This is a genomic window from Rhizobium sp. P1_E1, assembly GCF_056406015.1.
The window spans coordinates 1-50,716 of the sequence record NZ_JBFUAY010000035.1 but is presented as its reverse complement, the minus strand read 5'-3'; the positions used below and the strand labels follow the sequence as shown (position 1 = coordinate 50,716).

Below are 50,716 nucleotides of genomic sequence, written 5' to 3'. Positions count from 1 at the left end.
ATCCCGACACCTGCTGGGGTTCCGGTTGCGATAACGTCGCCAGCCTGCAACGTGAGACCGGCAGAGATTGCTGCAACCAGTTGAGGAATTTTGAAGATGAGGTCACGGGTATTCGCCTGCTGTCGCAGTTCACCGTTGACATGACATGTAATGTCCAAATTCTCGGCATCGACTTCATCTGCCGTCACGATCCACGGTCCCATCGGACAAAATGTGTCGAGCCCTTTGCCCGCAAGCCACTGCTTGTGATTTTTTTGCCGATCTCGAGCCGTTACGTCATTGATGATTGTGTAGCCCCAGACATGTTTCCTAGCGTCCGCTTCCGAAATATTGCGGCCGGGACGCCCGATCACGAAAGCAAGTTCAGCTTCATAATCCACCGCTGAGGTGGCTTGCGGGTGCAGTTCGACAATATCGTCTGGCCCGACGACCGTGCTTGGAGGCTTGCTGAAAATGGCCGGATATTCGTCAGTTTCCTGACCCTTTACAGCGCCAGCTTCAAAACCGCTGACAGAAAATTCCTTTGCGTGCGCGTGGTAATTCTTGCCAATGCAAAAGATGTTGCGCTCCGGAATGATCGGCGCCAGCAGTTTCACGGTATCGAGGGGAATTCCGCTACCATCTGATCCGCCATAGGTAAAACCGCCAGTCGTGAGCCTGATCAAACCAATGACATTGCTCAGCTTTTTATCGAGCGGATGAATGCGTCCCGCTGCGGTATCAACAATACCCACTCTGGGCCGGCCGGCATCAATAAATCGTGCAACTTTCATAGCGTCCCATCTTACAGCAGGAGGAAAAAGTGGCGCGCGGCACTGCGCCGATCCTAGGCGTGGCTTTTGTCTATCAGACAATCATCGTCATCGACCTGCATGAACCAGGTTGGGCAACGGCAACTGGGTGTATTCTACGAACACTTACAAGCGCCGGACAGGCGCAATCCAACCGCGGTATAAGCTTTTGTTATCTCCTGTGGTTGCAGACGTTGCCCTCCCAGTTGATTCCAACAGGCGTCCGCCGCATGTTCGTTTCGATTTCAAAGCTGTCACGCCGCCCTGCATCGGCAAGTGAGATTTTCCAATCCACACGGAGCATGGTGTTTGCCACCACCGAATAGGTCGCAATCAACAACTGTCTCCGCGCGGCATCACACTGGCCACGTCTGTTTTCGACCTTGAGAGGACAACAATTGACCGAACATATCAAAGTCCAAGCCCCTCAGGATTCTGGGGTTCCCGGCTGGGCTCGGGATTTCAGCCTCACCGATCGCGTGATTTTGATCACGGGCGCCGGTCAAGGGATTGGGCGGGAGCTTGCCCGTCAGTTTGCCGCCGCAGGGGCTATCCCCATTGTCGCCGACCTCGATGTCGACAACGCCGAACGAGTCAGAGCCGAAATTTTGGCAGCTGGAGGGCGGGCGAGCGCAGCCGAGGTCGACATTGCTGATGCGGCATCCGTCGACCGACTTGTGAAGTCGATTATCGATGAACATGGTCGCCTCGATGTGCTGATCAACAATGCCGCGATATTCGCGACCCTTGACAAGCGCAAATTCGAACACATTCCGCTTGACGAGTGGGACCGCGTCATGCGGGTCAATATCACCGGGCCATTCTTGTGTGCCCGGGCGGTCGCTCCCGTAATGCGAGCGGCCAAGTGGGGCCGGATCATCAATATCTCTTCAGATGCGGTGACGAAGGGCGTGATGAACTACATGCATTACGTCGCTTCGAAATCGGCTATGATCGGCATGACAAATGCCATGGCACGCGAACTCGGCGACGACGGGATCAACGTTAACTGCATTCGACCTGGAGCGGTCTCGACAGAAGTGGAGCGGGCGGTAAATCCGACGTTGGAACTGCGACAAACGCAGCTGACACAGCAGTGTATAAAGCGAAGCATGCTGCCTACCGATCTCGTGGGGATCATGATGTTTCTCTCCACTCCGGCGTCGAACTTCATCACCGGGCAGACCATCGCATGCGATGGTGGATACACGCACAGCAGCTAGGAACGTTGCGTGACCACGTGAAATACCCTCAGAACCACGATGCGGGTTTTGACACGAGGACACGGGGGTAACGCAAGCGATCGCGCCCGTAATGCTTCCTCCTGCAGATTGCGCAAGGGTCCAACGATTGACGTTGAGATGAAATCGCTGGACCCCTTGTGCTCTTGAATAGCCGCGCGTCAGGACCGAGCGTCTAAGCGAAGCGTCGACGCCTGCCATATAGCGTTATCTTATAGCCGAGTGGTCGCGGCACTTGGCGCCTGTGTCGTGACCGGCAATAGTGCCAGGCGTAGCGTCGACGTAGTAGGAATTGGGTCAAAGCAATTCGTTGGCGCCGTCGGCATGGCAGCGGACGGCCTGCCCGAAGCTGTTTGCCAGTCGTCAACCTCACATGTCGGCCTGAATGAAATAATGCTTGACCACCGGCATAGCCGCGTTGAATGACGCAGGCCGGACGCAACGAGGAAATGGTAGAAGTGACCGACGTTGATCTCGACTTCAATGCCGAATTGCATGCGAGACCGTCCATCTATTTTTCGGGTCAGTCCTTCGTTGAACATATTGCATTGCGCCCAGCCACACCTGTCGCGATGAGTTCGGGTCATCGTGCATCCGGAGACAAAGGGCCTGATGGAACTGTTCAGACACAGATCGAGGTTCATACCGAGTTCGTTACCGTCACAAGGGTAACAAAGCTGCTGGATGCTCCGGCAGTTTGGCCAACAGCAAATCTGACAATCGACGAGGCCAGAGGTCTGTCCGGACTGAAAGATGCGACGCTGATCTGTCGACTGGAGATTCTCGTTTCAGGCGCGCCTCCGCGCGACATCAGCTCTGTCCTCACAGATTTCGCATTCGCGGATACTGCAGCTTCTATCGTTGGCGGCGGGGCCTTGGTTTGTTCGGATTTTCGCGTCAGCACATCCAACAGCAGCCGCGCCATCCTGTTCAACACCGATCTTAATGCCTACAGGCTGGGTCGGATGGTTCGGCGCGTCTACGAGATCGAGACGTACCGGGTCATGGCACTCCTGGGATTGCCGGAAGCTCGGCGTCTTGGACCGCTGCTGGCTGACTATGATAGGAAGCTGGTTGGGCTTACCAACCGACATTTGACGACCCCTACGAGCGAGCACAGAAGCCTTCTTGAAGAGATCTCCATCCTGTCTGCACAGGTGATCTCAGCGACGGCGGAAACACGAAACCGCTTCGGCGCTACGATTGCCTATGCAAAGATAGTCGAAGAACGCATTGCTGAATTGAGGGAATCTCATGTTCCCGGCTTCCAGCGCTACGGTGTCTTTGTGGCCAGACGGTTTAAGCCCGCGATACGGACCTGTGAAGCGACAGCTGTGCGATTAGAGCAGCTCTCGCACGCAACGATGCATCTCATCGATCTCCTCCAGACCCGCATCCAGGTTGAAATTGAATATCAAAACGCGGTGCAAATCCAAGCGATGGCGGAAAGAGCAGCAACGCAGGTCAAGATCCAGCGCGCCGTCGAAGGATTTTCGATCCTCGCGATCAGCTACTATTTGCTCAGTCTGATCAAACTGGTGTTGGAAACATCCGATCATGCAGGCTACCATATTGACCCACTCGTGATGTTGATCTGTGTGCCTGTGGTGATCGGCGCAGTCTGCATCACAGTTCTTAGAGTCAAGCACGCCCTCAAGTCGTAAGCAATTCCGACTTTCGTGCTAGGCGCCCTGCGCGTCTGATCAGTTTTTGATCGGGCAGTCGGGCAAAGCGGCGCGTTGCGCATGCCTTTACATTGGTTGTCCATTGCAATCCAGCACGGATGCTAACCCGATCGTCTGTCGCCTGTCCGTTCGTCATAGCCAGACACGTGGTGCTCAATGCATGTCCAATGGCATCGTCAACTTAACGAAACGTGGACGTCTATGTGCGATGACGGATCATGACGCTCCGTGATCCGCTTCATCGTCGCCAACGCTTTCCTGCAGAGATCATCGCCCACGCTGTGTGGCTTCATTTTCGCTTCCCTCTCAGCCTGCGGATGGTCGAGGACATGCTGGCCGCCCGCGGCATCATCGTCTCGCACCTAACAGTCCGGCTGTGGGCAGAGAAGTGCCTCCACAAGTAGGCTGGCGACTCCTCCGGGACATTACAAACCGCACGCGTCGACTGGACTGCCCGAGGCGGCGCAGCTACCAGAACCCATCACATCTGTCGGGCTGTTAAGGTTTCAGCCAACGAGGGGGCCTTTCGGCGCTTTTCCAACGAATGCAAGAATCACTACGCCGCCCATTGCGCAGAAGAATGTGAGCCAGAAAGCGTCGATGTAGGAAAGGACTTTGGCCTGTCTTTGCATCTGTTGGGCCAACACCGCCGTTGCACGGCTTTGTGCGACTGCCTGACCGGCGCTGGTCAGTCTGTGAGTGAGAGCGGCGATCGTGACGTTCGATTCTTCCGATCCGCGTTCGAGATTGAGACCGATCAGGTAGGAATGCAGCTGTTCTCCCTTGCGAAGAAATGTTGCCATCAGTGCCTGGGCCGTCTGCACGCCAAGGAGCCTTATAACCTGTATGTAGGCCCCTATGGCAGCCGCCCTGTTGGGGTCGCCGTTCGCAACACTCAATACGATGATCGAAAGAAATGCCAGGATCTGGCCCACGGCCTGAAGGACGTAGATCATTCGGAAATTGTCACCGCTCCAGTCGGGCGTAAGGCCGGTCYCCAAAAAAGAGGCTGCCGCAAAACAGCAGAGGCCGATCAACAGGATGAAGCGGCCGTCCGTCCTGTGCATGGCCCAGACGGCGATGGGCGTCATGACGACAAGCGGCATACAAATCCACTGGACCATTGTCGCACCGATCTGCTCCGGCCGCAGACCTGCGACGGTCGCCAGATAGTTCGGGACTAGCGTGGTGTTCGACAAGCTGGTCATCATGTAGAATAGGGCAATCGACATAAGCAGCACGACGTTGCGGGAGCCCAATGCGCTAATGTGCGCCCATGGGTGTTCGATCAGCATTTCGTTGATGAAGAAGGCAACGATGAGCACCGCACCTCCGATCAGGGCGGACATCACCACTGCACTTTCGAACCAGTCAAGCCGGTTGCCCTGATCGACGGCGATGAAGAGCATTGCGAGACCCGCGCCGAACAGAAGCTTTCCGCCCCAATCCGCTTTCATAAGCAGATCGCGGTTCACCTCTTCGTGCGGCGCGCCAACGAAGATCAGGAGTGCCATTAAGGGAGCCAGGAAGACGTCCTGCCAGTAGACGAACTGCCATCCGACATGCTGCACATAGAAGTCGAGAAGTGCTGTACCTGAACTCGACGTGAAAGCCGTTCGGAAGGCGTAAAGCGCGATTCCCGTGATCCACCACTTCACGGGAAGATTGCGGAAGATCATCATCAACGTCGCTGGCACGAAGACACCGAGCAGCGTGCCCTGGATAATATGCAAGATGGCGAGCGCCTCGAAACCACGGACGAACGGGATCAGCGCCGCGATAAGTGCATAAAGTAGCGCCGGAGCAACCATGACCCGTCGCACGCCGAACGTAGCGGCAAGCCAGGGCACGGCAGGCGCCACCAAAAGCTGAGGCGCGGTGGCCAGCGTGCTCAGCCAGGAGCCTTCGTCAAAGCTCAGGCCGAACACGCCCCTGAGATCACCAAGGCCGAGGCCGAAGAGCCGGGTGTGGAAGGCCGCCATGTAGGGGCCGATGAAGATGCCGCACAAGGCAATGATCGGGTGATGCGTTCGCCGCGCGGTAAAGGAGAACGGGAGACGGAGGATATCGGCCATGGTCGTTACTCACGGTTGGAGGCGACCGATACAGTGACCACCGCCGACATTCCCGACCGAAGCCGATCGAGGGCGGATGAGCCGTTAAAGTCAATCCGCACAGGGATGCGCTGCACGACTTTCGTGAAGTTTCCAGTCGCGTTGTCGGCCGGCAGCAATGCGAACTGCGACCCGGATGCGGGTGACAGGCGTGTCACCTTGCCGGTGAAGGCCTGTCCGGGAAGCGAATCGACCGTGACCGTTGCGGCCTGTCCCTCCTGCATTCGAAAGAGCTGCGTCTCCTTGAAGTTGGCGATCAGGTAGACATTCGGCAGCGGGATAATCGAGATCGCATTGGTGCCAGCCGTGATGTAATCCCCGACGTGGACCTGTCGCTCGCTGACGATGCCGTCAAACGGCGCCAGGATGGTCGTATAGGAAAGAGCCAGTTCAGCGGATCTGAGACTTGCCTTGGCCGACTCCACGTTTGCCGAGAGTTGGGCTCTCTGACCATCAATGTATTGAAGCTGTGCCTCGGCGGATGCGACTGCGGCTTCCGCCGCGCCTGCGGTAGCGGAAGTCGTCTTCTCGTTCGCCGTAGCTTCGTCCAGCCGCTGCTGGGCACCGACACCCTTTTCCAGGAGCGTGGTCTGCCGGTTTGCAACGATCTTGGCGAGATCCGCGTTCGCGCGGGCAACCACGGCTTGAGCCTCTGACCGACGGATTTCGGCCTTTTGAAGATTCCCCTGATTGTCGAGGTTGTTGCGTTGGGCAACCGCTGCGCCCAATGTCGCTTTAGCCTGATCGCGCCTTGCCTCGTAGTCTGATGGATCGATTTGAAGGATCACGTCACCGGCCTTCACATGCTCGAAGTCGCCGACCTTGACGGCCACCACGTTCCCCGAGGCACGAGCACTAAGATGGCTCAACTCGGACCGTACATAGGCGTTATCCGTCGTTTGCTCATCAGCGCCCGATGTCCAGCGGTCCCACTGCTGCGAACTTAGGCCTGCTAGAACGCATACAGCTCCAACCACCAGCAATGGGACGAGGACTTTCGTGTAGTCCCCCCGCGGACGTGCGAGTTGGTGCTGTTCGGAGGTTTTGGGCGAAGCGAGTGTCGAGCCTTTCACGGGCGTTTGTTGAAGCATTTTGTCTTACCTTTTTGACAGACAAAAAGCACAGGTTGATCTATCATTTCCAATAGCTTTTGCTTTGCGTGCAATCATCGGGAGTGATCAGAGATGGATGTCCATGGAACCAGCAAGGCAGCGGTCGAATTGCGTCATCTCCGCTATTTCGTGGCCGTTGCGGAAGAACTCCATTTTGGGCGGGCGGCTGTCAGGCTCAATATTGTCCAGCCGGCCCTCACCGCGCAGATAAAGTCTCTCGAGCGCATCCTTGGCGTCGAACTGCTCGAAAGGTCCAAACGAAAGGTGGAATTGACGGAGCCCGGACGGGAGTTTCTCCGTGAAAGCTACGCCGCACTTTCCCAGGTAGGCAACGCCATAGACACAGTCATCGAGTTCGCGCGCGGGGCGACCGGAACCCTTCGGCTCGGGTTCGGTGCGAACGCTGCCATCAGCGGTCTCGTCTCTTCGTCGGTCAGACGTTTCAAGTTAAACTGGCCGCGGGTCACCGTGACGTTGAAGGAAATGCCCAGCGGAGAGATCCCGGAGGCGCTGCTCAAGCACGAGATCGACGTTGGATTCGCGGCAACTGTCGGAAGTGACGTCACGGGCGTCGAATCAAAAGCGGTCGGTAGATGGCCCTGGCTTCTGCTGGTTGCGGACAACCATCGGCTTGCGGTTGCCCGGTCGGCGTCTATCGCCGATATCTCCGGAGAGAGCCTGGCTGTTTATGCAGAGGCCGACGGCCGGTCCAATGTCGAAGGAGCATTGTCGTCAATACCCGGTCTTTCTCCGCGTCACGTCTACAAGACTACCCACATTACAAGCTTAATGGCTTACGTGTCGGCGGGTCTGGGCGTCGCGTTCTCGCCATCAGCGGTGCGGACGCTTAATTTTCCAGGTGTCGTCTTCCTGGACGTTTTGGACCCATTGCCGGAGATGGAGATGAGTTTGCTTTGGCGGCATGGCGTCCACAGCGCAACCGTGCTCAATTACATCGAATGTCTGCGTAACGAAGTTTGAAGTACAAGAAACACTGGCTGTGGCGCGCCGCCGATCAGGACGGTTTCGTTCTCGATGTTCTGGTGCAAAGCCGCCGCAACGCCAAGGCGGCAAAGCACCTAATGCGAAAGCTCTTAAGGGGTCAAGGCCGCACGCCGCGTGTGATGATCACCGACACGCTGCGCTCTTGCGACGCCGCAAAGCGAGATATCATGCCCGGTTTAGAGCGTCGATCGCACAAGGGACTAAACAATCGGGCGGAGAATTCCCGTCAGCCCATCCGACGACGAGAACGGATCATGAAGCGCTTCAAGTCGAGGCGACATCTCCAACGCTTCGTCTCTGTTCATGACCCGATTGCCAACTTGTTCAATATCCCGCGCCATGACATATCTTCCCGCCATCATCGCGTGGTGCGCACGGCAGCAATGGACCAGTGGGCAAAAATCGCTCAGGCATTGACGGCCAACAAGACGGGCGCTCGAGTATGGACGTGCGGCAGTTAAGTTCACTACGCGCTGAGCGTGTTGGCGGCGAAGGCGGCGGCGCACCGGCCGCAGCGACGATCGCGCCGCCGATCGCCGGACCTGCCGGGCGGGTGATGTTGGTGCCCATGCTGTTCAGCGCCGCCGCCGGCAGCACCTCGCGCGGCGCCATTCGCCGACGGAGGCCTCTGCCAGGACGGATTATTGAGTGCGGCGTCGCAGCCGATGAGGAAGGTGAAGAACGGAAGCAGCCAGGGCGTGATGAGGCCGAACCAGGCGCAGACGGTGAGCAGCGCGGAGGCGATCAGCATGATCTGCCTGCGGTCGAAACTATCGGCTAGCGTGCCGGATACCAGCGAGAACAGCATGATCGGCAACGAGGTCGAGTCCTGGACCAGCGCCACCGTGTTTACTGAATCCGAGATCGTCGAATGTGGGCGATTATCCGGGCCTGATACCGCAATACGCACGGCGCAGGCACCGGTTCTTCCTGATCACTCTACCGGAGCCACAGAACCTGCCGCCCGACTTTATTCCTCCAGCGCCTCATCCTTCTTTTTCCGAATAGTTGGCAGCAGCATTGCCAGCAGTGCAGCAGCCGCAATCGCGAGCAAGACTGCGCTGACCGGACGCTCAACGAACACCATCGGATTGCCGCGAGAGACAACCATGGCTCGTCGCAGATATTCTTCCAACATCGGGCCAAGTACAAAGCCGATCAGCAAAGGCGCAGGTTCACACCTCAGCTTGTAAAGCAGGTAGCCAACGAAACCGAAGAGCACCGTCTCGAAAACGTTGAACGCGGAGTAGTTGACGGAGTACACACCGATGGCACAGAAAACGAGGATGGTTGGATAGAGGTAGCGGTAAGGCAATTTGAGCAGCGACACCCAGACACCGATGAGCGGCAGGTTGATGACAAGCAACATGAGGTTGCCGATCCACATGCTGACAATCAGGCCCCAGAAGAGCTTCGGTTGAGACTGAATCACTCCCGGACCCGGCTGGATGCCGTGGATCATCAGACCACCGATGATCAGCGCCATGACCGCATTGGCAGGAATGCCTAGCGTGAGCATGGGGATGAACGAGGTCTGGGACGCGGCATTGTTCGCACTCTCCGGACCGGCAACACCTTCAATCGCACCGGTTCCGAATTCATGGCCGTATTTTGAGACGCGCCGCTCCAGAATGTAGGATGCGAATGTCGACAGGGCTAAACCGCCGCCCGGAAGAATTCCCAGCACGGATCCGACGATGGTGCCGCGAATGACCGAAGGAGTTGCTCGCCGGAATTCTTCCTTGGTCAACATCAGGCTTCCAACCTTGGAAATGGTCTTGTTGCGATTTTCTGGATTTTCCAGATTCCTGACGATCTCGGCTACACCGAATATCCCCATGGCAACAGCAACGAAGTCAATCCCCTCGAAGAGTTCGAAAAACCCGAGCGAGAAGCGAACCTCGCCGCTTTGGATATCTGTTCCGACCAATCCAAGCGCCAAACCGAGCGCAAGCATTGCAATGGACTTGAAGATGCTGCCCTGGGCAAGGACCGTTGCAATGATCAGTCCGAGAAGTATGAGTGAAAAGTATTCGGCGGGGCCGAACGAAAGCGCAAACGACGTCAACAGCGGTCCAGAGGCGGCCACCACGAGGGTGGCGACCGTGCCGGCGAAGAACGATCCCAGCGCAGAGACCGCCAGCGCGGCGCCTGCTCGGCCCTTCAGGGCCATCTTGTGGCCCTCAAGCGTCGTCACGACAGCCGTGACCTCCCCGGGCAGATTGAGAAGGATTGCCGAAGTGGATCCTCCATACTGTGCCCCGTAATAGATGCCGGAAAGCATGATCACTGCTGTCACGGGATCAAGTGCGAAGGTAAGAGGCAAGAGCAGAGCGATCGTCGCCAACGGCCCGATCCCCGGCAGAACACCAATGGCGGTGCCGATCAGACAGCCCATGAATGCAAAGCCGAGATTGTGAAACGTCATTGCGACCGAGAGGCCGAGCGCGAGATTGTCGATCATGTTTATTCGCTCACAGTTCGGTCAGGCCAGGGGGCAGGAACGAGACGTTCAAATTCAAGCCCAGGATGAAAACCAGCCAGCAGATGAAAACCAGAGCAACCGTCATGCCTGCGATGCCCAACACGGAGTGCGAGCGGTCGGCGATGCTGGCGATCACGACAACGGTTGCGACCGACAAAGCGAGGCCAATCCGTTCGATCAGCACGCCGAACGCGGCCATGGCTCCAAGGATAAGAACCAATTCTTTCCACGCCCACCTTTCGAGCGGATCTGGACCGTTTCGCAATCCAACGACGATCACAGCGACACCGAGGATCGCCAAAAGCGAGAAAATAAGCATGGGCATGTAGCCGGGGCCCATTTGGGCGGCCGTGCCCGTTGCGTTTTCCAGATTCAGGAGCAAACCGATGGCCGCGACGGCAATCAAGAACACGCCGGTGGCAATATCCTTGGCGTTTAATTTTCCAGTTGTGGTTTCTTCCGGTTGGTCTTGCATTTGAGGTCTTCCCCGAATTTTTGTTAGGTCCTCGGTGAGCAGAATGCCTGTCAGCATGTCTCAAGAATGGGCCTGTCATTCGATATAGATCGCGCAATGTCAGGATGCCGATCCGTGGCAGCTCGTCACGTCAACGAAAAGTGGCAGACGGCGAGCCTTTACCGAACCTACCGCATGATAAAGGGATTGACCGGCCCTTCGTCGGACGTGAACAGAAACACGCTTTTCGTCTCGAGGTATTCATTGATCGCCTCGATTCCGCCTTCGCGTCCCAGCCCCGATTTCTTCATCCCGCCAAATGGCATCATGTAGCTGTAAGCGCGATACGTGTTGACCCACACCGTACCGACCTTCAATGCCTTCGTCATTCGCATGGCGCGGCCGATATTCTGCGTCCAGACCCCAGCGACGAGACCATAAGCGATATCGTTCCCGATCTCGATCGCCTCGTCCTCCGTGTTAAACTCAATGATCGATAGGATCGGGCCAAAGACCTCTTCCTGGGCGATGCGCATGCTATTGGTCACATCGGAAAAGATTGTCGGCTGGACGAACTGTCCGCCGGTGAGGCCATCGCCGGTAGCAGCGTAGCCACCCAAAATACAGCGAGCTCCGTCTGCCCGAGCAATATCGAGATAATCCAAAACCTTCTTGAACTGGGGCGCCGTTGCGATGGGGCCGACGTTTGTATTCGGGTCCATCGGATCGCCCAGCCTGATGTGGCTGGCAAGATCGATCAGTTTCGCGGTGAAAGCCTCCTTGATCGACTTGTGGACAAGGAGACGGGAGCCGGCCGTGCACATTTGGCCAGACGCACCGAAAATCCCGGATACAACACCTGCGGCCGCCAGATCGAGATTCGCATCCTCAAACACGATGTTAGGCGATTTCCCGCCGAGTTCGAGTGACACGCGTTTCATATGTCTGGCAGCCGTTTCGTAGATTTTCGCGCCGGTTGCATCCGATCCTGTGAAGGTGATCTTCGTCACGCCAGGATGCTCGACCAGTGCAGCGCCGACGTCGTGCCCAAAACCCGTGACGACATTGAACACGCCATCCGGCATGCCGGCTTCCTTAACGAGAGCAGCAAGCTCAAGCGTGCTCGCGGATGCGAATTCGGACGGTTTGACGACAACACTGCATCCGGCCGCCAGCGCGGGCGCACATTTAACGGTGGCAAACCATATCGGTGAATTCCAGGCGGTGAGCGCTGCGACAACACCGATGGGCTCGCGAAGAGTGAACGCAAGAGTGTCCGCCTTCTCGATCGGAATCGAGGATCCCTCTATCTTGTCGGCAAGACCACTGAAGTAGTACCAGCATTCGGCAACGCCGTTCAGCTGGCCGCGAACCTCGGTGAGAAGCTTGCCATTATCGCGCGCCTCGATCCGCGCGATCCTGTCGGCGTTGGCGACGACGAGATCACCGATCTTGCGGAGAACCTTGCCGCGGGCACTGGCTGTCATTTTACTCCACGGACCGCGCTCCATTGCCTTGACTGCGGAATTGACGGCACGGTCAACATCACCAGGCGTTGCGCGGGCGATCTCTGCCCAAACCTTGCCCTGATAAGGATCCTCACTTTCGATCCATTCGCCACCTTCTGCATCGGTGAACGCGCCGTCGATAAAGAGCTGGTACCTTTGCATGCTTACTCCTGAACTCGGTCCTGATGGTGTTACGATAAAAGTCGACGCCACTCCTGGCGTCGGCGTCGAACGACTGGGCAGAGGCGGGACGGTCCTTGGCAAATGGCCGTCACCCTGGCTGCAGATGGCCAATAGACCTAGTTGTTCAGCTTGATATCGTTCTCGGTGATGATCTTGCGAAACCGATCCTGTTCGCTCCTGAGAAATGCCGTGAATTCTTCACCGGTCTTGAGATCTGTATGGAATGAGAGAGGGCCAAAGCGGTCCTGAAATTTCGGATCTTGAACTCCCTTGACGACCGCCGCAGCAAACCTGGCCACGACTTCTTCAGGAACACCGGCGGGGGCAAGATAGCCGTACCAGACTCGCCCATCGATTTGCGGGTAACCGATCTCAGTGGTGGTCGGCACGTCTGGAAGATTGCTGGTGCGGGCTGCCGATGTGACCGCAAGCACCTTCACATTCTCGTCGTCCTTGAGGATTGCCCCTTCACGTGCGGACACAAACATCATTTGGGTAAAGCCGCCGGCAATTCCCTGARTGCCGTCCGGATTGTTTTTATAGGAGACATTGATACCTTTGCCCTTGGCTTCCTTGATAAACGCCGTCCCAGTCAGGTGCGCAATGGTGCCAACGCCGGCGCTCGCAAAAGTCACGCCTTCGGGAGAATGAACCGCAGCCATAAGGTCATCGATGGTGTTTATCCCAGCTTTCTTGGACGCTATAAGCGCCAGGGGATAACCGCCAATCCCGACAATCGGCGTGAAGCTGTCAAGAGTGTAGGGTAGTTTGTCGCGCAGAACGGTCTGTACGAGACCAGACGTGGGCAGGCACAGAAAGTTATAGCCATCGGGTTTTGCCGATGAAGCTGCGGTTACTCCGATAGTGGTCGATCCGCCTCCACGGTTTTCGATGACCACGGCTTGGCCGAGTTCGGATGTAAGCGTTTCCGCCAAGAACCGGCTCAACGTGTCGTCATCGCCTCCCGGCGCATTGGCGATTGTAATTGTGATCGGGCGGGCAGGCCATTTGGCCTGCGCCTTGGCAACCCTTGAAAGCATGGCAGCTGATCCAACCGCGCCAGCCCCAATCAATACTTCTCTTCTTGAAATCATGACTTCCTCCCAAATTTTGGCATTTAAGCCAGATGCTCAGGTCAACATGATCTGGCATCCGCGCTGACCTCCCAGCACGCCTGTGCTCAAGGCCACCCGACGGCTTTGATACGGTGGCCAATCGATCTCGTTAGGCCCCTTATGTAAAGGAAAAAGCCAAGATCTGTCCCTTGGCATATAAGCTGAAATTATATCTTTCGCTGACTTGCACCATTCCTCACGGTGTATTTTTGGAAGGCTGGGCAGGCATCTATCAGGCACATGACTCCGAACCTCGTCTGCCCTCCCGCATCACGCTCTCGCGGTAAGTTGCCATTGTGACATTAGGGGCTCACGCAGATCAACTTGGCTCCGATTTTTTCGAAAATGCGCTAAGGCAGAGTGCGCGTGGGCGAAGACAAAATGAGATATCGAAGAGTAGAGATGAGTTGAATTATTGTGTCTTTGCACCGAGCGTCTTGGCGCGATTCTTACCGCCAACCGTATAGATCGCAGCAGCTACCACGACGACGATTCCTTCAATAAGACCTTGGTAGTTCGCACCGAGATTGAGAATATTGAAGCCGTTGGACAGCGAAAACAGCAGCAACGCGCCGGCCAACGTTTTGATGACACTTCCTGCACCACCAAAGAGTGACGTACCCCCGAGGATCGCCGCCGCGATGACCGTTAACTCTGCGCCGGAGAGACCGCCCGGATTGATGGATCTAAGCCTGCTTGCAAACAGGATCCCAGCAAAGCCTGCAGAGGCGCTACACAGCACGAATGCCAGGATCTTGTAGCGCAGCACGTTAATGCCCGAAAGCCGCGCAGCCTCTGCGTTCCCGCCAACTGCGTAAAGCCGCCGTCCGACCATTGTGAACGTAAGAGTGAACCAGACAATCGCCGTAAAGGCGAACAGGTATAGGACGGGCTTGGGCAGCATGAGTTGTAGGTTGGTCGTCCAGCTCAGGGCAAGAAGACACACACCAATCACGGCCAGTGCGGCCATAGCCGGGCGCACCGCAATGGAACGTTTTTGTGCCTGAAAGAGCATTGCCACGCCGCATCCCAGGAAAAGAATGCCGAGCGCCAACATGATGAAACCAACATTGATGCGACCGCTTTCGAATGCCTGCATAGCTGCGATAACTTCGGTGTTTTCGACCGACAGGGCATAACCGTTGGTATAGAGCAGGACGACGCCACGAAGTGCGGTCATCGTCCCCAACGTCACAATGAATGCGTTTATTCCCAGGAATTGCACGATCGCGCCATTTAGCAAGCCGGACCCAATTGCCACCGTCATCGCGACGGCAAATGCCGGCCAAAAGCCAATGGCATCCGCGTTGCCGACGAAGACGGCCGCAGACAGGGCGGCGACGGAGGCAACCGAAAGATCGAAATTACCGCTGATCAGAATGACAGTCATCGCCACCGCCATGATGCCGATCAACGACGCTTGATAAAGAACATTGGTGACATTCAGCAGGCTTAGATAATTGGCACGACCAAGATAGGTCGTTGTCATCGAAAGCACCAAGACAAGGAGAAGGAGCGCGTAGTAAACGCCCATCTCCCGCAGACTGAATATATGTTTCCAATCCGTTTTAAGTCGTTGCGGTTCGCCTGGAGCTGTGGCGCAATCGATTGTTGCTTCAGACGGGACCATCGGTTTTTTCCTGACATATGGGTTGGCTGAGCGTCTCTCGTGTCAAGCGGCTCTCATGGAAGGCACCTTATTCATCGCGCCTCCCGAAGCGACCGTCAGCCCCTTGAATACGGACGGCGTATGATGATGAACGCCAATAGTCGGTCAACTGTGAGCGCGGCGCTCGGTCCAAAGCATATTTGCACCACCGAGGATGTTCGGCGCCCGAAAACCTCGAAAATACAGTGACCTAAGTCGCCAGGGAGACCCAATCGCGCCAGATTGTTGCGTTGGTTGCAAAGCTGAATGTCAGAATTGCTCGTTACTGAGTCAACGATTGGCTGCCGAAAGGCACGGACATGTCGGAATAATCTATGAAGCCGGCCTTGCTCTAGATCGCCCGATTGTCGTGGTCTACATCCACGATGACCATTCGGATCAGTCCTTGCGTTTCACATGTTCCATGGCGCGCCAATATCAATGCCCAAGATAGGCGAAACAGCATCCTCTAAGACCTCGCTGCGCAATCCATCTTTGCGCCAGGTGCAAAATTCTTTTGCCGATTCACTCATATAAGCCCAACGGCCTTCCCGCTAAGTGTTTATCCGCGTGACATTGCAGGCAGATGGCGTCGGGAGAACGCCAGCCAAGCGAAATGTCACGGGGACAGCGTGCCACAACGTGGCCAATAGACCGCTCTGCCAACATCGGCAGGGAGGAAAGAGGAGGAGTGAAACCAATGCAGAAATTTGCGCGTCTTATACTGGCCTGCGCCGGCAGTCTTGCAGTCATGTCTGGAAACCCCTGGGCGAAGGACCTCACGTTCGGCTATGTCCCAGGCAGCATGATATATCCCTACAACGTGGCGACAGCCAAAGGCTTTGAAGCCGAGGCTAAGGCAGCTGGCGTCAAGACAGTGGTGCTCGACCCCCGTGGGAGCGTGGAAAAACAGGGGAATTCGATCGACGATCTGATTGCGCAGAAGGTTGATGCGATTGGCTTTCTGCCACTTGATTCGGTCGTGGCACAATCCTTCGTTGACCGTGTCAGCGACAAGAAGATTCCGATCGTTGCCGTTGCGCTCCAGGTTGGTGATCCCGTCAAACGCGAACTGCGGGACGTCTACCCGGGCCTCACTGCGCTTGTTGCCCCCGACGACGTGGTCGAGGGCGAGCAGGCTGCCAAGCTGGCACTCGACCTGCTGCCGAAAGATCGTTCAGCGACAATCGCGATCATCGAAGGCGCTCCCGGTTACGCCGTTGTCGAGCAACGCATTCGGGGCTTCAAGAAGGGGCTCGACGCCGCAGCCCAGAAATATGAAATCGTCGCATCGCAGCCATCGGATTGGACGCCGGAGAGCGGCCAGACAATTTGCCAGAATTTCCTGACCTCGCGGCCTGATCTCGACTTGATCTTTAGCGAGGCCGACGACATGGCGATCGGCTGCGCCCGCGCCATTAGCGCAAGTGGCTCCCAAACAAAATTGATCGCAACCAGCGGCGGATCGAAGACCGGAAATGAAGCAATTGCGGCCGGCGAATTGAGTGGCTCCGTCTGCGTCAAACCTGAAATGCTTGGCCGGCTGATGTTCAAGGAGATGTATGCGGCAGCCACCAATGCCGACTACAAGAAGGGCAAGTTCGTTACTATCGACCTTCCCATCATCACAAAGGACACACTGGCCGGCTGCCCGGCGGAATGGTGAACCCGCGCTTTTGAGCCAAGGCAGGAAGACGTTGAAGCCTTGCGCGGCCTGGCGCCGTGCAAGGCTCATTATCGGTTGAATGAAGCACGATAGTGCAATGAAATAGGAGAAAATGAAATGGCCCTATTGGCTGGCAAAAATGTCCTCATCACCGGAGCCCTCGGCACGATCGGCCAGGCGCTGGTGACCCGCTACAGCGAAGAGGGGGCCAATGTTGTCGCTTTGGATCGTCCAGAATCTCCCGGTGCGCAGGAGACGGTTTCAAAATTGTCCCCAAACGCGCGTTATTTCGGATGTGATCTTGGTGATTTGCCGGGGACTGAAGCCGCCGTTTCCCAACTTGCAGAAGACGTAGGTGGAATTGACGTTCTGGTCAACAATGCTGCACATGTCCACAACAGACCCTTTGAAGATTWTTCCATCGACGAATACGAAGAAGAGGTGCGCATCAATTCGTCAGCTGCCTTTGTTCTGACACGCGTTGCAAGCCGCCACATGAAGCAGCAGAAATACGGCAAGATCGTCAATCTGACCTCTATGACGCTTACTGGCCATTGGGATGGCTTCGTGCCCTATATTGCTTCCAAAGGGGCGATGTTCGGGTTGATCAAGGGGTTTGCACGTGAGCTGGGACCATTTGGAATCAACGTCAACGGAATTTCGCCAGGTGCGGTCGTATCCGACGCCGAGTATCGTCACTACGGTGATCGCCGCGAGCAATATCACCAATGGATTCTGGAGCGTCAGAGCGTCAAACGCCGCATAGAGCCAATGGATATTGCCAATCTCGCAGTTTTCTTGTCGTCGGCGCAAGCCGACTTGATCAGTGGCCAAAATATCCAGGTTGATGCGGGTTGGTAGCGTCGTGATTTGATGAAAGGCTGTGTTTCGGATGATGGAGGATCATTCGGGTGCACGGTGCAACAACTCATCTACGAGAGAACCGAGGAGGGGCTTGATGCGGCATCTGCACGCGCAACGTTTCGCAGACGATTTCATATTTCTGGAGAGCCCCAAATGGAGGGATGGCCGTCTTTGGGTGTCGGATGTATTCGATCACCGCGTCTATTCGATCTCACCGGAAGGAGAAGGGGAGGTCGTCTGCCAGGTTCCCCACCGTCCCTCCGGACTTGGATTCCTACCGGACGGATCTCTGATCATCGTCTCGTCAAAAGATAAGAGGCTGCTGAGGTTTCACGGTGGTAAAACGGAAGAATACGCAGATCTTAGCGCTCACGCCGCGGGCGACGTAAACGATTTTGCTGTCGATGAACTTGGTCGGATCTACGTCGGTAACTTCGGCTACGATTACGACGCAGGCGAAACGCCGAGATCGACGTCACTGCATAGGGTCGACCTCGACGGTTCGATCACCGAAGTCGCCAAGGGAGTAGAGTTTCCCAACGGCGCGGTTGTCATCGACGCGGGACGTACGCTGGTGGTCGCCGAAACATGGGTCGGACGGTTGACCGCGTTTGATCTTGCCGCGGACGGTACACTGAGCGGGAGCCGCGTCTTTGCCGACATGGGCGAGAGACAACCGGACGGAATTTGTGCGGACGCCGAAGGCGCGGTCTGGGTCGCTTGCTTCAACACCGGAGAATTTGTTCGGGTGCTGGTAGGTGGGGAAGTCACCGACCACTTCCAATTCGAAGGGCGTGGCGTGTCGTGCACACTGGGTGGCTTTGACGGGCGTCAGCTTTTTTTGTCCACCTATCTTGGGCCGAGCGAATGCATCGCGGCCGGCGACCGCAGGGGCGCCTTGTTCACAGCCAAGGTCGATGTGCCGACGAGCGGTTTCTAACAAGGGCATGCGCTCAACCCCACCAGAACAATCAATTCCCGAGCAATCGTCACAGACTGTTCGAAATCCAGATCTGATACAAAGAGAGGTTCCGCCATGCGGTTGAAGGACAAGGTAGCAATCATTACCGGAGGCGCATCCGGTATCGGCAAGGCGACAGCCGATGCGTTTGCGGCCGAGGGCGCGATCATTGTCATCGCAGACATCAATGTCACCGCCATAGACGCTGCCGTTGCACAATTTCGAGAAAAGGGTGTAACGGCGACCGGCCACGTTTGTGACGTCTCCAATCGAGACGATGCTCATCGTCTTATGAAGTCTGTTGATGCAGAGTTTGGCAGGATCGACATCCTGGTCAACAATGCCGGTATTTCCCGCTACCGTGCGTTTGCCGAGGCAACCAGCGACGATTGGGATCCCGTCCTCGCGGTCGACCTCAAGGGTGTCTTCTTCTGTTCGCAGGCCGTTGCGCCTTACATGCGCGCGCGCAAATCCGGTCGTATCGTCAACATTTCTTCCGCCCTCGGAACGGGGGCTGCTCCCCACAATACGGCCGGCTCACCCGGCGGGAGCGCGGCCTACGCCTCTGCCAAGGCTGGAGTGATCATGTTGACGACAACGCTGGCCCGCGAGCTCAGTCCGGATGGCATCACCGTCAACTGCGTGGCACCGGGTAGTTTCCTGACAGAGTTTTCCTCGTCCACCAGGACGCCTCAACAAGTCGAGGACCATCTTGAATATCGCAGGAAACATCTGCTTCTGCGGCGCGTCGGAACCCTGGACGAGCTGGCATCGGTCATCCTGTTCTTCGCCTCGGATGATTCAAGCTATGTGACCGGCCAGACACTGAATGTGGATGGCGGCAGGTCAGACCGCATCTGAACAACGCGAGGAGACTGCGGTGAAGGTTGGATATATCGGATTGGGGGCAATGGGAGGTTCGCTGTCGCGTCATCTGATCGCGAACGGGGGACTTGTGGTCTATGACCGAAATCCCGCCACGTTGGCCGCATTCGAAAAACTTGGCGCAGTCATCGCCGATACGCCGCAAGCGCTGGCGCAGAGCTGTGACGTCGTCATGCTGTGCCTTCCGAAATCTGCGGATGTCGGTGATCTTCTCTTTGGCGCAGATGGAATCGCGGGGTACCTCCGTGCAGGCGGACTGGTGATCGACCAGACAAGCGGCGTGCCTGAGCTGACGATCGATTTTGCCCGCAGGCTTGCCGAACGTAAGGTCCTCTTCATGGATGCGCCGGTCAGTGGCGGTATCCCAGCGGCGCAAAATCGCACGGTAACGATCATAGCGTCCGGTTCCGATGGTGCCTGGGAACGGGGCAAGCCAATTCTCGAAAGGTTAAGCACAAAAACTTTGCGGTGCGGACAGCGTGTCGGCGACGGTCAGGCCTTGAAGCTGCTGACAAATGGAATCGGGGCCTGCTACAGGCTTGCCACGCTTGAGCTCGTGGCGCTCTGGCGCAAATCCGGCTTTCCGTTGGCCGATATTGTCACGGCATTGAACCGCAGCGTCGGCGCGAATTTCACCTCACGCAACATGCTCCTCGGTCTGGTCGAAGGCCGCTCGACGACGAATTTCGCCATGACGCTTATGGTCAAAGATCTCAATGGTGCCTTGGATCTTGGGACGCAAACCGCCTCAACTCTGCCACTCACCGCGACCGCTCGCGGTTTGATGCAAAGCGTCATCGGTCTTTTCGGCGAAGATGCGCGCCTCGATGACGTCATTGCTTTCACCGAAAAACTCTCATCGGTCAGACTTGCAGACGAGCTTCATGACAACAGGCAAGCACATGAAACGCCTGTCTCCACAGGCAATCTGGATGAGCTTCTCGCACGAGCCGTCGCAGCGTGCAATGTGGTCGCCGTCCTGGAAGCGGTTGAGGTCGGGCGAAAATTCGGGCTCGCAGTGGCGGATATAGCGCGCGTGATTGAGTCTGGCTCTGCTTGGTCTCACATCGCAGGAGAGCTGCTATCGTCCGTAGAAGCAGATGCGCTCGATATTGGCCGCTACCAAATAGAGCACCAAGCGCTTGAACATGCCGCACAGCTGGCCGCCCAGATTGGTCTGCCCTTCATTATGCCTGGTATTGCGCTCGCGCGGTTTCGCGACAGGTTGCTCTAACGACGCAACATCGTCATGCCCAGGCGGTTCACCTGTCATGTCTTGATCGGAGCGTTTCATCAGTCGTTGCTGCTGTTGGCCTTGCCCGTGCCGGGTGAGGCGGTTCTACTTTTCTGGCCCGCCCCTTGTGTCCCCGCGCATTGCAGACTTTGACGACTTCGGCAGGTCGATAATCCCGGCGATCCACTCGCCGGGCAAGCCTTCAATGAGGGGATTGCCTTCAGTCGCGACGGGTTTGTGCATCACGCACGAGGGCTGCTAGCCGAAAGAAGGCATGGACCATTTTCGTGTATGGAAACGTCAGGTAGAAGGCCAGGATGGCACCCAGATGGAAGATCAGCAGGGGTCGAACTGCAGCGCTTCCAGTGGCGCCATAGAGTGCGAGACCCGAGGCGGCGATGGTTGTCAGCAATAGCACGAAGGCCATTTCGCCACCCCAAACCGCCGGAGCTCCTAGTGCCTTTTCGGCCCGGATCTTCAATCTTATCAGCTCGATACCGCCCAAGGTCATCAAGATCCCGCCGGGCACGCCCAGGAGCTTCGGGAGCGAAAGCAGTCGATAGGGCGCTTTCAGGTCAATCGCGTAGTGCAGGATCGTGGCGGACACCGTTGAGGCAAAACAGAGCATGAATCCCCACATGACAGCCTGATGCGCCCAGCGGCGAGACATGGTGAAACGATCTTCCTTTTCATAATTGCACCCTTTGGCCGCCCCGCCGGAGAGGTTCTTGAGTTTACCCGCATCGATAAAGGCGGAGCGAAGGTGGGCAAGCGTCACACGATCACCGCCGACATGGCGCCAATAACGCCAGAGCCCGCCGGCAATGACAATCAACGGTAAAACCGAGGCGAGGGAAAACAGTGATGCCATAATAGTATGGGACAAAACCGCGTAAAAACCCTGACCGTTCTCCGGGCGCAGCGCGTAGGCCGCAGCGAGGATAAGGGCTATCCCCGCAATCATTGCAGCTGCCAGTGAGACGCCGCTCTTCTGAAATAATCGGGCCAATCCATGGGGCCAGATAAACGTTTCCCAGCTCTCGACGCGAACTTCGGCCAGGGCGCGGGGGAGGTTGAGCTTGAACTCGTGCGGTTCGACATATTGGCATGCGTGAAAACAGCCGCGGCAATTGTGACAAAGATTGGCGAGCTGCGTCACGTCTCCATCGGAGAACGCCCGGCTCAATGTCATGGCCGGGAAGACGGAACAATAGCCTTCGCAATAACGGCACGCATTGCAGATCTCGAGCTGGCGGCGAGCCTCTTCCGTAGCCGTCGCCTCCGACGGTGATGCGGCGGCAAGGGCAAAAAGATCAATTTGCATGAGCGGCGGCCTCCTTGCCGGCTTTGCGTCCGAAGACAGTTCCAACGGTCATACCGAAGCCCGCCAGATATCCTTGCCCCAGGATTGAACCGGCCATGATTTCTCCGGCCGCCCAGACGTTCTGGTAGCGTCCGTGCGCACCACTGACCCGGGCACTGTCGTCAACCTTAAGTCCCAAGTAGGTGAACGTGACACCGGGACGCAGCGAGTATCCATAGTAGGGCGGCGTATCGAGCGGCCGCGCCCAGTTAGTCTTGGGCGGCTCAAGACCTTCGGTTGAAATACCATCCAGTTCCGTCGGATGAAATTTGCCGGGCCGGCATGCGGAGTTGAAAGCGGCTACGGTCTTTTCCACCGCATCGACCGGAAGACCGAGTTTTTCGGCGAGGTCAGGTATCGAATTTGCCGAAATCGCCGGGAAGACAGACGGCATGAAAAGATCCACGCTCTTGGCGTCGATCAGGGAGTATGCCACCTGATCTGGTTGAGCTGCGACCAAGCGCCCCCATATAGCGTAGCGTTTCGGCCAAACGTCTTCTCCCTCGTTGTAAAAGCGCTGGCCATGCTTATTGACAACTACGGAGAAAGGGACGCAATCGAGACGGGTAACGATACCACCGTCATACTGAGGTGCCCGACCGTCAATCGCGACCGCGTGGCACTGGGTCGGATCGCCAACGCTTTCTGCACCGGAATCAAGCATATCGCGCAGAATTTCGCCTCGGTTATAGGGCGTTCCGCGGATGAGGAAGTTGCGGGCGGCAGGACCCCAAGCGCGCGCCAGCCAGTCCAGGTCGGCCTGAAAGCCGCCGGAGGCGAGCACGACGGCTTTTGCCGAAAGCTCAATCTCTTCCCCGCCGATAACGACACGAATGGCCTCGCACAGGTCGTCTTTCAGCACAATGTGACGGACCTTGGCTTCGTAGACGATGGTAACGCCCATGTCGGACGCCGTGTTGTAATAAGCATTGACCAGTGCCTTACCGCCGCCCAGAAAAAAGGCATTCGTGCGGGAGAGCGACAGGGTGCCTGACAGGGATGGCTGAAACACCACACCGTGGTTTTCCATCCAGGGCAGACAGGCTTCGGAGTTGCGGATGGCAATACGGGCGAGATGCTCGTCAGTTCGTCCCTTGGTTACAAGCATCAAGTCGTCGAAATACTCGTCCTCCCGATAAGCGCCGGTCAAAACCGACATCGGCCCCTGATGCATGCAGCGAAAATTTCGGGTGTGGCGCGAATTGCCGCCACGATAGGGCTTTGGCGCGCCTTCAAGCAGGAGCACGCGCGCGCCTTCGTGCCGGGCTTCGATAGCGGCGCAAAGCGCGGCGTTGCCCCCACCGACCACGATCACGTCCCAGCGCGTCTGCGCCAGCGCTGTCTGCTGCTGTCTCGACATCCCAGCCCCTAAAGTCGGTGTTATTCTAGATTTGTATTCGTTTGTATACAATAGCGCGCAAAGTTGCGCAATATCACAAAATCTGCTTTTGCTTGGCAACCGTCGACCGTCTCCCGCATTGGAAACGAGCGCGGTCCTATCGAAAGAATCCAGTACCGGAACGAGCGACGGCCGGAGACGAGTGACATGGCAAAAACCGGTGAGCGGCAGATGTTGGGGCACAACGCCTATCGCTCCATTCTCGAGTTTATTCGCGATGGCGTGTATCCGCCTGGGGGGCGGCTGCGCGAAGAAGAGGTCGCCGAGCGGCTGGGTATCAGCCGCACGCCTGTGCGCGAGGCGCTGGGTCGACTGCAACAGAAGGGACTCCTGCAGGCAGCACCCGGCAGGGGTCTGGCAATTGCAACGCTCGACACAGAGCAGGTGTTCGAGCTCTACGCGATGCGAGGGGAACTGGAAGCTTTGGTTGCGCAATTTGCCGCGCAACATGCCACCAATGCGGAGATAGCAAATCTTCAAGACCTCAATGCAGAATTTGCCGCGGCAACATCGCCCCGCGAAGCCGCAAAACTAAATCGATCCTTTCATGCCCGGCTTTATGACGCCGCTCGCAATCGCTATCTTCGGGCAGCGGTAGAGGATCTGCAGGAGACCATTGCTCTTTTGCCCAAGACGACCTTTTCGCATGAAAACAGATTAGAGAGCGCTGCCCGAGAGCACTCAGCACTCATCAAGGCGATCTCATCACGTGACGCCCACGCGGCTGCGGATGTGGCGAGAGACCACATTTCGCGCTCATTGGCGACGAGGCTTGCAATGATCCGAGCCGCCGTCGCCTGACCCCACCACTGACTCCTCCAATCCACTCACCCCCTTGATGTCCACAGGGGCAATTGCGGGTCGCTATTATTGCGCCCTGCGCCATAATCTTTGGCGCAGGCGATTATAGGCGGTCGATCGATATCGCCTTAGGGTGCCGCGGAACATATCAGGATGACACGGTTTGCCGGTCATCCACAGGACATGGCGAGACTGCGCAAGGGATTTATCCGCGAACGGCTCGCCTCCATTTCCGGGAGGTTTCCAGTGACCACAGTGCAATTTGCACAAGAGTTGATCGATGTATCGGCTGCCACCGCAAAGGAACGAGCCCAGCAGTGGCTCGACAGTTTTGAACATGCGCTCACCAACGCGGACAGGACATCGCTGGGAAACCTGTTCTGTGAGGATTGCCATTGGCGGGATCTGGTCGCGTTCACCTGGACTGTTTCCCAATTCGAGGGAAAAACAGCGATTGTAACTCGGTTGATCGAGACTCAGACGGAGGTTAAGGCCGCGCGGTTTTCCGTGTCGACGAGCCGAACGCCGCCAAGGCGCGTCAGCCGAGCGGGTGTTGAGGTGATCGAGGCAATCTTCGACTTCGAAACCCCGGTCAGCCGTGGGGAAGGGCTGTTGCGTCTGCCGGTTGCCGAGCCGGACAAGGCCTGGGTGTTGCTGACCTCTGTTGACGAGTTGAAGGGGCATGAGGAGCCGCTCTATGCGCATCGCCCCTCGGGAAGCAATTATTCCAAGGGTTTTGGCGGCGAAAACTGGCTCGACATCCGTAAACGTGAGCAGGCCTACAGCGACCGGGAACCCGCCGTTATCGTTGTCGGCGCAGGTCAGGCGGGCCTTGGGATCGCTGCAAGGCTCAAAATGCTCGGCGTCGATACTCTCGTCGTCGAGAGACATGCGCATGTGGGCGACAACTGGCGTTCCCGCTATCATTCGCTCACCCTCCACAACGAGGTGCAGCGCAATCACATGCCCTATATTCCCTTCCCGCCGAATTGGCCGAAGCTTCTGACAAAGGACATGCTGGCCGGTTGGTTCGAGATGTATGCCTGGGCGATGGAACTGAACGTCTGGACCGCAACCGAGCTTAGGGGGGCAAGCTACGATGAGGCGGCCGGCCAATGGCTTGCGACCGTTCGACGTCAGGACGGCAGTGAGCGGCAGCTGCGGCCCCGCCATCTCATTTTTGCCAATGGCGTAAACGGCATTCCAAAATACCTTAATCTCCCGGGGTTTGAGACGTTCAAGGGCGAGATCATGCATACCCACCACTATCGTGATGGCTCTGCATGGAAAGGCAAGCGTGCTTTGGTGCTTGGAACCGGCAGCAGTGGACATGACGTTGCCCAGGATCTCCATAGCCACGGAGCCGACGTCGCCATCGTTCAGCGAAGTTCAACGACCGTTGTCAGTATCGAGGCGTCGCAAATCAACCATGTTCTCTACGCAGAAGGATTTCCGATCGAGGACAGCGACCTGATCGCGTCAGCAAACACCAACCCCATTTTGATCCGAAGCTACCAGCTTAACGTGAAGAAGATGGTGGAGATGGATAATGACCTGATTGCAGGTCTAAAGGCTAAAGGCTTCAAACTCGACATGGGCGAGGACGACACGGGACACCAGATGAAGCTGCGTCGTCGTGGCGGAGGATACTACCTCAACGTCGGCTGCTCCGAACTCATCGTCGATGGCAAAATCCGCCTGTTGCATTTCGACGAAATCGACAGCTTTGGCGAAGACGGCGCGAAGATGAAGAACGGCCGGATCGAGAAAGCCGACCTGATCGTCACAGCCAGCGGATATCTGTCTCCACAAGAGTTGGTGCGCCATCTTCTGGGAAGCGAGATTGCCGACAAGATCGGACCGGTATGGGGCATCGCGCCGGACGGCGAGATGAACAACATGTACCGACCGACTGCGCAGAAAGGCCTTTGGTTCATGGGAGGAGGTCTCGCGCAATGCCGGATCTACTCCAAACCCTTGGCGCTTCAGATTAAGGCCCTGGAAGAGGGGCTGATCGCCTGACACCTGGACTGCGCCGGTCGACATTTGCTTGCTCCGGCGCGGCAAAGACAATGGAGCGGTGCGTGCATGACACGCCCGCATAGGGAGGACATATGCTTGATCTTACGGGAAAAGTCGCCTTCATCACCGGAGCAGGGTCTGCCGGCGAGGGATGGGGAAACGGCAAGGCTATCGCAGTCTTGATGGCACGTCAGGGCGCCAAGGTGTTCGGCGTGGATCTGAGCGGAGAGGCTTTGGAGGCGACTTCCGCCGTCATGGCGCAGGAGGGGCACGAACATTGGGCCACGAAAGTCTGCAACATGACAGATAGCGGCCAGGTAAAGGCCGCCGTCGACAGTTGCCGGGATAAGTTTGGCCGGATCGATATCCTTGTCAATAACGTCGGGGGCAGCGCACCAGGCGATCCTGTCAGCATGAGCGAGGAGGCCTGGGACAACCAGATGGAGCTTAACCTCAAGACTGCCTTTATGGGATGCAAGCATGTGCTGCCAGTGATGGAGCAACAGTTCGCAGCCGAGGGCAAGGGTGGCGCGATCATCAACATGGCAAGCGTTGCCTGCCTGAGTGCGGCCGTTGGTGGCCGCGTCCACGTCGCCTATGCTGCATCGAAAGCCGGCGTGGTGGCGTTTACCCGCTCCACGGCAATCGCCTATGTTAAGAAAGGTATCCGCGTCAACGTCGTCATTCCCGGCACCATGCACACGCCCTTGGTCGAGAACCGATTGATCAAACAGCTCAATGTGAAAGATCCAGAGGCCTTCATCGCGAAACGCCACGCCAGCATTCCGATCGGCCGAATGGGAGACGCGTGGGACATTGCAAACGCAGTCGTATATCTTTCCAGCGACGAAGCCGGTTACATCACTGCCACGCAACTTGTTGTTGACGGCGGCCTGACAGCAGCGCGGTGACGATCATGCCCAGGATCACTCTTGACGTGCAAACCATGACGGACGAACAGCGCGCGGCATGCGCTGAGGTCATTTCAGGCCCACGAGGCAAGATCCCGTCGCCGATGATCGCCTGGCTGCAGAATCCAGAACTGGCCCGCCGCGGACAGCAGCTGGGCGAGGTTCTTCGGTTCCAGACAAGCCTTGAGCCTGACCTGGTTGAATTGGTTATCCTCTTCACTGCGCGACACTGGACGGCGCACCAGGTATGGACGTCGCACAGGCGGTACGCGTTGCAATACGGCATCGATGAATGGGTTATCGAAACGATCGCCGCTGGCATGGCTCCCGTCTTCACCAAGCCCAGGGACCAGATCGTCTATGACGTTAGCAAGGCGCTTCTGGAACAACGACGCGTGTCCGATGCGCTTTACGCGCGTGCGAATGCGGAGTTCGGAGAGCGTGGCGTGGTCGAGCTGGTTGCCATCATCGGCTACTATTGCCTGGTGGCGATGACGGCCAACGCGTTCGAGCTTGGGTTGCCGGAAAACAGGGCCGCCGAGCTTCGTGATCCGCAAGTCATGGGTGTCGCGGTAGAACTATGAGCAACAATGGGAAGCGCAGCCACATCCCCATCCGGCCGTTCTGGCTTGCCACATGTCAGGAAGAGGCGCTACAGCCCGGCCAAAGGATCATCGATGCTCACCATCATCTGTTCGACAGACCGGGCTGGCGTTACCTTCTGGACGACCTGTTGGTGGACATTGGCGAGGGGCACAATGTCCAGGCGACTGTCTATGTGCAGGGAAGAGCCATGCTGCGCACCGACGGTCCCGACATCATGCGGCCGATCGGCGAGACCGAGTTTGCCAACGGCGTGGCAGCCATGAGTGAAAGCGGAAGCTACGGCGATGTGCGCGTATGTGCTGGTATTGTCGGCTTTGCTGACCTCCTGCGCGGCGATGCGGTGCGGCCCGTGCTGGAGGCTCATCTGGCCGCGGCCGGCGCCTTCGGCGAAGGTCCAGGGCGATTTCGGGGCATACGTCACATTGCCGTATGGGATCCTGATCCGGCGATGGTCAATCCCGCGTATCAACCAACCGAAAACATGCTCGAAAGCGCTGCTTTTCGAACGGGGTTTGCCCATCTTTCGCCATTGGGCCTGAGTTTCGATGCGTGGCTGCTGTTTCACCAGATCCCACACCTTGCCCGGTTGGCTCGCGCATTTCCGGAAACGCAAATCGTTCTTGATCATTGCGGTGGTATCGCGGGGATTGGCGCCTATGCTGGAAAGCGGGACGAAGTCTTTTCCGTGTGGTCTGCCGGTATCTCAGATCTAGCCAAATGCCCGAATGTCATGGTTAAACTTGGTGGACTAGGGTTGGGCTTGTCGGGGTTCGGATTTGAACAACAACCGGTAGCACCGTCATCGGCGCAGCTGGCCGCGACGTGGCGGCCCTATATGGAAACGGTCTTGGACGCTTTCGGTACCGATCGCTGCATGTTTGAGAGCAACTTTCCCATGGACAAGGGAAGCTACAGCTATTCCAATGGTTGGAACGCCATGAAGCGGATTGCAGAAAATTTCAACCAGACCGAGAAGGATGATTTGTTCTGGCGCTCCGCCGCTCGCTTCTATCGTCTGCCCGTCGACGCCGGGATGGATAGCGCACGTCACGCGAAGGCCGATATATGAATGGCGTACCGCAGATCGTCGGTGCCTTCGAGCACCCGACACGACTCGCACCCGACAAAACGGTGGCTCAACTCCACGCAGAAGCCGCACGAGGTGCGCTCGCCGACGCGGGTCTAACCAAAGATGACGTTGACGGATATTTCTGCTCGGGAGATGCTCCCGGCGGCGCCCTGTCCATGGCCAACTACCTGAATCTAAGGCTCAGGCATTGCGATACGCTGGATGTCGGGGGAAGTTCTGCCGTCGCTCAGGTAGCGCAGGCCTGTGCCGCGATCCAGATGGGCAAATGCAACGTGGCTCTGATAACTCAGGCTGGGCGGCCGAAGTCTTTAGGGGTGACGACCGGGACCAAAAAGATCGTCAAGGACAGTTTGGCGCCCGACGTGATCTGGGAACTGCCCTACGCAGTTCCGAACGTCGCCAACTACGCGCTCGTAGCCGCGCGGCATTTTTACGAATTCGGGACGACAAGTGAACAGCTTGCCTGGGTCCGGGTAGCCGCATCCCATCACGCGCAACACAATCCCAACGCAGTGTTGCGCAAGCTGGTGACCGTCGATGACGTGTTGCAATCGCCTTTGATCTCCGACCCTTTGCACCGACTGGACTGCTGCCTGATCACCGATGGCGGCGGCGCTATCGTGGTGGCGAGAAACGAAATCGCGGTATCGTTACGCCGCCCGGCAATTCGCCTGAGGGGCGCGGGTCTGGCCTTGAAACATCAGGAGGCCGGGGCGATAGACTTGACTTACTCGGCAGCTGCGCAATCGGGCAGGGAAGCCTTTTCGCAGGCTGGGATCGACGCAGCCGACATCAGGTACGCGTCAATCTACGACAGCTTTACCATCACAGTTATCATCCAGTTGGAAGACCTTGGATTTTGTCCTAAAGGCAAGGGCGGAGCCTTCGTGGCAGACGGCAACCTCATTGCCAATGTCGGCCGGCTCGCAGTGAACACTGACGGTGGCGGGCTCTGCAACAATCACCCGGCCAATCGTGGTGGAATTACGAAAGTCATCGAGGCGGTCCGGCAATTGCGCCAAGAAGCGGTGCCGGMGGTCCAGGTCAAGAACTGCGAACTCGCATGTGTCCAAGCCACGGGCGGCCACATGGCAACGCGACACGCCAGCGCAACGCTTATTCTGGAACGGACGTGAGGATGGAACAACGAGAAGTCCGGATGGGGGATTTTGGCTCTGAAGGTGCTGTTTTCTGGCAAGCCGCGCGGGCAGGGCGCTTCATTTTGCCAAAGTGCATCGACTGTGGGCAAGTCCATTGGTACCCGCGAGCGGTGTGCCCATTTTGCCTATCAAGTGAGATTGGATGGCAAGAGAGCCGCGGCCTCGGCCATGTCTATGCGTCAACGTTTTTTCGAAGGACCGACGCGCCTTATGTCATTGCTTATGTTGAGCTCGACGAAGGGCCTCGTATGCTGACCACAATCGTGACCGGGGATGTGGCATCGATCTCGATCGGGCAACGTGTGCAAATTCACTTTGCTGCTGACGACACGGTGAACGGCGCCTATCCGGTCTTCCGGCCGATTGGAGCATCTTAGCCCAACTCGGCGGAGTAGGTTGGCGTGCGCACCAGCGGCGGCGGCACGCCCTCGCAGCGGTCACGGCAGAGGAGCATTGTGTCTGCAAAAAACTTTCGGTTTGCGCGCTCTACTTCCGCTAAGGAGATCCTCACGGGTCGAGGGAACGAATGTTCACCGTCTTGCTCGGCAGATTAGGTGGGCTGTTCCAGATCCATTGCCCGCTCGCGCAAACTAGGATCTGCACGCAGTTGCGCCTTTGCGACTTTGTGCGTCGCCGTGTGCGGGAGTTCATCCAGGAACAGGACATAACGCGGGACTTTCATCGGCGCGAGATGCTCACGGCACCACGTGGCGATGTCGTTTGCCTGCAGCTCGACATCTTTTTTCAGAACGACTGCGGCAAGGATCTCGTCTTCGCCCAATTCCGCTGGCACGGCGATGGCAGCAGCCTCATAGACACCAGGATGCTCGCCGATGACGCGGTCGAGCTCCGCACCTGAAATATTCTCGCCCCGCCGGCGGATGATATCCTTCTTGCGCGAGACGAAATAAAAGTAGCCGTCATCATCGCGGCGAACCAGGTCGCCAGTCGTAAACCAGCCATCTTGGTAAGCGGCTTTTGTATGTTCCTCATCCCGAAAGTAACCCTGCATCAGGGTCGGAGAATCCAGCCACAATTCACCGACCTGGCCATTGGCCACGTCATTTCCCTCATCGTCCACGACACGCGCACGGGTTGACGGCCGCGATGTATCTGGATGACTGCCCAGGATCCCGACACTACCTGGCTTTTCAGGACCCTGAAGCGGGTTGCAAAGCACGCCGGGGCACTCGGTCATCCCGAAGCCCGTGACCAGCGTTGGGATTTTAAACTCCTCATGAAAGGTTCTGACAAATGCCGCCCGTACGCCATAGACGACGCGTAGCCGATGCAGTGGACGGAACTCCTCGCGCGGTCGTTTCTGCAAGATGTTGCCAACAGCTTCGATGATGTTGACATGGGTTGCCTGCGTCTGCACCACGCTCTCCCAAAATGTGCTGGCGGAAAACCTCGGCAATATTACGCCGCTTGCACCAGCCGCGAAAATCGAACCGAGCGAGTAGAATAGCGCGTTTACATGGAAGAACGGCAGGATGATCAGGACCTTGTCGTCGGGTTGCACCGCAGTTCGCCCGGAAGCGATTTCCGCACAGGTAACGTAATTCCCCTGACTGTGCATGACGCCCTTCGGCAGTCCCGTGGTTCCGGACGTATAGATTATCAGGCAGGTGTCGCCGGGTTCGCCTTGGACAGGGGCCTGGACGTCGGGCACAGCCGTCCCGAAGAAATCCGATTCGCCGTCGACTGAAACGTCAAGAGGTAATAGCCATGGCCGGAAATCACCCTGGTCAAGCGCGGTTTGCACAGTCGGCAACGTCGCCTCCGTCACCAGCACGCCGCGCACTTCTGCATGGTTGAGGATATAGGTTAATTCCGATACCCCGAAATTGGGATTGAGCGGGACCATGGCCGCGCCAAGGCGTGCCAGTGCAAACAGCAGGATGACGTGAGCGTCGCTATTGGTCGCAACGATGGCCACGCGGTCCCCCTTACCGACGCTTCGCCGGTGAAGCATGGCCGCGACTCGGTCGACCCTTTCCGCGAACGTTTGCCAGCTATAGTTTCGCTCTCCGAAGCCAAGAAGCGGTCGATGCGGGTCAATGGAAGCGCGGCTGTCAAAGAGACCCTTCAGGGTGTCGTCATGCCGCGGGTAAAGTTCTAGCACCTCGAGCGGTTCAAGCACGGGACCTCCCAATAATTCGTTCTTTCTTGGGTGTCGATTTTAGTCCTCGTCGTGTTCTCGTCAATCAATTGCGAAGGCTTATTGTGGCGCTACGCGCAAAAGACATTGTCTTCACAAAGGATTCAGTGTTCAAATGCCGTAGAAACGCATGGGACCGACCTTGCATTTTAGCGTGCAGCGCAAGGAATGGGGAGGGCAAATTGTGGACGAACTCGGCAATATCAAAACCTTTATCGACGTAGTTGAATGCGGCAGCTTTTCTGCCGCGGCAAGGCGCAAGGACACGACCGTCAGTTCTGTCGCTCGCCAGGTCAAGGCGCTGGAGGATGAACTCGGTGTCAGACTGCTCAACAGGACGACCCGCAGCAATTCGTTGACGGAACCCGGCGCCAATTTTTACGAACGCGCTCGCACAGTTGTCACGGAATTGCGGTCAGCAAAGCAGGAAGCGTCCTCGTTCCAGACAACAGTGAAGGGGTTGCTGCGTGTGTGTCTGCGGATCTCCGCAAGCAGGGTGATCCTTCCTGCATTGCCGGCCTTCCTCGAGCGTCATCCAGACTTGGTTCTCGATGTGATGTTGAGCGACGAACGGCTCGATCTGGTCGCCCACAAAATTGATGTGGGCGTATGGCTCGGGCACCTGGAAGATTCGCGCATCGTTGCCAGGCGGTTGACGCCCAGCAAGCGTGTGATTTGCGCAAGTCCAGCCTACCTTGCAAAGCGGGGTGTCCCTTCAACTCCCCAAGAAATTACCCAGCACAACTGCATCATATATCAGGGTTCGATCTATCAAGATCTTTGGCGCTTCACCAAGGGCGACGAGCAGATTGATGTGACCGTGCATGGGAATCTGCGAACAAACACCAGTCCCGTTCTTGTTGCCGCCGTATTGTCGGGTATGGGCTTGGCCGTGCTCCAGGAGTTTACAGTGCGGTCGGCCTTGGCAGATGGCACCTTAAAACAGATTCTCCCGGAATATGAGGTTAGTCCGACCGACGTCGACACCGGTGTCTACGCGGTCTACCCCAATGCCAGAGGCATGACTCGCAAGACGCGCGTCTTCATCGATTTTTTGGTGGACTTATTTCGTCGACCATAAACGCCTGCTGCACTGTCGGCCTCTGACCGTAGTCGGCGCGCCGACCCGGCCGATCGTCAACGGTGCAGCGCGGCGGTAACCATTCCACCGTCCACGCGAATGGATTCGCCCGTCACAAACCCTGCCGGCACGGAGGCGAGAAAGGTCACCACACTGGCGAGTTCTTCGTGCGTGCCAAGCCGCTTCATAGCACTCATCTCTCGTCGTCTCGCAGTCTGCTCGGGCGAATAGGACACCGCCGCTTCGCGATGGGAAGAGTCAATCAACGCAGGCGCAACACAATTGACCGTGATGCCGTCTTTGCCGATTTCGCTGGACAGATGCTTCATGTAGGCTTCGACGCCAGCTCTAAATACAGTTGAAAGAGCATGATGTGGCATCGCCAGATGGACCGAGGCAGAGGTAATGGCAATCATCCTGCCCCAACTGTTGGCTGACATCAGCGGATGGGCACGCTGGGTAATCTCGATCACGCAAGACAGAAGCGTATCGTAGGACTGGTGCCATCGGGATCGATCCGTTTCGTCGAGCGCCGACCGCAATGGCGACGGCGGCCGGCCGGTGTTGAGAATGGCGATGTCAAGCCTGCCGAACTCGTCTTTGATCGCCGCAAAAAGCCGATCGTGATCGCTTGTCTCCAACATGCTGCCCACGACGGGCAAGGCGCGCACACCATATTCATCGCGGAATGTCGCAGCCAGCGTCTCCAGTTTCTCTGCTGAACGCGCCAGGAGGACAACGTCGGCACCTTCGCTGGCTAGACGTTTGGCAACGTTCATTCCAATGCCGCCGCTGGATGCCGTGATTAGAGCAACTTTACCGGATAACCCAAGATCCATTGTTAACCTCCCAAGCGCGTTGTCATTTTAGAATACGAAAGTCCGTCGGTACCGTCCACGGCTAGGTTCTGCCGTGCCGGTTCGAATTAGGCAGTGACGACGACTTCGTTTCCTGCAACCGTAAACGTGTGGGGCATGTCGACCGATGCCCATTCGATATACTCAACGACCTCTGTGAAGCGCGGGTCTCCTGCTTCCAGCGCCTGTGGCTTATAGGTCTGGTCGAAGAACACCGGCAGGAAAGAGACACGCGTGGCAGTATCCTTAGCAAAGCCAGCTTTTGCGAGAAGCGCAAAACGGCTGTCCGTTCCGTAGGGCATGAAGGGGTAGTTGGGGTCAAGATCCATGTGATTGCGGATAGCGCCGTGCGACCATGCTGGTTCAGACCACGACGGCGCAGCGAAAGGCTTGGTCATGGCAAAAACACCAATGCTGTAGAAAATCACCTTGCCTTTGTAGACCTCAATTCCCTTAGGGATGTGAGGTGCATGGCAGACAATGAGGTCAGCGCCTGCATCGATCAATGCATGTGCCACTGTCACTTGATAGTCAGAGATGACTCGAGGAACGCGAATGACCCCAGAATGAAACGCAACAATCAAACGGTCGACGGAAGGGCGCAGGTTGCGGACGACGACGAGTAGCTTCGCCAATTCGGTCTGGTCGGGATTGGTGAGAATGCGGACCGGAGCGTGGGGCCCACGATGCTCGTAGCTGGTGTTGATGCTTACGTTGAGCACACCCGGCGTAGTGCTGCCTGCTGATCCATCAGACTTGCCAAGAGATGTGCAGCCGAGATAGGCGATGCGCAGACCTTCCTTCTCCATGATAACGGGCTGGCTTGCATCGGCAAAGTTACGGCCGGCACCGGTCACCTGGATACCACGGGCTCTAAAGAGGTCTACCGTGTCGATCATCGCCTGTGGACCGGCGTCAAAGGCGTGATTGTTCGCCATTGTGATGCCATCGAAACCTGCTTGCGTGTAGAGCTCCGCCATCTCGACCGGCTGCGCCACTTGCGGCGCATCGGAGCTTTCAGCGGCGTTGGTCGAGTAGGTTCGCATGCAATTCACCAGCCGAAAGTCGGCGGCCTGCAGGGTTGGCGCAATAAGGTCGATGTAGCCGCTAACCGGGAAACCGTCTTTCGGCCCATGTGCCGGACCGCAGTCGCCTGCAATTATCACGTTCGCTGCCATAATCCCTCCCTGGAAGCTTCAGATCTTGCGCCTCACATATGAAAAGCCGCCTTGTTTTGAGCTGCCTACCAGCATGCCTTGCGGGCTGCAACACAACAGAGTCGCGCTATAATCTCCAACGTCCGTGGTCATCGCCGTAAATGGTTGTTAATCCCCGCAATTTGACGCCGCTCTTCCCTATTATTGCGTGAGGAGCAAAAGAGGTTTGCTTTCGACAGATGGATTCAGGGCGGCAAGCGACAGTTTCCGGTCTTAATTTAAGCCGCGCGACATCCTTCTAGCGCAAATATGGTGCTCTGTTGCGCCTCATGAAATCAGCTCAGCCCACCGATGTGGAAGGTCTTGACCTCCAGATACTCATCGATACCGCATTGCGCGCCCTCGCGCCCAAGTCCCGATTGCTTGACCCCTCCAAAAGGCGCCACTTCGGTCGATACCGATCCTGTATTGAGTCCCACCATCCCGAATTCCAACGCTTCGGCGACACGCCAGGAACGCTTTAGACTCTCGGTATAGAAATAGGAGGCGAGACCAAACGGCGTCGCATTGGCGAGTGCGACAGCTTCTTCCTCCGTCTCGAACCGAAAGAGCGGCGCGACAGGCCCGAATGTCTCTTCATTGGCCAACAGCATCTCGGCGGTAGCATCGCCTAAGACGACCGGCACAGCGTATTGCGCGCCCTCGGGCATGGCCGGAGGATCGGAAAGGATGCGTGCGCCCTTGGACAGGGCATCCTCCAGATGGCGGTTGATCTTATCGATAGCCGCAACGTTGATCATTGGCCCGATATCGACGGGCGGGCCTGCACCGGGACCGACCTTCATGGCTGAGACCCGAGCACACAACTTCTCGGCAAAGCGATCATAGACGCCTGCCTGAACGAGAATGCGGTTAGAACATACGCAGGTCTGGCCTCCGTTGCGAAACTTTGAAACGATGGCGCCCTCGACGGCAAGATCGAGATCTGCATCGTCAAAGACAATGAAGGGGGCGTTACCGCCAAGCTCGAGGCTCAACCGCTTGATACTATCAGCTGCTCCGCGCATTAGCAGCGAACCTACGCGCGTAGAACCAGTAAAGGATATCTTGCGCACAGTCTCATTGGCCATCAACTCACTGCCAATTTCTGCGGGCATACCGGTGACAATGTTGATGATGCCTGCAGGAATGCCCGCGCGTTCAGCCAGTACGCCGAGCGCCAGAGCCGAAAAAGGGGTGAACTCCGACGGCTTGACCACCACTGTGCAGCCGGCTGCCAGTGCCGGGGCAACCTTGCGGGTGATCATGGCGTTCGGGAAATTCCACGGCGTGATAACAGCACAAACCCCCACCGCCTCTTTGAGAACGATGATGCGCCGGTCGGGCGTTGGCGATGGAATGGTGGTGCCGCCGATGCGGCGCGCCTCTTCTGCGAACCACTTGACGAATGAGGCGCCATAGCGAATTTCGCCAAGTGCCTCAGCCAGCGGCTTTCCCTGTTCGATCGTCAGGATCATCGCCAGATCCTGCTCGTTCTCCACCATCAGCCGGTACCATGCTTCTAGAAGGGCAGCTCGCTCGGCATGGGTCTTTGCCTTCCACAGTGCAAGCGCGGTCTGCGCGGCCTTGATCGCCCGGCGGGTTTCCTCGCCGCTGATATCAGGGACATGACCGATTACATCCTGGGTTGCGGGTTCGTTACTGGAACAGACGCAGCAGTCGCGGCATCGCACCACGCGCCGTCGATCAGGCATTTTTGCCGGAATAGACTCGGGTCTTTCAATGTCTCCATGGGGAATTAACCTTTCCACTCAAGCAAGAGCCGCGAGGACGGCAGCGGTGATCTCATCTGTCTTATTGCTACCGGCCTTGATCCCGATACCACGGGTGGTCACGGTCTCGACGGCGCTGATAATCTCTGCAGCTGCTGCCGTTTCGCCAAGATGATCGAGCATCATCGACGCCGACCAGATCGCAGCGATGGGATTGGCTATGCCCAGATGCGCGATGTCGGGCGCCGAGCCGTGGACCGGTTCGAACATGGATGGTGCGGTACGGTTGGGGTTGATATTCGCTGAAGCCGCAAATCCGAGGCCCCCTTGGATTGCAGCGCCCAGGTCGGTGAGAATATCGCCGAAAAGGTTTGACGCGACGACGACATCAAGACTTTCAGGCGCCATGACCATTCGTGCCGCAATGGCATCGATGTGATAGCTCTTCACCTCGACATCGGCATATTCGCTGGAAAGCTTCTCGGTGATTTCGTCCCAGAAAACCATGGAGTATTTTTGCGCGTTCGATTTTGTCACCGACGCCAGCTTCCGGCGGCGCTGGCGTGCCTGTTCGAAGGCGAAACGCAGTATGCGTTCGACACCATTGCGGGTAAAAATCGATGTCTCCACCGCAACTTCGTCGGGCGTGCCGACATGAACGCGGCCGCCAGCACCAGAATACTCTCCCTCCGTGTTCTCGCGGATACACAGGATATCGAAATCGCTCGACTTCAACGGACCTTGCACGCCGGGCAAAAGACGATGAGGGCGAATATTGGCATATTGTACGAAGGCCTTGCGAATAGGCAGCAATAGACCGTGCAACGACACAGAATCCGGGACTTCGGCAGGCCAACCGACTGCACCCAGCAAAATCGCGTCGTAGCCCCGAAGAACCTCGATACCATTTTCGGGCATCATTGCGCCCGTCTCTTTATAGAAGGCGCAAGACCAGGGAAAACTCGTCGCTTCGACCTTGAAGTTCTCCCTCTTTGCTACCGTCTCCAGTACCTCCCATGCCGCGTTTGTGACGGCGACACCGATTCCGTCGCCGGGGATGAGAGCTATGGAGTATTTTTTCATGCTGTTTCCCTCAAAACCTGTCGCCTTACGGTTCCGGATGCGCTTCTAATCGTTAAAGCAGCGCCCTTTGCCAGCTCGGCACAATGTCCTGGTGCCCCACCGGCACGAGCCGTGGCTGTTCGGGCTCCGCCCTAGCACAACTCGCTCCTCGTATGGCATGCGGCCCGGCCTTCGTGAAGATGCCGGCAAATGCACCATATAACCTTTGATGCACCCCCCTTGTGGACGGAGCGGTCGCTCAAGATTGGACAGCCGATGGCCGCAACAGCTGGGTATCGTTTAAGCGTTTTGCGTGTCCGTGCGAGCGCTGCGCGCGGTCAGCGCCGTCAAGACCGCGGCGATCAGGAGTAGGACGGTGCTGGCGCCAAAGGTCGCCTGATACCCGGTGGTATCAAACAGAATTCCACCGACAACGGCACCAAACGTGATCGCCAGCTGGACGACTGCGACCATTAGGCCCCCGCCTGCCTCCGCGTCGTTCGGCAACGTCCTGGCGACCCATGTCCACCAGCCGACTGGTGCCGCGGTGGCAAACAAACCCCACATACTCAGCAAAAGGGTGGTCATCGCGACCCCGGTGCCGGACAGAACCAGAGCCCCCGCGATCAACGCCATGATGACGGGAATGGTGATAATTGTGCGGTACAGACGATCCTTTAAAAATGCGCCGATAAGCGAAGTGCCGACAAAACCGGTCACGCCCATCATCAAGAGGACAAGGGAGAGGGTAGAAACGTCGACATGCTCGACCGTTTCCAGAAATGGTCTGAGATAGGTGAACAGAGCGAACTGCCCCATAAAGAAGATGCTGACCGCAGCCATGCCCAGTGCGACCACGGGCCTTTTGAGGACCAGGAACACGCCCGCGACGCTCGTTCGCGTTTCTGTCTTCATCGACGGCAAACTGAACAGCTGCCAAATGAAGACGATCGCGGCGATTGGCACGACAAAAAAGAACGCTCCACGCCAGCCAATGAAGCCACCTAAGAAGCTCCCGAGTGGCGCTGCGATTACTGTTGCTAATGCATTGCCGCCATTGAGGATCGACAGAGCGCGGGGCACTTGATCACTCGGTACAAGACGCATTGCGGTCGCAGCCGACATCGACCAAAAGCCGCCGATGGCGATACCGACAAAGGCGCGGCCGACCATGAAGATCTCGTAATTTGGCGCCATTGCCACGATCGTCCCCGAGATGATCATGAGAGCCGTCAACACTAGCAGGACAAGTTTTCTGTCGAGCTGGCCGGCAACGGCGGAAATGAGAAGACTGGTGAGGACGGCAAAGGCGCCGGAGACCGAGATCGCTTGGCCAGCTTGACCCTCCGTGATCTGCAGGTCGGCGGCGATGGGGGTCAAAAGGCTGACCGGCATAAACTCGGACGCAACCAGGGCGAAGGCCCCCAGAGACAGCGCAAACACCCCGCCCCAAGATGAAGCACGGCCTGAATCGGAAACGCTCGTCGAAGAGAGTTCTAGTAGCATATTGTAGCCTCTTTATTTTCACGCGGTGGGCGCCCAACGGCGGTGGCGTACTAAAGGTCGCCAAATTCGAAGTCTGGCCGGACTTGTCCGGGCGATCGGGCGCGTATCTTCGACCGCGGCGATGTCCGCGGTCTTGCGAACCAGGGTCCGCCAGGCACATATAGACTTAGAACGCACAAGCGATTAGCGGCTGATATGCGCATGCAATCATGAAGCTCTCTCATGAATGCGATGGGCCAAAGCAGGAAAAGAGTGCGTATCTGCGAGGCGTCTGTGGGCAGCGATGATGGCGCGCGAGCGAGCCCTAGCTTTTGAGCCCACGACTTTTCCAGGTTCCTTCTTAGCACAGGCAGGGCCTTGTATAGCTAGTCAGCCGGATCGCTTGAGTTTGGCCCCGCAGGAAAAGTTGATCGTCTGGCAGATCAGGTTCAAGGACTTGATGAAAGTGTCACGAGGCATCTGGAGCCGTTGGCGCGCCGCTATTGGCGTGCGCGAATACCTCGGTGGGTGTTGCAAGATTTCGAATGGTGAAAAGCCCGAGGCGGGTCAGGGTAGGGCCAACCGCGCGCGCTTGCTGCGCTGTGACACCACAGATGAGACAATTCGTATTCATGTCTTTGGTGAGTTCCTGAAGTCTTTGAGCAAGATTTACGGGGTTTCCGTAAACAGTGTAGGTTTGACGGTCATCGGCAGCACCAACCGTCCCGGCAGCGATGAGCCCGGTCGCAATACCGATCCGCAAACGGATGGTTTGCCCGTCGAACTGTTGACTGGTCGTCATTGCCAAGATCTCCAGAGAGGCAGCCAGAGCACGATCGGCGTGGTCTTCGACTGGAAGCGGTGCGTTGAACGACACAAGCAAAGCATCGCCGATGTAGTTGATGACGACACCGCCGTTGCGGCCGACTATCTCTGTAACCGCAGTGAAAAACTCGTTCAGCAACTGAACGAGCTCCGTCGGATGCATGCTTTCTGAAAGGCGTGTGAACCCTTCAATGTCAGCGAAGAGAAGTGTCGCGAACCGCGTCTGTGGTGCCAGGTGCCCAGCATCCAAAAGTTCGCGCAGTATAGGAGCAGGCACGTAACGTCCAAAAAGACGCTGCACACGCCGCTCACTTGCCTCCGCGCGCGCGTGATTGCGCACAACTCGTCTTGCTCGATGAACCGCCAACGCCGCTATCGCCGTCACCAGAGCTATGATGAGAGCTTCTTGTACGCGAGATGCCATTCCCAGAAAGTTCGGGCTCAATACGGTTTCAAAAAAGATCTCTGGCGATGGTGCGATCGGCAAATCGCCGTAACTCAGCACCTTGTCCATTCCAGACCGGATCCACCATGTTGCGAAAATAAGTCCGCCTGTGGCCCATGATCCCGTCCAGATGACAATCGGAGGCGAAAGGGTCAAGACCGATGCCGCGACAACGACGTAGTAGTATTGGACAGAACTCGTCAAGAAGACAAGATTTTGAGGTATATCCCCGCCACTGCTCAGCGGTATGAATGCGAGCAAAACGGTGACAACGGTGGCATCAAACGCGAAGAGAGCGAATCGAGCTTTTATTTCATAGCGCGTCCCAATTGCGGCGAGAGAGGTGAGCCCAATCAACGCGATCGCCAACGTGATGGCAGAAATCCCGATGTTTATGGGAAAATAGTAGCTTGGAAGAAAAGCCAGAGCGATGAGAGTTACGGCGATCGTCCGGCCAACGGCGGCGATCTTGAAACCTGTCCTTTCTGCGTCGTTCAGGGCCGTCTCGATCATGTCCGGCGTGCTGCCCGACTTGGTTTCAATGGTCAAATCAACGCCTCTTTCCGGTCAAGCCTTACGATTAGGGATCCCATTCTGCCGAGCTATTCATGGTGGTCGAACGATCGTTGACTTGCGTCGGGCCTGCAAAGTGCTTCCCATTACAGAAAAACTGTAATCAATCCGCGTGTTTCTGGATTTATAGACGAGGACGGAGCGCTCGTTTAGCAGGCAACTGCCGCATGTTATGATTAGCTGTGCTCATGAATGTTTCTGGATGGCTGCTCGAGCGCGGATCCACCAACTTTGATTCGAATAGCTTCAGGACGAAACCGGCTCTCGAATGATCGAGGATGAAGAGATCGGTATCATTGTGTTGTGGCACGATCGTCGCTGTGACTATCACAAGCGCATCCAAGGCAAGGCGTTACTGGAAAGGCAGATGCCAACCGGCTTTGCCGGTTACGACCTCCCGGCAAACCCATCCTGTTACCTGGCCAATTTGGCGCCCAGGCTGGCGCAGAGGTCAGCCCGGCAACGATTTCTCCGATAGAGTGGGATCATATCTATGGCACAACGACGGAAAAGGCTGTCACCATTCAGGCGGGCAATTTTGGAGTGTCTCCTTCGTAATCAGCGCGCTGTCATATGTCACCAACTGAGCCTTTTGGGCGCCAGGATTCGTCGCCGCTTCGTAAAGCACTTTCAACATAAGCCGGCCCAAGAGCTCGGGCCGCGTGCATACTGATCCATCGATATCGCCTTTTGCGATCGCTTCATTTCCCTCCAGAGAACCACCGCCGGTGGCGACAAGCTTCACCGCAGAGCCGGAAGAGCGAAGCGCTTGGGCGCAGCCGATGGCCATTGGATCTGCTTGACTGAAGATGAGGTCCAGATCTGGGTTGTCCGACAAAAACTTCTGGCAGGCGGCCGCACCTTGCTCGGGCGTCCAGTCTGTGGGCTGCGATCCCGCAATCCGATAGTCCACGCCGGCTTTGTCAAGAGCTGCTCGAAAGCCTTGCGTCCTTTGGGGAACTGCAGAATAACCGTGCGCGCCTTCGATGATTGCAATTTTCACAGGACGATTTTTCGGCAACAAACCGGTTGCCAACTCTCCAGCCCGTTCCCCGATTGCGACATCATCTGTGGTCACCAATGCCGATAGACTGGAATAGACATCGCGCAAACTGCGTGTCGTGCTGTCGCCAACTTGAACTGCGACTGAGACGGTTGGAACTTTCTGTGCCAAGCTTTTATCCGCATAGGTCGCAGCCAGCACCGAGTCCATTGGCAAAAAGCCAATGCCGTCAACCCCTTTTGCGATAAGTTCGTCAATCGCTGCGGTCTGTCTGGGAATGCTGCCTTCCGGGTCTATGACAATGGTCTTCACGCCGGCTTCCCGCGCAGCTTCCTCGAAGCCTTTTTTCGTGGCGACGTTGAAAGGGATCTTCAAACTGGCGACGACGTATCCCAAGGTCAAATCCTTGGCGGCTACGCTGTCGGCGAAGACAGTTGCGATACTCAATGCCACCGCCGTACGACTGGCGACCTYCAAGAGCTTATTCATAAAATCAACCTTTTGTCGTTTGAGTGTCACAGAACCGCTAGGCCGCGTTGAGCCGCGATCGCAGCACGTTGCGTTGTCCATGGGTTTGTTGCTTGTTGTTGAGTTGAAATTTTTGGACTTCTTCAGCCAGTGCCGCCGCCTGCTCGGTCAGCGTGCTGCTCATGGCAGCCGTCTCTTCAGCCATCGCAGCATTTTGCTGGGTCGTGCTGTCAAGGGCATTGATTGCTGCTGACGTCTCACGCAGGCCGGTCGACTGCTCTTGGATTCCGACGACAATATCAACGACCTTCACATCTATGGACGCAACGAACGCGGTAATTTCTGTTAGGGCTTTGCCTGTTTCCGCTACGTGCTTCACACCTTGACTGACCTCTGTCGTAGAGTTGTCGATCAGAAGCTTGATCTGTTTGGCCGCACTGGCCGAACGTTGAGCCAGTTCGCGGACTTCACTTGCCACGACTGCAAACCCCTTGCCGCTTTCTCCGGCACGTGCCGCCTCTACCCCCGCGTTCAGAGCCAGTAGATTGGTCTGGAACGCTATTTCGTCGATGACGCTGATTATCTGAGCGATCTCGTTGGACGAACGTTCGATGCGATGCATTGCCTCAACCGCGTTTTTCATCACTTCGCTCGAATCTTCGGCGCGTGTGCGGGCCTGACCCACGAGTTGGCGCGTTAGCTGCGTATTTGTCGTTAGATGTCCAATTGTTGCGGTAATTTGCTCCAGGGCAGCCGACGCCTGCTCGAGTGCGGCCGCCTGATTCTCAGTCCGCCTCGACATATGATCTGCACCGGCACTCAATTCTGCGCTGGCGCGACGGACGTCGACGGTTCCATCCATCACTCTTTCGAGCGTGTCCTCCAACGTTTCGATCGAACGGTTGAAGTCCTCCCTGATTTGCTCAAATTCCGGACTAAAGCTGTCGGAGATTTTCACTTGGAGATTGCTGTCGGCGAGCCCCCGCAGCGCCGCACCCAGTTGGTCCACCACCATGGCCGTATCATTTGCACGCCGGAGTGCATCGGCTTCCCGAGCCTGTTGGTCTTGCATGCGTTGAACGCCGGCTGCCTGGGCTTCGAACTCCAGCTTCTCCTTCTCGATCCCGGTCATTCTAAAGACTTCCAGTGCCCTCGCAATGAGACCGATCTCGTCAGAACGGCTCTTGAAGGGAACCGAGAGTTCAGTTTCGCCTCTTGCCATTTTTTCCATGAAGCCGGTGATTGCGCCAAGCGGAGAGATAGCGCGAATCCTGATGAAGATTACGCCAAGCACGAACACCAGGACTGCCAGGAGCCCACCGTATAGTGCGGTGGATCCAAGCCAGCTCGCTTCGCTGGTCGCCAATCGTTCATTGGAAGCCGATACTTCCGACGCGAGTTCGCTGAGTTCGAGTACGGCTTGTCTTTGGTCCTGATATGCCCGCGCCAAATCATCCATGACAGCCATCATCGTGTCGTACTTCCTSCCAACCGCCGGAATGAACTGTTCGAGAGTCACGAACCAGAATCGATCCGAAGCGGGGATGAGCTTCTCCCTGATGATCTTCGCTTCCGGCTCGGTAAGATCCGCTGCAACCCACGCTGCTTTGCGGTCGTCGTAGAGCTTCTTGAGTTCGTGGATCCGCGCAATCGCCCGGCTTCGCCGATCGGCATGAAAATTTGCTTCATAGATCGCTGCATAGGCTTCCACGGCAAAAAGCGGCGGCGGTACAAGATCTGCCAACAGATCCTTTTGGCTCTTGATCTCGTTGTAAAGCGGACCGTCGATTTGGACGCGCTTAATAGCGTAAGTCTGGACGCCCAGAGCGGTGACAAGGCCCGCAGTGACGAGGAGTGCAAACAGGAGCAACATACGGCTAATAGTCAGTTGAGGCATGGAGTGTCCTCCGCGGGAATGCGTGAATGGGATGAAATGTCGTGCAGAAATGATTTCTGGTCGCGACCTGTCGTGATGACGGCGCTTTCACCCGCTGGTTCGGCAGGTGGCTGAAATGGAAAATGGGCGGCTATGTGTTGCGCGCTTATTAAGAACGATCGGCAATTCAACAATCGAGATCGCAGGTAAGCCGGACATATTCTATGAAGTTATATGCAGGTGATTTTTGCAATCTCGCTCTTCTGCAAATATAGCCAATATTAACTTTTTGTTCGGCGGCCTCGCGGCGTTTGCGTATCGTCCGAGGACCAAGTCGGCTCGAACCTCGATATTGCCGATTTTGCTCCGTCGGCGATCTTGGTGTGCTGAAGGCGGTCCAGCCGGGAATGGCGTCTTAACCCATAAGCCGGAGACGCTGGCGAACCACGCCTTCGTGAGCCTGCCCGAAATGGGCGCCCCAATGGTCGTCCGTTTTTCGACAAGATGGGCGTCAAGGCGCGCTCAACGCATCGTCGCATTTCTCTTATAAAGTGTGAACGCGAACACATGCGATAGTGGCTTTGCGCAAGCAGAGACTGTTCTCACTACGAAGCCGGCCGACGGAGTTTTACGTCCGTCGGCCGGTCTTAGCGAGACTTGCTCGACTGAATATTAAACGACGAGATGCTGCTCGAAGAACGATTGCAGCTTGTCGAATGGAATCACGTCCAGCTGGTCATAGAGATCCGTGTGGCTGGCACCTGGAATGATCACGAGTTCCTTTGGCTCTGCCGCAGCGGCGTAGGCGGTCTGGCTGAAATAAAGCGAGTGTGCCTTTTCGCCGTGAATGAACAGGACCGGGCGCGGCGAAATTTCCGTAATGTAGGTCAGGATCGGCATGTTCATGAAGGACAGCGGAGTGGTCTGCGACCACGCGTTGCCCGAGTTGACTGCGCGCTTATGATATCCACGCGGCGTCATGTAATAGTCGTGATAATCGACCAAGAACTGCGCTTCGCCACCCTTAAGTTCATTATAGGGCGGCTGGTAAGCCGGCGTTCCCTTGTCCGCGTCGGCCCAACRTTGACTGCTTAATTGCTCCAGCGCTTTCGTGCGCTGTTCGAGGGTCACGCTGTCGTTGTAACCTTTCGACATGACGCGCGTCATGTCGTACATGGTGCTCGCTACCACCGCCTTGACGCGCTTGTCCACGGCGACAGCGTTCAACGCCATGCCGCCCCAACCGCACACACCGATCACGCCGATCCGCTCGCGGTCGACTTCAGGCCGCAGACCAATGAAGTCCACCGCTGCACTAAAGTCCTCAGTGTTGATGTCTGGCGACGCTATATTGCGCGGTTCACCGCTGCTTTCCCCGGTATAAGACGGATCGAAGGCAATCGTTGCGAATCCGCGTTCCGCCATGTTCTGTGCGTAGAGACCAGACGACTGCTCCTTCACGGCGCCAAACGGGCCACCAACAACAATTGCCGGCAGCTGTCCGTTGCCCCGGTTCTTCGGCAGATACAGATCGCCGACTAGGGTAATGCCATAACGGTTTTTGAAGTTCACTTTCTGATGGTCGACTTTGTCGCTCTTCGGGAAGACTTTGTCCCATTCTGCACTGGCTTGGGCGAGAGCAGGCGAACCAGCAACCGAGGCCACGCCAAGCGCTGCGACTCCGACACCGGTCATCTTCAGCAAGGTGCGGCGTCCAGTGTCGGGTTCATCGTGATTGACGGTGTCATTAGCTGTGTCCATGTCGATCTCCATTGGTTGTGACAGTCAGGGAGATATCTAATGGAGATCAGTTCGTTCGATTAGGCAGGACGTTTCGCTTGCGATCATGAGTAGATTTCATCAATGGCGAAGGCCGTCTCCGAGAGTATTTGGCACGTACCACCCGATGGAAAGGGCCGCCGATGCAGCCCTTTCTCACCGCGAAGATCGTATCGACGCCTTTGGCCAGCTTATGAAGCTGATTCCACACGGACACTGCGAACATTCATGAGCTAATTCGATAATGGTTATCAGATTTCCCTCCCTAATCAGCGATGCCCTTCGACGATATGATGCGAGGTTAAAGCTTGCTATGGCCGCAGTGATCTAACTGCGGTCAGCAAGAAGAATGTCGTTGGAGGAGATTTTTCATGCTTGGTACGGTGCTTCGCTCTCCTGGGGACATTCGATGTGAAGAGGTTACAGATCCAAAAATTCTGTATCCGACTGACGCAATTATCAAGCTCTCAGCGTCCTGCATTTGTGGCTCTGATCTTTGGCCCTATCGTGGCTTGCAAGACGTATCCGGGCCGATGCATATGGGCCACGAATACTGCGGCATTGTCGTTGAAGTTGGCAGTGCGGTGCGGACTGTACGCCCAGGCCAGTTTGTAATTGGATCTTTTTGCATCTCCGACAATACGTGCCCACATTGCCGTTTTGGTTTCCCTTCCTCGTGTGAACAACGTGAATTCATGTCCGCCGCACAGGCACCCTTTGCCCGCGTGCCCCTTGCAGACGGCACGTTGGTTGCGACTGCGGAAATACCCTCCGATGATCTAATTCCAAGCCTCCTTGCGACATCGGATGTACTCGGAACGGGATGGTATGCGGCAGAGGCAGCACGCGTCGGGCCGGGCTCTACTGCAGTTGTCGTTGGTGACGGGGCTGTAGGACTAATGGGTGTTTTGGCAGCCAAGCAGATGGGTGCCGAACGGATCATTGCAATGAGCCGCCACAAAACCCGGCAAGATCTTGCAATCGAGTTCGGCGCAACCGATATCGTGTCTGAGCGTGGACATGAAGGGGTCGCCAGGATCAAGGAACTGACAAAAGGCGTGGGCGCCGATTCTGTCTTGGAGTGCGTGGGCACCCAAGAGGCGATGACGCAGGCGATAAGTTCCGCCCGGCCCGGCGGTGCAATTGGCTTTGTTGGCGTTCCTCATGGCGTGCAGTTCGAAGGGCAGACACTGTTTTTTGCTCAGAAAAGTCTGCTGGGCGGCCCCGCGCCAGTGCGCCGGTTCCTACCTGATCTTATAGATCTGGTACTAAGCCGGACCATCAATCCCGGTAAGGTCTTCGACTTGGAAGTTCCGCTCGCGGATGTCGCCGACGGTTATCGCGCTATGGATGAGCGCCGCGCGATCAAAGTGCTTCTTAGAGTCTAACTGTTCTGTTCCGACGTCTAAATTCGATTTTTCCGCTTTGAAGGGCGCGATTCCGGCGTTCTGCCATACATGCCTCGGGGCCGAGTTCGGCTGATCCACTACCCTTCAAACGCCCATGTTGCACTTGGTGTAGATTCTCCAATCCGAGATCTTATATGAGGGGTACCGCGAGCCCGCCGTTATATAGTCACTTTGGAGGAAATCTTTCTGCGCCCGTGCAGGACGCGGACGATTTCAATGGCACTGCCACTGAGCCGATAAAGAGTCAGATACTCACCTGAAACGAGATGCCGAATGCCTGGCGCGATATCGTCGCGCGCAACCCCCGAGTAGGGGTGTCGGGCGAGATTGTCCCAGCGTGCTTCAATCGCGTCAAGAACAYGGTCAGCCGCAGATATGTTGTCAATGGCTATGTAGGACCATATCTCGATCAGGTCCTCGTCCGCACGATTGGTTCGGATAATTGGAAGCATGCTTAGCGTTCGGGTCGTGCAGATTTTAATCGCTCGAGCGCTGCAGCTTTTACCTCTGCCATTGTCGTGCGGGAGCTTGGGCCGCTTTCGATGCCATCTTGTACGAGCGCTCGCAGATCCTCGACGGTGTAGCCGAGCAAATCTCGTCGCTCCTTCCATTCGCGGACGGCATCACGGATGGCTTCACTCGTCGATGCATATTCGCCAGCATCGACCGCGCTTCGCACAAAGCCCGCCATTTCGGATGTCAGTGCAATCGTAATTTTCTCGACCGTCGCCATAGTTTCCAGCCTCCGATTTTACTGCTGAATGGTATGCGATTAGCGTACCGTACGCAAGTCATGACCATTTCATTCGAAGCAGCACACAACGCCGGTAGCCGATTGATTATCCATTCCGTCCCAGTCGCCAACCAGTGGTCGTAGGTTCGAATCTATTCAAGGCCGGCAATGCTCAACGACTGATCGCACAATTATTCATTTGGCATTATCGAATTCCGGATCGACGGGGATCTGCATTGCCGTCACCAGATGGTTAGTCTGGGCGGCAAGGCCGATGACCGAGGGGGTTCGACATGCTGCGCGTCCGTCATATCGCGGGCGAGATTTGTGCGTCACCTTTGCTTGAATATTTTTTAGGCCCCAAATGTGATTTTGTGACATTTATAAAAGTAATTCGGCACGCTCATCCTGCCCGCAAAATAGATAAATGCTGAAAAATTCGCCATTTGCCTAGCGCTACGCTGAAAGAACATTCCTAAATTATACTTATAATCAATATAATACAAATCACCTGAGCCGATTTACGACAGGAGAATGGCATTCCGATTTTCTAATTTACGAGAACCCATTGAAAAACGAAAAAATGCCCGATATCGTGGAATAATAAGAAAGCCACATAAAACCACAAAAGGGAAACAGCTTATGAATGACATCAGCAGACGCAATTTCCTCGCCGGGCTTGGTGCGGCTGGCACGGGTGCCGGTCTCCTGCAGATCAACCCGGATTTTCTGTTCTCCTCGGCCTTTGCCCAAACGGGCAAGACGGTGGTGTTCCTGTCGGCGGAAAATATTACGGGCAACTGGGACCCGACCGGCCACACAACGCTGTCGCAGAAGAATATCGAAGGCTTCGTCATGGGCTTCCTGACGCGGACGCCGATGACAGTCGAAAAGCCCGACGAAGTGGTCTATGAATTGGCCACCAGCATCAAGCTTCTCGAGCCGAACAAACTCGAGATCAAGCTGCGCGAGGGCGTGAAATTCCACGACGGCAAACCCTTCAAGGCCGAAGACGTCAAGGCGACCTTCGAATACGGCTCCAGGCCTGACCGCCCGGCCCAATTCTATCCCGGCCCGACCGAGACGCTGACGATCACCACCCCTGACGACTACACGGTCATCGTCGATACCTCCAAGGGCGGATATCCGGCCCATTTGTTCATCTTCCTCGCCTCATACCTGCCAATCATGTCGGCGACCGATGTCGCCGGCGGCCCGACCGGCCCGCTGACGCAGCGCCTGAACGGCACCGGCCCGTTTAAGTTCGTCAAGCAGGAAGGTAATGCCACGATCCTCGAAGCCTATCCTGATTATTTCCTCGGTACGCCGAAGATTCCTGGCATCAGCTTCAATTTCGTCGGTGACAGCACGACACGCATGTTGTCCCTGCTCAATGGCCAGGCCTCGATCGTCGAGCGTCTGGAACCGGAACAGGTGACCTCGCTCGATGGCAATGACAAGATCGCAATCAGCAGCGTCGTCTCGGTCGAGAACAAATATCTCTGGTTCCGCTGCTCGAAGGCGCCGTTCGACAACCCGCTGATCCGCAAGGCGGCCTGCCACGCGATCGACCGCTCGATGATCGTCGAAATTCTGGGCTCGGCCGGTCATGCTTCGTCCAATTACGTGTCGCCGGTGAAGTTCGGCTATATCGACCTGGCGAACTACCCGGAATACAGCCCGGAAAAATGCCAGGCGCTGCTGGCCGAGGCCGGTTTCCCTAAGGG

General features: G+C 56.8%; 40 protein-coding genes and 5 pseudogenes. 21 read left to right on the top strand and 24 right to left on the bottom strand.

The genetic code is table 11. The features are described from left to right. Nucleotides 1-773, bottom strand: a 773-nt coding sequence (locus tag AC1D1Z_RS14820) for a fumarylacetoacetate hydrolase family protein (RefSeq protein WP_477851005.1), incomplete at its 3' end; no start/stop codon positions are given. Between the two features lie 29 nt (nt 774-802). On the opposite strand from AC1D1Z_RS14820, the gene AC1D1Z_RS14815 reads away from it, so the two are divergent. From AC1D1Z_RS14815 to AC1D1Z_RS14800, 4 genes and pseudogenes are all read left to right on the top strand, one after another. Then, nucleotides 803-1,117, top strand: coding sequence for a hypothetical protein (locus AC1D1Z_RS14815; protein WP_128408338.1), 315 nt, complete (start codon nt 803-805; stop codon nt 1,115-1,117). A 72-nt stretch (nt 1,118-1,189) separates the two neighbouring features. Further along, nucleotides 1,190-2,014, top strand: coding sequence for an SDR family NAD(P)-dependent oxidoreductase (locus AC1D1Z_RS14810; protein ID WP_018517154.1), 825 nt, complete (start codon nt 1,190-1,192; stop codon nt 2,012-2,014). 440 nt (nt 2,015-2,454) lie between these two features. Next, on the top strand, nt 2,455-3,696 hold the full coding sequence (locus AC1D1Z_RS14805; protein ID WP_065276591.1) for a DUF3422 domain-containing protein: 1,242 nt from the start codon (nt 2,455-2,457) through the stop codon (nt 3,694-3,696). 239 nt (nt 3,697-3,935) lie between these two features. After that, nucleotides 3,936-4,106, top strand: a pseudogene (locus AC1D1Z_RS14800) (IS6 family transposase); the annotation flags it as partial. 117 nt (nt 4,107-4,223) lie between these two features. Here AC1D1Z_RS14800 and AC1D1Z_RS14795 read toward each other — a convergent pair. Both AC1D1Z_RS14795 and AC1D1Z_RS14790 read right to left on the bottom strand, forming a co-directional pair. Then, on the bottom strand, nt 4,224-5,792 hold the full coding sequence (locus AC1D1Z_RS14795) for an MFS transporter (RefSeq protein ID WP_477851001.1): 1,569 nt from the start codon (nt 5,790-5,792) through the stop codon (nt 4,224-4,226). 5 nt (nt 5,793-5,797) lie between these two features. Then, the gene (locus AC1D1Z_RS14790) at nt 5,798-6,922 is read right to left on the bottom strand and encodes an HlyD family secretion protein (RefSeq protein WP_081295604.1); all 1,125 of its coding nucleotides are present in this window, start codon (nt 6,920-6,922) and stop codon (nt 5,798-5,800) included. A gap of 93 nt (nt 6,923-7,015) precedes the next feature. Between AC1D1Z_RS14790 and AC1D1Z_RS14785 the strand changes: the two genes are divergently transcribed. Next, nucleotides 7,016-7,924, top strand: a complete 909-nt coding sequence (locus AC1D1Z_RS14785; RefSeq protein WP_018517159.1) for a LysR family transcriptional regulator — start codon at nt 7,016-7,018, stop codon at nt 7,922-7,924. After that, a pseudogene (locus AC1D1Z_RS14780) lies at nt 7,918-8,409 on the top strand (IS6 family transposase); the annotation flags it as partial. The gene AC1D1Z_RS14785 and the pseudogene AC1D1Z_RS14780, both read left to right, overlap by 7 nt. A gap of 11 nt (nt 8,410-8,420) precedes the next feature. Here AC1D1Z_RS14780 and AC1D1Z_RS14775 read toward each other — a convergent pair. From AC1D1Z_RS14775 to AC1D1Z_RS14750, 6 genes and pseudogenes are all read right to left on the bottom strand, one after another. Next, a pseudogene (locus AC1D1Z_RS14775) lies at nt 8,421-8,756 on the bottom strand (MFS transporter); the annotation flags it as partial. Nucleotides 8,757-8,918: 162 nt separating this feature from the next. Beyond that, nucleotides 8,919-10,412 (bottom strand): tripartite tricarboxylate transporter permease, encoded by a 1,494-nt coding sequence (locus AC1D1Z_RS14770; protein WP_018517161.1) that lies wholly within the window; start codon nt 10,410-10,412, stop codon nt 8,919-8,921. A gap of 10 nt (nt 10,413-10,422) precedes the next feature. Next, nucleotides 10,423-10,908, bottom strand: a complete 486-nt coding sequence (locus AC1D1Z_RS14765; protein ID WP_065276586.1) for a tripartite tricarboxylate transporter TctB family protein — start codon at nt 10,906-10,908, stop codon at nt 10,423-10,425. Nucleotides 10,909-11,075: 167 nt separating this feature from the next. Beyond that, on the bottom strand, nt 11,076-12,557 hold the full coding sequence (locus AC1D1Z_RS14760; RefSeq protein WP_115156445.1) for an aldehyde dehydrogenase: 1,482 nt from the start codon (nt 12,555-12,557) through the stop codon (nt 11,076-11,078). 137 nt (nt 12,558-12,694) lie between these two features. Beyond that, nucleotides 12,695-13,672, bottom strand: a complete 978-nt coding sequence (locus tag AC1D1Z_RS14755; RefSeq protein WP_477850998.1) for a Bug family tripartite tricarboxylate transporter substrate binding protein — start codon at nt 13,670-13,672, stop codon at nt 12,695-12,697. 433 nt (nt 13,673-14,105) lie between these two features. Then, nucleotides 14,106-15,323, bottom strand: a complete 1,218-nt coding sequence (locus AC1D1Z_RS14750) for an ABC transporter permease (protein WP_245308413.1) — start codon at nt 15,321-15,323, stop codon at nt 14,106-14,108. 604 nt (nt 15,324-15,927) lie between these two features. On the opposite strand from AC1D1Z_RS14750, the gene AC1D1Z_RS14745 reads away from it, so the two are divergent. From AC1D1Z_RS14745 to AC1D1Z_RS14725, 5 genes are all read left to right on the top strand, one after another. After that, the gene (locus AC1D1Z_RS14745) at nt 15,928-17,007 is read left to right on the top strand and encodes a sugar ABC transporter substrate-binding protein (RefSeq protein ID WP_245484529.1); all 1,080 of its coding nucleotides are present in this window, start codon (nt 15,928-15,930) and stop codon (nt 17,005-17,007) included. Nucleotides 17,008-17,124: 117 nt separating this feature from the next. Further along, the gene (locus tag AC1D1Z_RS14740) at nt 17,125-17,868 is read left to right on the top strand and encodes an SDR family oxidoreductase (protein WP_477850995.1); all 744 of its coding nucleotides are present in this window, start codon (nt 17,125-17,127) and stop codon (nt 17,866-17,868) included. A 97-nt stretch (nt 17,869-17,965) separates the two neighbouring features. After that, a complete protein-coding gene (locus AC1D1Z_RS14735; protein WP_065276581.1) occupies nt 17,966-18,811 on the top strand; it encodes an SMP-30/gluconolactonase/LRE family protein in 846 nt (281 codons plus the stop codon). A gap of 96 nt (nt 18,812-18,907) precedes the next feature. Next, nucleotides 18,908-19,693: an SDR family NAD(P)-dependent oxidoreductase gene (locus AC1D1Z_RS14730; protein ID WP_028757306.1), complete on the top strand. Its 786-nt coding sequence runs from the start codon at nt 18,908-18,910 to the stop codon at nt 19,691-19,693. Nucleotides 19,694-19,712: 19 nt separating this feature from the next. Beyond that, nucleotides 19,713-20,951 (top strand): NAD(P)-dependent oxidoreductase, encoded by a 1,239-nt coding sequence (locus tag AC1D1Z_RS14725; protein WP_162804538.1) that lies wholly within the window; start codon nt 19,713-19,715, stop codon nt 20,949-20,951. A gap of 220 nt (nt 20,952-21,171) precedes the next feature. On the opposite strand, the gene tcuB is transcribed toward AC1D1Z_RS14725, so the two are convergent. Both tcuB and tcuA read right to left on the bottom strand, forming a co-directional pair. After that, entirely contained in the window at nt 21,172-22,275 is a 1,104-nt protein-coding gene (gene tcuB / locus AC1D1Z_RS14720) for a tricarballylate utilization 4Fe-4S protein TcuB (protein ID WP_018517171.1), read from the bottom strand. Further along, complete coding sequence (gene tcuA, locus AC1D1Z_RS14715; protein WP_018517172.1) at nt 22,265-23,674, bottom strand: FAD-dependent tricarballylate dehydrogenase TcuA; 1,410 nt, start codon at nt 23,672-23,674, stop codon at nt 22,265-22,267. The genes tcuB and tcuA overlap by 11 nt, the downstream gene beginning before the upstream one ends. A gap of 186 nt (nt 23,675-23,860) precedes the next feature. Between tcuA and AC1D1Z_RS14710 the strand changes: the two genes are divergently transcribed. The 7 genes from AC1D1Z_RS14710 (at nt 23,861) to AC1D1Z_RS14680 (ending at nt 30,680) form a co-directional block, all read left to right on the top strand. Next, nucleotides 23,861-24,514 (top strand): GntR family transcriptional regulator, encoded by a 654-nt coding sequence (locus AC1D1Z_RS14710; RefSeq protein ID WP_018517173.1) that lies wholly within the window; start codon nt 23,861-23,863, stop codon nt 24,512-24,514. 153 nt (nt 24,515-24,667) lie between these two features. Continuing rightward, complete coding sequence (locus AC1D1Z_RS14705; RefSeq protein WP_115156444.1) at nt 24,668-26,536, top strand: flavin-containing monooxygenase; 1,869 nt, start codon at nt 24,668-24,670, stop codon at nt 26,534-26,536. A gap of 92 nt (nt 26,537-26,628) precedes the next feature. Beyond that, entirely contained in the window at nt 26,629-27,447 is an 819-nt protein-coding gene (locus AC1D1Z_RS14700) for an SDR family NAD(P)-dependent oxidoreductase (protein WP_065276578.1), read from the top strand. A 5-nt stretch (nt 27,448-27,452) separates the two neighbouring features. After that, complete coding sequence (locus tag AC1D1Z_RS14695) at nt 27,453-28,031, top strand: carboxymuconolactone decarboxylase family protein (protein WP_065276600.1); 579 nt, start codon at nt 27,453-27,455, stop codon at nt 28,029-28,031. Then, nucleotides 28,028-29,122 (top strand): amidohydrolase family protein, encoded by a 1,095-nt coding sequence (locus AC1D1Z_RS14690; RefSeq protein ID WP_128408771.1) that lies wholly within the window; start codon nt 28,028-28,030, stop codon nt 29,120-29,122. The genes AC1D1Z_RS14695 and AC1D1Z_RS14690 overlap by 4 nt, the downstream gene beginning before the upstream one ends. Next, nucleotides 29,119-30,279: a thiolase domain-containing protein gene (locus AC1D1Z_RS14685; RefSeq protein ID WP_477850988.1), complete on the top strand. Its 1,161-nt coding sequence runs from the start codon at nt 29,119-29,121 to the stop codon at nt 30,277-30,279. Before AC1D1Z_RS14690 ends, AC1D1Z_RS14685 begins: the two co-directional genes overlap by 4 nt. Before the next feature lie 2 nt (nt 30,280-30,281). Then, nucleotides 30,282-30,680, top strand: a complete 399-nt coding sequence (locus AC1D1Z_RS14680) for a Zn-ribbon domain-containing OB-fold protein (protein WP_063828065.1) — start codon at nt 30,282-30,284, stop codon at nt 30,678-30,680. A gap of 173 nt (nt 30,681-30,853) precedes the next feature. On the opposite strand, the gene AC1D1Z_RS14675 is transcribed toward AC1D1Z_RS14680, so the two are convergent. Then, on the bottom strand, nt 30,854-32,446 hold the full coding sequence (locus AC1D1Z_RS14675) for a class I adenylate-forming enzyme family protein (protein WP_065276576.1): 1,593 nt from the start codon (nt 32,444-32,446) through the stop codon (nt 30,854-30,856). A gap of 148 nt (nt 32,447-32,594) precedes the next feature. On the opposite strand from AC1D1Z_RS14675, the gene AC1D1Z_RS14670 reads away from it, so the two are divergent. Beyond that, on the top strand, nt 32,595-33,545 hold the full coding sequence (locus AC1D1Z_RS14670; protein ID WP_018517182.1) for a LysR family transcriptional regulator: 951 nt from the start codon (nt 32,595-32,597) through the stop codon (nt 33,543-33,545). Between the two features lie 56 nt (nt 33,546-33,601). On the opposite strand, the gene AC1D1Z_RS14665 is transcribed toward AC1D1Z_RS14670, so the two are convergent. The 9 genes and pseudogenes from AC1D1Z_RS14665 to AC1D1Z_RS14625 form a co-directional block, all read right to left on the bottom strand. Continuing rightward, the gene (locus AC1D1Z_RS14665; RefSeq protein ID WP_065276575.1) at nt 33,602-34,384 is read right to left on the bottom strand and encodes an SDR family oxidoreductase; all 783 of its coding nucleotides are present in this window, start codon (nt 34,382-34,384) and stop codon (nt 33,602-33,604) included. Nucleotides 34,385-34,470: 86 nt separating this feature from the next. Continuing rightward, the gene (locus AC1D1Z_RS14660) at nt 34,471-35,580 is read right to left on the bottom strand and encodes a CapA family protein (RefSeq protein ID WP_018517184.1); all 1,110 of its coding nucleotides are present in this window, start codon (nt 35,578-35,580) and stop codon (nt 34,471-34,473) included. Between the two features lie 314 nt (nt 35,581-35,894). Next, a pseudogene (locus tag AC1D1Z_RS14655) lies at nt 35,895-37,351 on the bottom strand (NAD-dependent succinate-semialdehyde dehydrogenase). A gap of 19 nt (nt 37,352-37,370) precedes the next feature. Continuing rightward, on the bottom strand, nt 37,371-38,414 hold the full coding sequence (locus AC1D1Z_RS14650) for a tartrate dehydrogenase (protein ID WP_115156442.1): 1,044 nt from the start codon (nt 38,412-38,414) through the stop codon (nt 37,371-37,373). Between the two features lie 279 nt (nt 38,415-38,693). Then, complete coding sequence (locus AC1D1Z_RS14645) at nt 38,694-39,899, bottom strand: MFS transporter (protein ID WP_018517187.1); 1,206 nt, start codon at nt 39,897-39,899, stop codon at nt 38,694-38,696. A gap of 448 nt (nt 39,900-40,347) precedes the next feature. Beyond that, nucleotides 40,348-41,697 (bottom strand): adenylate/guanylate cyclase domain-containing protein, encoded by a 1,350-nt coding sequence (locus AC1D1Z_RS14640; RefSeq protein WP_115156441.1) that lies wholly within the window; start codon nt 41,695-41,697, stop codon nt 40,348-40,350. A gap of 541 nt (nt 41,698-42,238) precedes the next feature. After that, nucleotides 42,239-43,213: a sugar ABC transporter substrate-binding protein gene (locus tag AC1D1Z_RS14635; protein WP_477850983.1), complete on the bottom strand. Its 975-nt coding sequence runs from the start codon at nt 43,211-43,213 to the stop codon at nt 42,239-42,241. A 37-nt stretch (nt 43,214-43,250) separates the two neighbouring features. Further along, nucleotides 43,251-45,089, bottom strand: a complete 1,839-nt coding sequence (locus tag AC1D1Z_RS14630; RefSeq protein WP_081295633.1) for a methyl-accepting chemotaxis protein — start codon at nt 45,087-45,089, stop codon at nt 43,251-43,253. Nucleotides 45,090-45,740: 651 nt separating this feature from the next. Further along, a complete protein-coding gene (locus AC1D1Z_RS14625) occupies nt 45,741-46,829 on the bottom strand; it encodes an alpha/beta fold hydrolase (RefSeq protein ID WP_477850980.1) in 1,089 nt (362 codons plus the stop codon). Nucleotides 46,830-47,218: 389 nt separating this feature from the next. Between AC1D1Z_RS14625 and AC1D1Z_RS14620 the strand changes: the two genes are divergently transcribed. After that, nucleotides 47,219-48,235, top strand: a complete 1,017-nt coding sequence (locus AC1D1Z_RS14620; protein ID WP_065277043.1) for a zinc-dependent alcohol dehydrogenase family protein — start codon at nt 47,219-47,221, stop codon at nt 48,233-48,235. A gap of 179 nt (nt 48,236-48,414) precedes the next feature. On the opposite strand, the gene AC1D1Z_RS14615 is transcribed toward AC1D1Z_RS14620, so the two are convergent. The 3 genes and pseudogenes from AC1D1Z_RS14615 to AC1D1Z_RS14605 form a co-directional block, all read right to left on the bottom strand. Beyond that, nucleotides 48,415-48,708, bottom strand: coding sequence for a type II toxin-antitoxin system RelE/ParE family toxin (locus tag AC1D1Z_RS14615; RefSeq protein WP_477850978.1), 294 nt, complete (start codon nt 48,706-48,708; stop codon nt 48,415-48,417). A 2-nt stretch (nt 48,709-48,710) separates the two neighbouring features. After that, complete coding sequence (locus AC1D1Z_RS14610) at nt 48,711-48,989, bottom strand: type II toxin-antitoxin system ParD family antitoxin (protein ID WP_018517194.1); 279 nt, start codon at nt 48,987-48,989, stop codon at nt 48,711-48,713. A 195-nt stretch (nt 48,990-49,184) separates the two neighbouring features. Beyond that, nucleotides 49,185-49,309: pseudogene (locus AC1D1Z_RS14605) on the bottom strand (carboxymuconolactone decarboxylase family protein); the annotation flags it as partial. 322 nt (nt 49,310-49,631) lie between these two features. On the opposite strand from AC1D1Z_RS14605, the gene AC1D1Z_RS14600 reads away from it, so the two are divergent. Continuing rightward, the coding region (locus AC1D1Z_RS14600) for an ABC transporter substrate-binding protein (RefSeq protein ID WP_477850975.1) at nt 49,632-50,716 on the top strand (1,085 nt) is incomplete at its 3' end.

Excerpts from the sequence above, each read along its gene's own strand:
- AC1D1Z_RS14705 (WP_115156444.1), top strand. The coding sequence starts at position 24,668 with ATGACACGGTTTGCCGGTCATCCACAGGACATGGCGAGACTGCGCAAG.
- AC1D1Z_RS14760 (WP_115156445.1), bottom strand. The coding sequence starts at position 12,557 with ATGCAAAGGTACCAGCTCTTTATCGACGGCGCGTTCACCGATGCAGAA.
- AC1D1Z_RS14695 (WP_065276600.1), top strand. The coding sequence starts at position 27,453 with ATGCCCAGGATCACTCTTGACGTGCAAACCATGACGGACGAACAGCGC.
- AC1D1Z_RS14660 (WP_018517184.1), bottom strand. The coding sequence starts at position 35,580 with ATGGCAGCGAACGTGATAATTGCAGGCGACTGCGGTCCGGCACATGGG.
- AC1D1Z_RS14610 (WP_018517194.1), bottom strand. The coding sequence starts at position 48,989 with ATGGCGACGGTCGAGAAAATTACGATTGCACTGACATCCGAAATGGCG.
- AC1D1Z_RS14730 (WP_028757306.1), top strand. The coding sequence starts at position 18,908 with ATGCGGTTGAAGGACAAGGTAGCAATCATTACCGGAGGCGCATCCGGT.
- AC1D1Z_RS14790 (WP_081295604.1), bottom strand. The coding sequence starts at position 6,922 with ATGCTTCAACAAACGCCCGTGAAAGGCTCGACACTCGCTTCGCCCAAA.
- tcuB (WP_018517171.1), bottom strand. The coding sequence starts at position 22,275 with ATGCAAATTGATCTTTTTGCCCTTGCCGCCGCATCACCGTCGGAGGCG.
- AC1D1Z_RS14665 (WP_065276575.1), bottom strand. The coding sequence starts at position 34,384 with ATGGATCTTGGGTTATCCGGTAAAGTTGCTCTAATCACGGCATCCAGC.
- AC1D1Z_RS14650 (WP_115156442.1), bottom strand. The coding sequence starts at position 38,414 with ATGAAAAAATACTCCATAGCTCTCATCCCCGGCGACGGAATCGGTGTC.
- AC1D1Z_RS14805 (WP_065276591.1), top strand. The coding sequence starts at position 2,455 with ATGACGCAGGCCGGACGCAACGAGGAAATGGTAGAAGTGACCGACGTT.
- AC1D1Z_RS14765 (WP_065276586.1), bottom strand. The coding sequence starts at position 10,908 with ATGCAAGACCAACCGGAAGAAACCACAACTGGAAAATTAAACGCCAAG.
- AC1D1Z_RS14700 (WP_065276578.1), top strand. The coding sequence starts at position 26,629 with ATGCTTGATCTTACGGGAAAAGTCGCCTTCATCACCGGAGCAGGGTCT.
- tcuA (WP_018517172.1), bottom strand. The coding sequence starts at position 23,674 with ATGTCGAGACAGCAGCAGACAGCGCTGGCGCAGACGCGCTGGGACGTG.
- AC1D1Z_RS14680 (WP_063828065.1), top strand. The coding sequence starts at position 30,282 with ATGGAACAACGAGAAGTCCGGATGGGGGATTTTGGCTCTGAAGGTGCT.
- AC1D1Z_RS14645 (WP_018517187.1), bottom strand. The coding sequence starts at position 39,899 with ATGCTACTAGAACTCTCTTCGACGAGCGTTTCCGATTCAGGCCGTGCT.
- AC1D1Z_RS14735 (WP_065276581.1), top strand. The coding sequence starts at position 17,966 with ATGCGGCATCTGCACGCGCAACGTTTCGCAGACGATTTCATATTTCTG.
- AC1D1Z_RS14750 (WP_245308413.1), bottom strand. The coding sequence starts at position 15,323 with ATGGTCCCGTCTGAAGCAACAATCGATTGCGCCACAGCTCCAGGCGAA.
- AC1D1Z_RS14770 (WP_018517161.1), bottom strand. The coding sequence starts at position 10,412 with ATGATCGACAATCTCGCGCTCGGCCTCTCGGTCGCAATGACGTTTCAC.
- AC1D1Z_RS14785 (WP_018517159.1), top strand. The coding sequence starts at position 7,016 with ATGGATGTCCATGGAACCAGCAAGGCAGCGGTCGAATTGCGTCATCTC.
- AC1D1Z_RS14620 (WP_065277043.1), top strand. The coding sequence starts at position 47,219 with ATGCTTGGTACGGTGCTTCGCTCTCCTGGGGACATTCGATGTGAAGAG.
- AC1D1Z_RS14745 (WP_245484529.1), top strand. The coding sequence starts at position 15,928 with ATGGCGTCGGGAGAACGCCAGCCAAGCGAAATGTCACGGGGACAGCGT.
- AC1D1Z_RS14690 (WP_128408771.1), top strand. The coding sequence starts at position 28,028 with ATGAGCAACAATGGGAAGCGCAGCCACATCCCCATCCGGCCGTTCTGG.
- AC1D1Z_RS14710 (WP_018517173.1), top strand. The coding sequence starts at position 23,861 with ATGGCAAAAACCGGTGAGCGGCAGATGTTGGGGCACAACGCCTATCGC.
- AC1D1Z_RS14670 (WP_018517182.1), top strand. The coding sequence starts at position 32,595 with ATGGGACCGACCTTGCATTTTAGCGTGCAGCGCAAGGAATGGGGAGGG.